At 38.0% G+C, this 57,671-nt stretch carries 48 protein-coding genes and 1 pseudogene (1 of these 49 running past the window's edge); 28 read left to right on the top strand and 21 right to left on the bottom strand.

All coding sequences use genetic code 11. The annotated features are described in order from the left end of the window. From DYI25_RS14460 to DYI25_RS14540, 17 genes and pseudogenes are all read left to right on the top strand, one after another. A protein-coding gene (locus tag DYI25_RS14460; RefSeq protein ID WP_213370101.1) for a hypothetical protein crosses the window boundary here: on the top strand, positions 1-140 show its 3' portion. Its footprint begins 19 nt before the window's first position; 140 of the gene's 159 nt are visible here — the last part of the coding sequence; the start codon falls outside the window, past its left edge; its stop codon occupies positions 138-140. 247 nt (positions 141-387) lie between these two features. Then, complete coding sequence (locus DYI25_RS14465; protein ID WP_213370103.1) at positions 388-1,131, top strand: YveK family protein; 744 nt, start codon at positions 388-390, stop codon at positions 1,129-1,131. Beyond that, positions 1,124-1,822: a CpsD/CapB family tyrosine-protein kinase gene (locus tag DYI25_RS14470; RefSeq protein ID WP_342032525.1), complete on the top strand. Its 699-nt coding sequence runs from the start codon at positions 1,124-1,126 to the stop codon at positions 1,820-1,822. The genes DYI25_RS14465 and DYI25_RS14470 overlap by 8 nt, the downstream gene beginning before the upstream one ends. A 112-nt stretch (positions 1,823-1,934) precedes the next feature. Then, on the top strand, positions 1,935-2,699 hold the full coding sequence (locus tag DYI25_RS14475; protein WP_213370107.1) for a tyrosine-protein phosphatase: 765 nt from the start codon (positions 1,935-1,937) through the stop codon (positions 2,697-2,699). 308 nt (positions 2,700-3,007) lie between these two features. Beyond that, positions 3,008-4,828 carry a nucleoside-diphosphate sugar epimerase/dehydratase gene (locus DYI25_RS14480; protein ID WP_213370109.1) on the top strand — a complete coding sequence of 607 codons (1,821 nt, stop codon included), beginning with the start codon at positions 3,008-3,010 and terminating at the stop codon, positions 4,826-4,828. A gap of 55 nt (positions 4,829-4,883) precedes the next feature. Next, positions 4,884-5,264 (top strand): annotated as a pseudogene (locus DYI25_RS14485) (sugar phosphate nucleotidyltransferase); the annotation flags it as partial. A 205-nt stretch (positions 5,265-5,469) separates the two neighbouring features. Beyond that, a complete protein-coding gene (locus DYI25_RS14490; RefSeq protein ID WP_213371216.1) occupies positions 5,470-6,585 on the top strand; it encodes a DegT/DnrJ/EryC1/StrS family aminotransferase in 1,116 nt (371 codons plus the stop codon). Further along, positions 6,585-7,229, top strand: coding sequence for a sugar transferase (locus DYI25_RS14495; protein WP_249745458.1), 645 nt, complete (start codon positions 6,585-6,587; stop codon positions 7,227-7,229). The genes DYI25_RS14490 and DYI25_RS14495 overlap by 1 nt, the downstream gene beginning before the upstream one ends. Then, complete coding sequence (locus DYI25_RS14500; RefSeq protein ID WP_213370111.1) at positions 7,226-7,846, top strand: acetyltransferase; 621 nt, start codon at positions 7,226-7,228, stop codon at positions 7,844-7,846. The genes DYI25_RS14495 and DYI25_RS14500 overlap by 4 nt, the downstream gene beginning before the upstream one ends. Next, a complete protein-coding gene (locus DYI25_RS14505; RefSeq protein ID WP_213370113.1) occupies positions 7,846-8,976 on the top strand; it encodes a glycosyltransferase family 4 protein in 1,131 nt (376 codons plus the stop codon). The genes DYI25_RS14500 and DYI25_RS14505 overlap by 1 nt, the downstream gene beginning before the upstream one ends. Further along, positions 8,951-10,333: a nucleotide sugar dehydrogenase gene (locus DYI25_RS14510; RefSeq protein WP_213370115.1), complete on the top strand. Its 1,383-nt coding sequence runs from the start codon at positions 8,951-8,953 to the stop codon at positions 10,331-10,333. Before DYI25_RS14505 ends, DYI25_RS14510 begins: the two co-directional genes overlap by 26 nt. A gap of 2 nt (positions 10,334-10,335) precedes the next feature. Further along, positions 10,336-11,310 carry an SDR family oxidoreductase gene (locus tag DYI25_RS14515; protein WP_213370118.1) on the top strand — a complete coding sequence of 325 codons (975 nt, stop codon included), beginning with the start codon at positions 10,336-10,338 and terminating at the stop codon, positions 11,308-11,310. After that, a complete protein-coding gene (locus DYI25_RS14520) occupies positions 11,310-12,677 on the top strand; it encodes a phenylacetate--CoA ligase family protein (RefSeq protein WP_213370120.1) in 1,368 nt (455 codons plus the stop codon). Before DYI25_RS14515 ends, DYI25_RS14520 begins: the two co-directional genes overlap by 1 nt. A gap of 89 nt (positions 12,678-12,766) precedes the next feature. Next, positions 12,767-13,993 carry a lipopolysaccharide biosynthesis protein gene (locus DYI25_RS14525; protein WP_213370122.1) on the top strand — a complete coding sequence of 409 codons (1,227 nt, stop codon included), beginning with the start codon at positions 12,767-12,769 and terminating at the stop codon, positions 13,991-13,993. A 119-nt stretch (positions 13,994-14,112) separates the two neighbouring features. After that, complete coding sequence (locus tag DYI25_RS14530) at positions 14,113-14,658, top strand: acyltransferase (RefSeq protein WP_213370124.1); 546 nt, start codon at positions 14,113-14,115, stop codon at positions 14,656-14,658. A 33-nt stretch (positions 14,659-14,691) separates the two neighbouring features. Beyond that, complete coding sequence (locus tag DYI25_RS14535; RefSeq protein WP_249745459.1) at positions 14,692-16,083, top strand: capsule biosynthesis protein CapI; 1,392 nt, start codon at positions 14,692-14,694, stop codon at positions 16,081-16,083. A 29-nt stretch (positions 16,084-16,112) separates the two neighbouring features. Next, positions 16,113-17,321, top strand: a complete 1,209-nt coding sequence (locus DYI25_RS14540) for a glycosyltransferase family 4 protein (RefSeq protein ID WP_213370126.1) — start codon at positions 16,113-16,115, stop codon at positions 17,319-17,321. Between the two features lie 1,061 nt (positions 17,322-18,382). Here DYI25_RS14540 and DYI25_RS14545 read toward each other — a convergent pair. From DYI25_RS14545 to DYI25_RS14565, 5 genes are all read right to left on the bottom strand, one after another. Then, positions 18,383-18,646, bottom strand: a complete 264-nt coding sequence (locus DYI25_RS14545) for a hypothetical protein (protein ID WP_213370128.1) — start codon at positions 18,644-18,646, stop codon at positions 18,383-18,385. Positions 18,647-20,209: 1,563 nt separating this feature from the next. Continuing rightward, positions 20,210-25,609, bottom strand: a complete 5,400-nt coding sequence (locus tag DYI25_RS14550) for an Ig-like domain-containing protein (RefSeq protein ID WP_213370130.1) — start codon at positions 25,607-25,609, stop codon at positions 20,210-20,212. A 485-nt stretch (positions 25,610-26,094) separates the two neighbouring features. Further along, positions 26,095-26,358, bottom strand: a complete 264-nt coding sequence (locus tag DYI25_RS14555; protein WP_213370132.1) for a hypothetical protein — start codon at positions 26,356-26,358, stop codon at positions 26,095-26,097. Between the two features lie 125 nt (positions 26,359-26,483). Continuing rightward, positions 26,484-26,714: a helix-turn-helix domain-containing protein gene (locus tag DYI25_RS14560; protein WP_213370134.1), complete on the bottom strand. Its 231-nt coding sequence runs from the start codon at positions 26,712-26,714 to the stop codon at positions 26,484-26,486. 298 nt (positions 26,715-27,012) lie between these two features. Next, positions 27,013-27,672: an acetyltransferase gene (locus DYI25_RS14565; RefSeq protein WP_213370136.1), complete on the bottom strand. Its 660-nt coding sequence runs from the start codon at positions 27,670-27,672 to the stop codon at positions 27,013-27,015. Between the two features lie 641 nt (positions 27,673-28,313). Between DYI25_RS14565 and DYI25_RS14575 the strand changes: the two genes are divergently transcribed. The 3 genes from DYI25_RS14575 to DYI25_RS14585 are packed head-to-tail and all read left to right on the top strand — an operon-like array spanning position 28,314 to position 29,513. Next, a complete protein-coding gene (locus tag DYI25_RS14575; protein ID WP_213370138.1) occupies positions 28,314-28,700 on the top strand; it encodes a hypothetical protein in 387 nt (128 codons plus the stop codon). 60 nt (positions 28,701-28,760) lie between these two features. Continuing rightward, positions 28,761-29,303: a hypothetical protein gene (locus DYI25_RS14580; protein WP_213370140.1), complete on the top strand. Its 543-nt coding sequence runs from the start codon at positions 28,761-28,763 to the stop codon at positions 29,301-29,303. Between the two features lie 15 nt (positions 29,304-29,318). Further along, a complete protein-coding gene (locus DYI25_RS14585) occupies positions 29,319-29,513 on the top strand; it encodes a hypothetical protein (protein WP_213370142.1) in 195 nt (64 codons plus the stop codon). A gap of 373 nt (positions 29,514-29,886) precedes the next feature. Here DYI25_RS14585 and DYI25_RS14590 read toward each other — a convergent pair whose 3' ends face one another. The 7 genes from DYI25_RS14590 to DYI25_RS14620 form a co-directional block, all read right to left on the bottom strand. Beyond that, the gene (locus DYI25_RS14590; protein WP_213370144.1) at positions 29,887-30,627 is read right to left on the bottom strand and encodes a creatininase family protein; all 741 of its coding nucleotides are present in this window, start codon (positions 30,625-30,627) and stop codon (positions 29,887-29,889) included. 4 nt (positions 30,628-30,631) lie between these two features. After that, positions 30,632-31,255 (bottom strand): bifunctional 4-hydroxy-2-oxoglutarate aldolase/2-dehydro-3-deoxy-phosphogluconate aldolase, encoded by a 624-nt coding sequence (locus tag DYI25_RS14595; RefSeq protein ID WP_213370147.1) that lies wholly within the window; start codon positions 31,253-31,255, stop codon positions 30,632-30,634. 10 nt (positions 31,256-31,265) lie between these two features. Continuing rightward, entirely contained in the window at positions 31,266-32,180 is a 915-nt protein-coding gene (locus DYI25_RS14600) for a phosphotriesterase family protein (protein WP_213370149.1), read from the bottom strand. Positions 32,181-32,252: 72 nt separating this feature from the next. After that, positions 32,253-33,521, bottom strand: coding sequence for a PTS ascorbate transporter subunit IIC (locus DYI25_RS14605; protein ID WP_213370151.1), 1,269 nt, complete (start codon positions 33,519-33,521; stop codon positions 32,253-32,255). Further along, a complete protein-coding gene (locus tag DYI25_RS14610) occupies positions 33,522-33,809 on the bottom strand; it encodes a PTS sugar transporter subunit IIB (RefSeq protein WP_213370154.1) in 288 nt (95 codons plus the stop codon). It lies immediately after the preceding gene. 14 nt (positions 33,810-33,823) lie between these two features. Beyond that, the gene (locus tag DYI25_RS14615) at positions 33,824-34,255 is read right to left on the bottom strand and encodes a PTS sugar transporter subunit IIA (protein ID WP_213370155.1); all 432 of its coding nucleotides are present in this window, start codon (positions 34,253-34,255) and stop codon (positions 33,824-33,826) included. 3 nt (positions 34,256-34,258) lie between these two features. Next, positions 34,259-35,020 carry a GntR family transcriptional regulator gene (locus DYI25_RS14620; protein ID WP_249745460.1) on the bottom strand — a complete coding sequence of 254 codons (762 nt, stop codon included), beginning with the start codon at positions 35,018-35,020 and terminating at the stop codon, positions 34,259-34,261. A 414-nt stretch (positions 35,021-35,434) separates the two neighbouring features. Here DYI25_RS14620 and DYI25_RS14625 point away from each other — a divergent pair, with 414 nt between their 5' ends. Next, positions 35,435-37,234 carry an NTP transferase domain-containing protein gene (locus DYI25_RS14625; protein WP_213370157.1) on the top strand — a complete coding sequence of 600 codons (1,800 nt, stop codon included), beginning with the start codon at positions 35,435-35,437 and terminating at the stop codon, positions 37,232-37,234. Continuing rightward, the gene (locus DYI25_RS14630) at positions 37,215-38,759 is read left to right on the top strand and encodes a BCCT family transporter (protein ID WP_213370159.1); all 1,545 of its coding nucleotides are present in this window, start codon (positions 37,215-37,217) and stop codon (positions 38,757-38,759) included. Before DYI25_RS14625 ends, DYI25_RS14630 begins: the two co-directional genes overlap by 20 nt. A gap of 311 nt (positions 38,760-39,070) precedes the next feature. Here DYI25_RS14630 and DYI25_RS14635 read toward each other — a convergent pair whose 3' ends face one another. After that, positions 39,071-39,475 (bottom strand): GtrA family protein, encoded by a 405-nt coding sequence (locus DYI25_RS14635; protein ID WP_213370162.1) that lies wholly within the window; start codon positions 39,473-39,475, stop codon positions 39,071-39,073. A gap of 16 nt (positions 39,476-39,491) precedes the next feature. Continuing rightward, complete coding sequence (locus DYI25_RS14640) at positions 39,492-40,475, bottom strand: glycosyltransferase family 2 protein (RefSeq protein WP_213370164.1); 984 nt, start codon at positions 40,473-40,475, stop codon at positions 39,492-39,494. A gap of 478 nt (positions 40,476-40,953) precedes the next feature. Between DYI25_RS14640 and DYI25_RS14645 the strand changes: the two genes are divergently transcribed. Both DYI25_RS14645 and DYI25_RS14650 read left to right on the top strand, forming a co-directional pair. After that, on the top strand, positions 40,954-42,312 hold the full coding sequence (locus DYI25_RS14645; protein WP_342032526.1) for a PQQ-binding-like beta-propeller repeat protein: 1,359 nt from the start codon (positions 40,954-40,956) through the stop codon (positions 42,310-42,312). 446 nt (positions 42,313-42,758) lie between these two features. Continuing rightward, a complete protein-coding gene (locus tag DYI25_RS14650) occupies positions 42,759-44,114 on the top strand; it encodes a DUF6056 family protein (RefSeq protein ID WP_213370166.1) in 1,356 nt (451 codons plus the stop codon). A gap of 312 nt (positions 44,115-44,426) precedes the next feature. Here the strand turns inward: DYI25_RS14650 and DYI25_RS14655 are convergent, their stop codons facing one another. After that, positions 44,427-45,518 carry a LysM peptidoglycan-binding domain-containing protein gene (locus DYI25_RS14655; RefSeq protein WP_213370168.1) on the bottom strand — a complete coding sequence of 364 codons (1,092 nt, stop codon included), beginning with the start codon at positions 45,516-45,518 and terminating at the stop codon, positions 44,427-44,429. A gap of 441 nt (positions 45,519-45,959) precedes the next feature. Here DYI25_RS14655 and DYI25_RS14660 point away from each other — a divergent pair, with 441 nt between their 5' ends. Both DYI25_RS14660 and DYI25_RS14665 read left to right on the top strand, forming a co-directional pair. After that, on the top strand, positions 45,960-47,069 hold the full coding sequence (locus tag DYI25_RS14660) for a M20 family metallopeptidase (RefSeq protein ID WP_342032527.1): 1,110 nt from the start codon (positions 45,960-45,962) through the stop codon (positions 47,067-47,069). A gap of 159 nt (positions 47,070-47,228) precedes the next feature. Continuing rightward, the gene (locus tag DYI25_RS14665) at positions 47,229-47,525 is read left to right on the top strand and encodes a hypothetical protein (RefSeq protein ID WP_213370172.1); all 297 of its coding nucleotides are present in this window, start codon (positions 47,229-47,231) and stop codon (positions 47,523-47,525) included. A gap of 145 nt (positions 47,526-47,670) precedes the next feature. On the opposite strand, the gene DYI25_RS14670 is transcribed toward DYI25_RS14665, so the two are convergent. The 3 genes from DYI25_RS14670 to DYI25_RS14680 all read right to left on the bottom strand — a co-directional run bounded on the left by DYI25_RS14670 (position 47,671) and on the right by DYI25_RS14680 (position 49,893). Continuing rightward, entirely contained in the window at positions 47,671-48,399 is a 729-nt protein-coding gene (locus DYI25_RS14670) for an amino acid ABC transporter ATP-binding protein (protein WP_249745461.1), read from the bottom strand. Further along, positions 48,396-49,040: an amino acid ABC transporter permease gene (locus tag DYI25_RS14675; RefSeq protein ID WP_213370174.1), complete on the bottom strand. Its 645-nt coding sequence runs from the start codon at positions 49,038-49,040 to the stop codon at positions 48,396-48,398. The genes DYI25_RS14670 and DYI25_RS14675 overlap by 4 nt, the downstream gene beginning before the upstream one ends. A gap of 61 nt (positions 49,041-49,101) precedes the next feature. After that, on the bottom strand, positions 49,102-49,893 hold the full coding sequence (locus DYI25_RS14680; protein ID WP_213370176.1) for a transporter substrate-binding domain-containing protein: 792 nt from the start codon (positions 49,891-49,893) through the stop codon (positions 49,102-49,104). A gap of 211 nt (positions 49,894-50,104) precedes the next feature. Here DYI25_RS14680 and DYI25_RS14685 point away from each other — a divergent pair, with 211 nt between their 5' ends. Together DYI25_RS14685 and DYI25_RS14690 are read left to right on the top strand one after the other, a co-directional pair. After that, positions 50,105-50,470, top strand: a complete 366-nt coding sequence (locus DYI25_RS14685) for a M20/M25/M40 family metallo-hydrolase (RefSeq protein ID WP_213370179.1) — start codon at positions 50,105-50,107, stop codon at positions 50,468-50,470. 333 nt (positions 50,471-50,803) lie between these two features. Further along, positions 50,804-53,431, top strand: coding sequence for a leucine-rich repeat domain-containing protein (locus DYI25_RS14690; RefSeq protein ID WP_213370181.1), 2,628 nt, complete (start codon positions 50,804-50,806; stop codon positions 53,429-53,431). 392 nt (positions 53,432-53,823) lie between these two features. Here the strand turns inward: DYI25_RS14690 and DYI25_RS14695 are convergent, their stop codons facing one another. From DYI25_RS14695 to DYI25_RS14705, 3 genes are all read right to left on the bottom strand, one after another. Beyond that, positions 53,824-54,696 (bottom strand): MBL fold metallo-hydrolase, encoded by an 873-nt coding sequence (locus DYI25_RS14695; protein ID WP_213370183.1) that lies wholly within the window; start codon positions 54,694-54,696, stop codon positions 53,824-53,826. 16 nt (positions 54,697-54,712) lie between these two features. After that, on the bottom strand, positions 54,713-56,140 hold the full coding sequence (gene nhaC, locus DYI25_RS14700; protein WP_213370185.1) for a Na+/H+ antiporter NhaC: 1,428 nt from the start codon (positions 56,138-56,140) through the stop codon (positions 54,713-54,715). Positions 56,141-56,376: 236 nt separating this feature from the next. Further along, positions 56,377-56,742, bottom strand: coding sequence for a DUF805 domain-containing protein (locus DYI25_RS14705; RefSeq protein WP_342032528.1), 366 nt, complete (start codon positions 56,740-56,742; stop codon positions 56,377-56,379). Between the last annotated feature and the right edge of the window lie 929 nt (positions 56,743-57,671).

The following is a 57,671-nucleotide window of genomic DNA, read 5'->3' on the forward strand; positions in this document are numbered from 1 at the left end:
CAGAGGATATGACATTTCACCAGGATCAAATCATCAGCTTGATCAAGAAAACGTATGAGCATGGAAATATGGAACAAATGACAATTAGCAAGCTGATGGAGCAGCTGAAGATAGATTTGCAGGGTGCGATAGCGAAATAGAAATGGCGGCGGAATACCGGGCCATTTTTATTTTGTTTATTTTTGTTTATGTAAGTCAATAAGAAACTAGTAATTTATGGTATATACAAAAAATGCCTACAAAATTACATAAATTAGGTTTAAATTATAAATTACAGGGAATCTTGTAAAGTTTGTAAAAAAAATGATATACTGGCGCCAAAAATCGCCAATTTCTGTGCTATAATACTTTTTGAATTTTATTTTGCGGATATCGGAGGATGTAACGTTGGAAGAAACAATTAGTTTGAAAGAACTGCTGGACACTTTGAAAAAACGCCTTTGGTTAATCCTTTCAATCACGTTTGTGGCGGTACTGGCCAGCGGGATTGTTAGCTACTTCTTTTTAACCCCGATCTATCAGGCTTCGACACAAATTCTCGTCAACCAAAAGCAGAGTGAACAGGCTGCCTATAACCCTAGTGTAGTACAGACAAATCTGCAGCTGATCAATACATATAATGGCATCATCAAGAGCAACCGGATCCTTGATATTGTGATTGAAGATATGGATTTGAACATGACAGCGGAGCAGCTGAAAGGCAGCATCAACGTCGGAAGTGAAACAAACTCACAGATTGTGAATATCTCAGTCCAAAATGCGGATAAGAAGCTGGCAGTCGATATTGCCAACAAGATAGCAAATGTTTTTAGTAAGGAAGTTGTTGTTATCTTTAGTGTGGACAATGTGAGCGTCCTGGCTGAAGCGACCGATGTCCAGACTCAGTCGCCAATCAAGCCGAAGCCTCCGCTTAACATTGCAATCGCGCTTGTAGTCGGATTGATGGCGGGTGTCGGACTGGCATTCCTCCTCGAGTATTTGGACAATACGGTAAAAAGCGCGCAGGATATTGAAAAGCAATTGGGAATGCCTGTTCTTGGCGTCATTTCTGTGATCGATGAAAAACAGATGGCAGCGAGAAAGCAAAAACGGGGACAAAGGCAAATGGAAAGAGGTGAGAGCGGTGTTTAAGAAAAAAGCCAAAGTACTGGGTAATTCACAGCGAAGCCTCGTCACATTGCATGACCCTAAATCACCGATTTCAGAGCAATACCGGACGATTCGGACGAATATCCAGTTCTCTTCTGTCGACAAAGAAATCAAGACACTGATGGTAACCTCTCCAGGACCTGCGGAAGGTAAGTCGACCACCGCAGCCAACATGGCTGTCGTGTTCGCACAGCAGGAAAAGAAGGTGCTGCTCGTCGATACAGACTTAAGAAAGCCGACGGTGCATTATACATTCAGCCTGAACAACACATACGGACTGACTTCGATTCTATCAAAGCAGCGGACACTGGCCGATGCTGTCCATAAAACGGACCAGCCTAATCTGTCCATCCTGACAAGCGGTCCGATCCCGCCCAATCCGGCTGAGTTATTGGGTTCACATGCGATGGCGCAATTCCTGGAGGATGCGAAAGGCGAATACGATGTCATCCTATTTGACACGCCGCCGGTGCTTGCGGTAACCGATGCACAGATCCTCGCCAACAAATGCGATGGCGTGTTGCTAGTCGTCTACAGCGGCAAGACAGAAATGGAAGAAGCAGCTAAGTCGAAAGAACTGCTGACAGCAGCAAAAGGCAAGCTTCTCGGAACGGTTCTCAACCATAAGAAGCTGCAAAGCTCAGACTACTATTACTATTATGGTAACAAATAACAGTCATTCGACAAAGATTCGACAAAATTCCCCCGTTTACCCATAAGGGGTATAATGGTAATATTAGAAAAGAACTATAAATGTGACGAAATTATGGAAATGAGTGGGCGGAATGATAGATTTACATTGTCATATACTAGCAGGAATAGACGATGGCGCACAAACGATGGCAGACAGCATCGAAATGGCGCGAGCTGCAGTTAATGAAGGAATCGACACAATCATTGCGACCCCTCACCACAAAAACGGCCGTTATGAAAATACGAAACAAGCAATCATTGAGAAGACAGCGGAGCTGAATGATGTACTGAAAGCAGAGAACATCCCGCTGACCATCCTTCCGGGCCAGGAACCGGCCATCCACGGGGAGCTGATGAAGGGAATAACGCTGGGGGAAGTAAGCACTCTGAATAACACACAATACATATTCATTGAATTGCCTTCGGGTCATGTGCCGCGATATACCGATAAGTTATTATATGATTTGCAGATGGAAGGGAAAATCCCGGTCATCGTCCATCCGGAACGGAACCAGGAAATCATCGAGCGTCCTGAAATCCTATATCAATTGATTAAGAACGGCGCACTATCGCAAGTAACTGCGTCAAGTATTTGCGGAATTTTCGGAAAAAAGATCAAGAACTTCTCAGAACAGCTGATTGAAGCAAACCTGACTCATTTTATCGCATCGGATGCACACAACACAAATAAACGCCGCTTTCATATGGCACGCGCTTATAATCATATTGAAACCCGTTATGGTGTGGATATGGTCTATTTCCTCAAAGAAAACGCCGAACTGCTTGTCCGGGATCATAATGTATACAAAGAAGTGCCACAGCGCGTCAAAAAGAAAAAATTCCTTGGACTATTTTAATCACAACAAGAAGCAATACATATTTGTCAGGAAGACCTGACCGGCGATGCCTCCTACCCGTTACCCATGGAGGCACTCGATCATGCTGTGGGATGCTGGGAAAGCAGTCCTTAGACACTTGAGTTGTCGATAGCATGGTGTGAGGGCGGGTTAGATGCCCATTAGTTTTTATCAATCAACCTTATATATATCTAATGAAAATTCATGTCAAGACACGTGTGTTTTCATTAGATATTTATTTTTGGCGCAAGAAATATTATTTAAAAATAGCATCTATCACTACGTATGAAAATAATAGGGGGATATGAATGAGTTACCACAAACGTCTGCTTTTGCTCGCCGGACTGGATTCTTTGATTGTATATGCGGCAGTTTACATTAGTTACATACCACTTCATCCATCAGTCCAAACCATAAAGTTTGAAAATATCTTTATCAGTGCACTCGTTCTCCTAATATGCCATCATTTATTTGCTTCGATGTTCATGCTTTACAACAAAGCGTGGGAATACGCAAGCGTCGGCGAGCTGATTGGGATCACCAAGTCGGTAACCCTCTCCGTCCTGATGGTGACTTTGTTTCAATACATCATGGACTTTAATGTATACGGACGAGTGCTATTCAGCACCTGGACATTGCTGATCCTGATGATCGGCGGCAGCCGCTTCTGGTGGCGAATTACCCGCGACCGTTTTATCAAGCCGGATAAGAATATGAAGCAAGTGTTGATTATCGGTGCCGGACAAGCAGGCACACTTGTCGCCCGTCAGCTAAAAAACAATCGTGAATTAGGCCTGATGCCAGCTGCGTTCATTGATGACGATCCAAACAAATATAAACTGCACATCCTTGGTATCCCGGTAGCAGGAAGAAGTAAAGATATCGCCAAGGCGGTTGAGAAATACAAGGTTGATAAAATTGTCATTGCAATTCCTTCATTGCAAAAAGAAGAGCTGACACGGATTTTTGAAGAATGCACAAAGACAAAAATAAAGCCTCAGATCATGCCGAAGATCGAAGACGTCATGATCGGCAAAGTAGCCGTCAACAGCTTCCGCGACGTAGAAGTCGAGGACCTGCTCGGACGTGAGCCAATAAAGCTGGATATTGAAGGCATATCAGAATATGTCACTGGTAAAACCGTTCTCGTTACAGGTGCCGGTGGCTCAATTGGGTCTGAAATCTGCCGCCAGATTTGCAATTTCGAACCGGGAAAACTGGTGCTCGTTGGGCATGGGGAAAACAGCATCTATACGATTGATATGGAGCTTCGCAATAAATACGGACAAGAGATTGAAATCATTCCGGTGATTGGTGATGTCCAGGACCGGGAGAGAATGTTTGAGGTAATGGAAGCACATACACCTAACGTTGTATACCATGCAGCAGCCCATAAGCATGTACCGTTGATGGAGTACAATCCGAGAGAAGCTGTTAAGAATAATGTGTTCGGGACGAAGAATGTCGCCGAAGCAGCTGACACATTTGGTGTTGGGACTTTTGTGCTTGTGTCTACGGACAAAGCAGTAAACCCTACGAATGTGATGGGGTCGACGAAGCGGATTGCTGAGATGATCATTCAGAAGCTTGATCAGGAAAGCCAGACTAAGTTTGTTGCTGTACGGTTTGGGAATGTGCTTGGAAGTCGGGGAAGTGTGATTCCGCTGTTCAAGAAGCAAATCCAGGCTGGCGGGCCGGTTACGGTTACACATCCGGATATGACTAGGTACTTTATGACGATTCCAGAGGCTTCTAGGTTGGTTATTCAGGCTGGGTCATTGGCACGTGGGGGAGAAATCTTCGTGCTGGATATGGGTGAGCCGGTTAAGATTGTGGATCTTGCGAAGAATCTTATCACTCTTTCTGGATACTCTACTAATGAGATTCCGATCCGTTTCTCGGGGCTGCGTCCTGGAGAGAAAATGTTCGAGGAGTTGCTGAATGAAAACGAAATCCATCCTGATCCGGTGTTTCCGAAGATTTTTATTGGGAAGGCTGTTCTGGAGCAGGAGGAAGAGGTTGAGTATCTTCTTCGGCAGTTTGAACACTTTAATGCCAACCAGCTTAAGGAGTATGTGATCAACCTGGCTAACAGGAAGAAGAACCGGGTGTTTTTGGTGGCGAAGTAAAGTTGACTTTATTGGTACTATATATAATAAAAGAAACTTGGTTTTGTTAAAATGGCGAAAGGGGATTGTTGAACCTTCGGTTCAGAGTGGAAGAAGGTATCAGGTTGAGAACTTCGTGGAGAAGCCTGCTCCTGGAACTGCGCCTTCTAATCTTGCGATTATGGGCAGATATATTCTTACTCCTGAGATTTTTATGTTCCTGGATCAGATGGAAACTGGTGCTGGTGGAGAGATTCAGTTGACCGATGCGATTCAGAAGTTGAATCAGATTCAGCGGGTATTTGCTTATGACTTTGAGGGTAAGCGGTATGATGTTGGGGAGAAGATTGGATTTGTCAAAACTACTGTGGAGTTTGCACTGCAGAATGACGAACTACGGTCAGACTTACTTGCTTATCTTAAAGAGGTAATGGCTAAGGAGAAAGTTAATAAATAATAACTTAACACCCGGGTTCATTGAGTTTGATATGGATCCGGGGTGTTTTTTTGAGTTAAGGTCTCGTTAAGTATCTGAAGTAGAAAACAATTTTAGTGGTTTAGAAGTTGGTTGGATCAATATTTAAAAGATTCCAATTAAGTCCTAATCTACTAAAGTATTAACCTAATAGAGGAAGGAAGACTTGAAGATGGAGACAACGAAAGTGAAAGAAAGAATATTTCTTTCATCACCTCATATGAGTGATGAAGGTTATGAAATGCAATATATAAAGCAAGCTTTTGATACAAACTGGATTGCTCCCCTTGGTGAAAACGTTGATGGGTTCGAAAGAGAACTAGCTGAAAAGGTTGGTTCGAAAGCTGCAGCAGCACTATCTTCAGGAACAGCTGCTATTCATTTAGCTCTTAAAGCAGCGGGAGTTGGAGAAGGGGATATTGTATTCTGTCCAACACTTACTTTCTCAGCAACAGCTAATCCAATCATCTATCAAAATGCCATTCCGGTTTTTATAGATAGCGATTATGAAACGTGGAACATGAGTCCGAAAGCTTTGGAAGAAGCATTTAAGAAGTACCCAGAAGTAAAGGCAGTCATTGTTGTTCATTTATATGGCTTATCTGCAGACATGGATAAAATCATGGATATCTGTAAGAAACATAATGTAGCGGTTATAGAAGATGCTGCTGAGTCTCTGGGTACTTACTATAAAGGTAAGCATACTGGAACTTTTGGTGACTATGGCATCTTCTCTTTTAATGGGAATAAGATTATTACAACTTCTGGTGGAGGGATGCTTGTTTCTAATAATGAAGAACGAATTGCAAAGGCTAGATTCTGGGCGACACAGTCAAGAGACCAAGTAAGGCATTACCAACATAGTGAATTAGGTTTCAATTATCGGATGAGTAATGTGGTTGCTGGTATAGGAAGAGGACAGCTTAAAGTGTTGGATCAGAGAGTTGCCAAAAAGAACTACATTTATGAATTTTATAAGAGAGAACTTAGTGAACTTGAGGGTGTTGAGTTCATGCCTAGTAATAAGTGGGATGAACCTAATTATTGGTTAAGCTCAATGGTTTTAACTGGAAAGGTTAGACCCATTGATGTAATGGAGGCTCTTGAAAAGGAGAATATCGAGTCAAGACCTGTTTGGAAACCAATGCATATGCAGCCGTACTTCGAGAAATATGATTATGTTGGAACTGATGTATCGGAGAAGTTGTTTGAGAATGGGGTTTGTTTGCCATCTGATACAAAGATGACGGATGAGGACTTAGAAAGAGTTGTGGAGACTATTAAAGGGTTGTGGTTTAAGTAATGAATAATTCCAAAGGTGGTATTTATAGGAGGTTCATAAAAAGACCGATGGATTTCATACTATCATTAATCGCCATTATTGTTCTTAGTCCGATATTTCTAGTAGTTGCAATTCTTGTAAGAACAAAATTAGGTAGCCCTATTCTTTTTAAGCAAAAGAGACCTGGCCTTAATGAAGAGATTTTCATGATGTATAAATTTAGGACTATGACTGATGAAAGAGATAATAAAGGGGAGTTACTACTTGATAGCGTTAGGTTGACGAAGTTTGGTAGGTTACTACGTTCTACATCTCTTGATGAACTACCGGAACTTTTTAATATTTTGAAGGGTGATATGTCTATTATCGGCCCAAGGCCATTATTGGTGCAATATTTACCGTTGTACAACAATCATCAAAAACGACGTCATGAAGTTAGACCAGGGCTATCTGGTTTGGCTCAGGTTAATGGTAGGAATGCTATTAGTTGGGAAGACAAATTTAATCTAGATGTGAAATATGTAGATAATGTAAGTTTCATTAAGGATTGGATGATAATTTTCTTAACCATAAAAAAGGTTTTCATCAGAGAGGGCATTAATTCAGAAACTGCTGCTACGATTGAGCCTTTTAAGGGAACCAAAAAGGAAAGAATAGAAATATGAAAAACAAACTTTTAATAATTGGTGCTAGCGGCCATGGAAAAGTTGTTGCGGACATTGCTTTGAAAATGAATAAATGGCAGAGCATTGCATTTTTAGATGACGACAAAAGCATCAAAATATCAATGGGTTTAGATGTCATTGGTACTTCAGATGATGTTTTTACACATATAGAAGAGTGCGAAATATTTGTTGGTATTGGTAACAATACTACGAGACAAAGGATTTATGAAAGGCTTGAAACACTTGGTGCTAGTATTCCGCTATTAATTCACCCAGATGCGGTGATAGGGTCGCATGTAGATATAGGAATTGGTACAGCTGTTATGGCGGGAGTAATTGTTAACTGTTGTACAAAAATTGGTAAAGGCTGCATTGTTAATACAGGTTCTACAATTGACCATGACAATGTTATTGGAGATTTGGTTCATATTTCACCAGGAGTTCATCTAGCAGGAACGGTTAAAGTTGGTCAGGGATCTTGGTTAGGGATTGGTAGTGTAGTTAGTAATAATATAAAAATCTCCAACGGTTGTAAAGTTGGTGCTGGTTCTGTTGTGGTTAAGGATATAACTGAACCAGGAGTTTATGTTGGTGTTCCAGTTAGGAGAGTTAAGTAATGAAAATACTTGTATTAGCAAACTTTGGTATGGGGTTATATAACTTTAGAAAAGAGTTGTTAGAGGAATTAATTAAGCAGAATAATGAAGTTTACATCTCTTTACCAAATGATGAATATATACCAAAGTTAAAAAAGTTAGGTTGTAAGTTCATAGATACCAACTTAGATAGAAGAGGGAAAAATCCACTTGCTGATTTTAAGTTGTTACTTAGCTACTTAAAAATATTAAAAGACACTAAACCAGATATCGTTTTAACATATACAATTAAGCCTAATGTATACGGTGGAATAGCGTGCTCAATAACCAAAACGCCATATATAACAAATATAACAGGATTGGGCACATCTATTGAAAATAAGGGTTTAATTCAGAAAATCACTTTGATGCTTTATAGGCTAGGATTAAAGAAAGCATCATGTGTTTTTTTTCAAAATAAAACTAATCGAATGTTTTTCAAAGACAATAGAATTGTTGAGAGTAAGACAAGGTTAATTCCGGGATCAGGTGTGAATTTACAACAGCATAGATTTGAAGAATATCCCCCAAGTGACGGTAAGATAAGGTTCCTTTTTATAGGTCGAATTATGAAAGCAAAGGGAATAGAGGAGTTATTAGAAGCAGCAAAATTGGTAAAAGAGAGTTATTCCAATGTACAATTTGATCTAATTGGTGGTACTGAAGAAGAAAACTACCAAGAAAAAATCGATAAGTTAGAAAGACTAGATATAATTAAATATCACGGGCAGCAGGACGAGGCGCATTCTTTTATTAGTAGTTCTCATGCTATAATACTCCCTTCTTATCATGAGGGCTTAGCTAATGTCCTTCTTGAATCTTCATCTTCAGGAAGGCCAGTATTGGCCTCAGAAGTGCCGGGGTGTGTAGAGACTTTTGACGACGGTTTAACGGGCTTTGGTTTTCAGGCCAAGAGTGTTGAAGGCCTAGTTGAAGCAATTATTAAGTTTATAAACTTACCTTATGATCAAAAAAGAGAAATGGGTATTGCTGGTCGAATAAAGATGAAAAATGAATTTGATAGAAATATTGTTATTAATGCTTACCTAGAAGAAATAAATAAGGTTATGGATAAGGAGAATAATAATGAATTTATACGAGAAGTTAGTTGATAAAGAAGAGAAGATATCACTAATAGGCCTAGGTTATGTTGGAATGCCAATAGCTGTTGCATTTGCAAAAAAAGTCAATGTAATTGGTTTCGATGTTAATAAGCCTAAAATTGATCTATATAAAAAAGGTATAGACCCTACAAAAGAAGTAGGAAATGAAGTAATCAAAAATACAACTGTTGAATTTACATCAGATGAATCAAGCCTTAGAGAAGCAAAGTTTCATATTGTAGCCGTACCAACGCCTGTAAAAGATGACCATACACCTGATTTAACGCCTGTAGAATCTGCGAGCCGCACGCTAGGTAGAAACTTAACAAAAGGTTCGATTGTTGTCTTTGAGTCTACTGTATATCCAGGTGTTACTGAAGATATTTGTGTTCCAATATTAGAAAAGGAATCAGGATTAAAATGTGGAGTAGATTTTAAAGTTGGTTATTCGCCAGAAAGAATTAATCCAGGTGATAAAGTTCATAGACTAGAGACCATAATAAAAGTTGTAGCTGGACAAGATGAGGAATCTTTGGATACTATCGCTAAGGTATATGAATTAGTTGTTGATGCTGGTGTCTATAAAGCTGCCAGTATTAAAGTGGCTGAGGCTGCAAAGGTAATAGAAAATTCACAGCGTGATATTAATATTGCTTTTATGAACGAATTATCAATCATATTCAATAAGATGGGGATTGATACAAAAGCGGTTCTTGAGGCAGCAGGGACCAAGTGGAACTTCCTAAATTTCTCTCCAGGGTTAGTTGGAGGTCACTGTATCGGAGTTGATCCATACTACCTAACTTATAAAGCGGAGCAAATGGGCTACCATTCCCAAATCATTCTTTCAGGAAGAAAAATAAATGATGACATGGGCAAATATGTTGCTGAAAGTACAGTTAAGAAAATGATAAAAGCCAATAAGCAAATAAGTGGTGCAAAAGTAGCTATATTTGGTGTTACGTTTAAAGAGAATTGCCCTGATGTCCGAAATACAAAAGTAGTGGATGTAATCAAAGAATTAGAAGAGTACGGAGTTGAAGTCAAAGTTGTAGATCCTCAAGCGGATAAGGATGATTTATGGCGCGAATATGGAATCAATCTTTGTGAATTTGAAGATATAAAAGAGATGGATGCAGTAATTTTCGCAGTTCCACATGATGAATTTAAAGCTATTCAATTGGAAGATGTAAAAATGATGTTTGGCACAAATGGATATGTGAATTCAGAAGTTATGAAGGAAGTAGCTGCAACATCAGAGTTTGATATAGATAATTATAGAAAAGATTGTGTACTGATGGATATCAAAGGAATGTTCAATAGAATAGAAGCAGAGAATGCTGGGTTTGTATATTGGAGGTTGTAACTATGGGATATGAAAATGTAAAGTTTCCAGAGGGCAGTAAATTCTTAGTTACTGGCTCAGCAGGCTTTATTGGTTCCAACCTAGTAGAAGCTATACTTAAATTGGGCTATAAAGTTAGAGGGCTTGATAATTTTTCAACTGGAAAAAAAGAAAATGTAGAAGAGTTTTTAGGCAATCCTAATTACGAATTTATCGAAGGAGATATTCGTGATCTCGACACATGTATAAATGCTTGTGAGGGAATTAATTATGTCTTAAATCAAGCTGCATGGGGGAGCGTTCCAAGAAGTATTGAAATGCCTTTGTTTTATGAAGAAGTAAATATAAAAGGTACTTTAAATATGATGGAAGCAGCAAGGCAACTAGGTGTAAAGAAATTTGTCTATGCTTCTAGTTCATCAGTGTATGGCGACGAGCCCCATCTTCCTAAAAAAGAGGGGAGAGAGGGCAATGTATTATCACCTTATGCACTTACCAAAAAGGTAAATGAAGAATATGGAAAACTCTATACAAAATTGTATGGCCTTGATACTTATGGAATGCGTTATTTTAATGTGTTTGGTAGAAGGCAAGATCCTAATGGAGCCTATGCAGCAGTTATTCCAAAATTTATTAAACAATTGCTTAATGAAGAACAACCAACAATAAATGGCGATGGAAAGCAGAGCCGGGACTTTACTTATATTGAAAATGTAATTGAAGCCAACTTGAAAGCTTGTAATGCGTCCCATGAAGCAGCAGGACAGTCTTATAATATTGCTTATGGTGGAAGAGAGTTTTTGATTGATATCTTTACCCATTTGTTGAATGCATTAGAAAAAGATATTCAACCAATTTTTGGACCAGACCGTAAAGGTGATATAAAACATAGTAATGCTGATATCAGTAGAGCAAAGGCAATGCTAGGGTATGAGCCTGAATGGGATTTTGAGCGGGGTATTGAGGCTGCTATAGAGTGGTATAAGGAGAATTTATAATGGGTTTACTTGAAAATTTATACGATAAATCACCAATATTTTTTCAAAACATAATGGTTACACTATCAGGATATCAGCGGAATAAGACCCGTTATGGAAAAGTGTATTATGACTACTTAGATTTCCTATCTGAATTTGATAAGTGGAGCTTAAAAGAAAAGTTAGATTTTCAACGTGAAGAATTAGTAAAATTTATCCAATATACTGTAAATAATAGTAAGTTTTATAGAAATTTATATAAGGATGTTGATATTGAGTCTATTCGAACAATAGATGATCTTAAGCAGCTACCAATTGTTGAGAAGGAAATGTTACGAGAAAATATTAATGATGTAATTACAATACCGTACAGAGGAGCAATAGAAGGACATACTGGAGGAACAACAGGAAAATCACTTGTAGTATTATTTACACCGGAAGATATGATGAAAAGAATGGCAATACTAGATCATTTTAAGGCTCGGGTAGGTTTTGTTCATCGAAAAATGAAGCGTGCGACTTTTAATGGTAAACATATTATCCCCCCAAATCAAAAGAAAGAGGTTTTTTGGAGATATAATGCATCTTGTAAACAAATGATTTATTCCTCGTTTCATTTAACTGAGAAGAATATGAAATATTATATTGAATCTTTAAATAAGTTTAAACCTCATGCGATAGATGGTTTTTTTATGTCAATGTGTGATATTGCAGGATATATTGAACGACACAACATCAAGTTAGAATTTACACCGGTTGCAATTTTCCCTACATCTGAGACATTAACAAAGTCAGGAAGAGAGTTATTAGAAAGAGTGTTTAATTGTAAGGTCTATGACCAGTATGCTTCAAGTGAAGGTGCACCATTTGTAACAGAGTGTAAAAATCAAGTGTTACACATGGAATTAGGTTCAGGTGTATTTGAGCATGTTAAAGCTGATAGCGATGAAATACTTGTTACGAGTTTTACTACACATGGAACTCCTTTAATACGATATCGTATTGGAGACTCGATGGTCTTTGGAACAGAGAATAGTTCATGTCATTGTGGAATTAATGCCCCAGTTATTAAGGAAATCCATGGAAGGAAACTCGATTTTTTATACACCAGCGATGGCGCCAAAATAAATGGTGGGAATATTGCGAATCTTTTTAAGAATATGCCAAATGCACTTATTAGGGCACAAACGATACAAGATAAAATGGGGGAAATTGTAATAAAACTTGAAGTAGATAAAAAATTATATAAGCCTGAATATGATAATTTATTAAAGGATGAATTTATACACAAGTTTGGTTTAAATACAAAAATTACTATCGAACATGTCCCTGAAATCCCGAGAGAGAAAAGTGGCAAGTTTAGAATGATTAAAAACAATGTAAGTTAGTGAACTACAACAGGGAAAAATAGCAATTTGTTTATTTTTTTGACTTGTTATATGCGTTCACTAATAATAAGAAGAGAGAAAGAATTTATATGAAAATTATAAGGAACTTATCTTGGATATTTATTGCAAATTTAGTAGTTTCTTTAACAAAGTGGTTAATAGTAGTTGTTATAGCCAGAGCTTTAACCCCTGAAGATGTCGGAGCATATTCATTAGCTTTTGCCATAAGTGCTCCTATTATACTTTTTGCCAACATGAAATTAAGGTCACTTTACATTACTGAAGATAAACTAGAATTCAATGATTATATAAGTGTAAGAAAAGTAATTAGTATTTTTTCAAGTATTATATTGGTTATAATAGCAACTTTTGTATATCAAGAGTACTTTTATGTGATTATATTAGTAAGTATTTCTAAAATTTATGATTTACAATCTGATATATATTATGCCGTTCCTCATAAAGAGGAGAATCTTAATTTAATTGGCAAGTTAATGATTATAAAACATTTAATTACATTAATAGTATTTATTCTTACAATGCTGTTTACCAAAGACCTTATTATTTCACTTTTTAGTCAACTAATGATTCAAGTATTATTTTTTTATTTTGTTGAGAAAAAAAATATTGGGCAAAAATATAATCTTGGCAGAAACAAGATTATAATTAAAAATCTTAAAAAAATTATTATATTGGGTGTACCTTTAGGGTTTGTGCAGATGATGGTTTCTTTTAACACTTTCTACCCAAGGTACTTACTTGAATTTTTTGAATCAACAAAAATACTAGGATACTATTCTGCTATTGCATATATATTGGTTTTGGGTAATTTGATCATGAATGCCGTGGCACAAACTTTTTTGCCCATGTTGTCTAGAAAATTTAAACAAAAACAATATTTGTCGTTCAGAAAAAATGTCTTTTTACATTTATCTGCATTTGCATTTGTTTCAGGGATCATTCTTATTGCATTATCCTTACTATTTGGTGAATCATTTTTAAGAGTTGTTTATGGTAGTGAATATATTGAATATATAGATATTTTGATTTTGATGGTTCTTGCACTACCTTTAAACTTTTTGAACTGGAATCTAGATATAGCACTACTAGCTATGAAATATATTAGTATTCAACCGAAAATTTCATTTTTTATGTTACTAGTTAACTTGATTGTGGGTTATTTTACGATAAATAATTACGGTATCTATGGTGCAGCATATACTATAATAATCACAAGTTTTATTCAATTACTGTTACGAGCTTATTTTGTTAATAAAAAAATAAATTATTCAATTAGACAGACATTTGAAAATTGAAGATCAACTGTTGCATAGCGATGTTTTAATTAAAGACGTTAATCATACCGTTTTCAAACTGTATTCTTGAATTGAATAAAATCTATGAATGTATTAATGAGTTAGAAGGGATAGTATTTATGAATTCATTCAGAAGAACCTTAAATTTTATTATTTATCATTTTCTTTTGCACCTTATATTACTAATTTCAGAAATTCTCCCTAATGTAAAACAAAGTAATAGAATAAGGGGGATTATGGTTAAGCCGTTTTTAAACAAATGTGGGAAGAACTTTCAGTTAGCAAAAGGGGTAACTATCAACATGATAAGAAATATTGAAATAGGAGACGATGTTTATATAGCACATAATACATGGATCAATGGGGCGGGTGGACTTAAAATTGAATCAGGTGTCATTATTTCACCTATGACTGTTATTACGACAACTAAGCATTCATATATCAATGGGAAAGTGAGTAATGTGGAGGCAGAACTTGACAGTGTTTTAATTTGTGAAGGATCTTGGATAGCAAGTAATAGCGTTATAACAAAGGGTGTTAGAATAGGAAAGGGTTGCATAATTGGAGCCTGTTCATCGGTAACAAGGGATATACCAGACTATACATTTGCAGGTGGGGTTCCTGCTAAACCAATAAAGACATTGTTAGAAAAATCAACTATTTAATTATGAAAAAAGCAGTTGTTTCGGGGGAGCATTATGATTATTACTAAAATAATAGATATGTCTGTAAGGATTTTAGTCTTAACAATAGGAATAGTATCTTCAATCTATATTGCATATAATGTGAATAAATCTGGATATGAGCTATTATTTATGCTTCCTTTAGTATATGGATGTGTATTTGTATTTTTTATTTCCCCAATCTTATTTAAAAAATTTAATATGTTTATAGCTGTTTTTTCCCTAGTTACATTTACTAGATATGTTATTTTACCGATATTAATTGTTTTTTCCGGGTGGTATGGAGGGAGGTCATCTGTACCACCGGCTGCTTCTTCATATGATTTAGCATTAAAATTGATGTCTTTTGAACTATTAGTAGTATCTATTGTTATTTATTTTCTATTTAAAAAATTGTCTAATAAAAATGAATTTAGTAAGACAATTGTAAAATTACCTAATAATAAGTTTGTATATTTGTTATTCATTTTTGTATCATTCCTCCTATTAGGATTAAGCCCTAATGCGCTAACTACTTTTTCATTTATCATCCCGTCCGAAAATATGATGGATCTTGGTGAGGGTTCATCCTTAGAAACGCTCACTACTTATTTTTTGATAACATCTAAATATATTATATTTCTTTTAATGATGTCATATTGCTATAAAAAATATGTTATTTCTAGTAAGAAAAAATATATATGGCTATCTTTTTTAATAGTTTTATTAAATATCTTAATTTTATTTGGGGATAATAGGTCAGACTTTATAATTACTGCAATTGTAAGTCTCTTTTTGCTTTACAAGTTATATCCTAAACAAAGTAAAATACCAATCATTATTGTAATAATTACGATTATAATTGTAACAGCGTTTATAACTTCCCATAGGAATACAGTTACTTATACAAGGGGAGATAATCCTATGGTCGATATAACTGATACTCTTCAAGTTTACTTAGGAGGTCCATATAACGTAGCAATTGCAATAGAGACCGCAAGATTATTCCCTGAATCTAGTACTCCAATTAACTTGGTCTATGATCTTTTAAGACCGGCAATGGGATTTAATCTTATATTAAAACATGTAGATGGATTTGAGTTTACCAATTATCTATTTAACTATAGACTATTTTTTTCCGATCATGTATCTCAAATTATGCCGATAATAGGACAAGGGTATTATTATTTTGGTTTTGTTTTTTCTCCATTACTTATAATAGGATTTATAATTTTAGTGTATTATCTTATTAAATCAATTCAAAGACAGAATAGGATTGAACTTATCTTTTTCTTATCAATTCCTATTACAAGATTAGGATTTGCTATGGGTCAAAATGCTGGGATTCTAATAAATGATACTACATTCTTTTTGTTTCTAAATCTATTGGTTTTTTACTTGAATGACAAAGTAGTGTTAAGGAAGTAATTTTTAGTACTATGTAAGGGGATGATTTAATGAAAGTATCTTTTTTTCACGATGCTAAACTAATAAAAGATAAGTCATCTAACTATTATTCAATAGGTTTCACCTACAATATATGGAAAAGGTACTTAAGTGTATTTGATGAATTAATGATTTCGACTAGAATATTTGCAGAACATCCTGGTAATGTAGAAGAAGAATATAAAGGTTATCAAATTTCTAGCGGGGAGAACGTATTTTTTTCGCCAATTAGTGAATATATAGGCATTAAAGATATCTTGACAAATTATTCAGCTATAAGAAAGCAAATTAGAAATTCATTAAAAAGTACAGATGGTGCAATAATTAGGTTGCCAAGTATAATTGGTATTCTTGCTTGTAGAGAAGCGAATAAATTAAATAAAACAATAGTTATTGAAACAGTTGGGTGTTCTTGGGATGCCTTTTGGAATTATGGGTCCTTAGTTTCGAAAGTAGTTGCTGGGCCGATGTTCTTGTTACAACGAAAATATACCAAAAGTGCTCCCTTTGTTATTTATATAACTAAAAAATTTCTACAAAATCGGTATCCATCGAAAGGAGTAAATGCTGAAGGGGTTTCTAATGTGATGGTTACCACGCCAAATTCAGATATTTTCAATATGAGAGAACAAAGAATATTAAATTTGAAAAGAGAAAATAAATTGAAAATTGGATTAATTGGTTCCTTAAATGTTAATTATAAAGGTCATGAAACAGCCATTAAAGCATTATCATATCTTAAAAATAAAGGTATTAAAGCTGAGCTATATTTTGTAGGTGGTGGAGACCCAGCGAGGTGGAAAAAAATCGCTGAACAATATAATGTCCTTAATAATATTAACTTTATAGGGGTAATTTCTTCAGGCGAGAAAGTAAACAATTGGTTAGATGAAATGGATATTTATATTCAACCTAGTAAGGCAGAAGGACAAGGGCGTGCATTAATAGAAGCAGTAAGTCGGGGGTGTATTTGTTTTGGTTCAAGTGTAGGTGGAATTACGGATACTTTAGATGAAGAATTCTTATTCCATCCTAAGAAATTTAAAAATCTAGCGAAATTAATAATAAGAGTTTTAGACGATCATGATTTTGCAATAAAAAATATTAAAAGGAACGTTAAAAATATTTCTGCTTTCAATAAAGAAATTATTGAAGAAAAAAGAAATTCTATCCTTAATGATTTTAGGAAAAGCATACTAATAGATAACAATAAGAAATAGCAGTTAATTACAGTAAAACCCACTGATTGCTTATTATGAATCAAGATTGGTGGGTTTTGTTGTTTTGATTTTACTACTGCCGAAATTTTCCTTAAATAATCCCCTGGATTAATCCTTCCTATATCGACACAATTTTCTTCTTCTAAAATTTCATCCCATTGTTGATGAGGGAAACAAGGACGGTTCTCATGTCTCTTCGGAAGTCAGCATAGTTTTCCATGGTAAGGTAATTATATATATACAGCTAATAACAATGTTCTTATTACATTGGTAAAAAGTTCACCACTAGAAGACTGCTAATTCACCACCCAATTATTTCTAGACTATTAGTGTGAAAAAATAAAAAGGATATAGCAGTAGGAAGCGACCAATGATAAAAATGGCCGTTTTCAACTGATATATCCTTTTCTAATAACTTTCTACCACTAGGTAAAATATTGAGATCCTTATCAGGAGTGAAAAATTTTAAAGGACAAACGAAAAGGTTTGCTCCCTTTCATTAGTTATAATTTGTATTTAGCCACTGTTGTGTAGGAGCTGTATATTTTCTTCCCATTCACAACTTTATATCCCCTGATTTTGTAATAGTAGGTTTTGTCTCTCGTGAGGAGCATGGGACGTACCCTTTGCTTCTTTCGTGTTTCGGAGATTTATGCTGCTTGACACAATTTACTTTTAAGAGGGTAAGTGGTATTTTTGCTGGCCGTAATCAGTTACCGTATAGTAAAGCTGTATAGCTTTTATGTATTTAAATATTCTTGAATCAATGCTTAAAAGGACCAGCAAATTATTTCATTCCTATGTAAGTGAATGATTTATCATCCGAAACCACTTTTAATTGATCCTTTCAACACAGTTCTTACGTCTTATTCGAAGAGACACAGGGACGGTTCTTGCGTCTCGTTGGAAGTCGAAATAGTTTTGCTGATGGTCAGGTTGTCCGGGAATAGATGGTTTAATTTTACCTGATAAGTGACAACAACATGGGTACTATTAAATGCATAATCTAAAACAAAATCGGAAAGGGTTCTGATCAGGTTTTTTGTTATGTAAGCTTAGTTCTATTCTAAATCTTTGGTGCTGTAACTTTTGTTTTTATTTATGGTGTCGAATTTAGTTTTATTTAAGCTGACATGGCTGGGATTGATTTCTCTTGCATAGATGGATATGACTTGGTTGGTATTGATGTTACCATGACTTGTTACAAGGCAGACTTTGGTATAGCGCCTGATGCGTTCAAGTAGGTGCTCCATGGACTTGCTTTTGAAATAAAGCTCCTTGGTGAATTCGGGAGAGTATAAGCTATATAAGATGAAGTACTTCATTTCGAAGCCTCCTTTGAAGATGGGCTTCTGTCTATTTAGTCTTGGTTCTGGCTATCTTTTTCGATTGCTTTAATGAATTCAGATGGAAGCATGCCGAGTGATTTTGTTAATCGTTCGATTGTCTTAGAGTAGGATCATATTTCTCTCGTTCGGATAAGTTGATGTACACCCCTGTTAAACCGCAGCGATATGCCAAGTCATCATGGTTCATTTTCTGTCTTTCTGCAGCCTTTGCAATGTCTTTTCTATGTAAATGTTTGCGGAGAGACACGGGGACGGTCCTCGCGTCTCATTTGGTAGTGGAAATGTTTGATTGACGTTTATTGATGTCAGGAGATTGATGGTGTTAATTGTCCGATTATATCGAGATAATATTTTGGTGCCACTTGTTATTTTTGGATTGTAACCAAGTTAAAAGGTGTCGATATGTTTCTTTATTTTTGTCAAAAATTTATTCTACATCCTTTCAATTCTTATTTAACTCTTCAATACTAAAACATTGAGTATTCCTTAGTGCCGCGATAATACGTATTGGGATGGCTCCAATCGAGCCTTCAACACATGCTTTATCCATGGAACTGCGAACCGCGCTGCTATAATAATCGTATCGTAACGGTTCCATTTCCTTATAGGTAGGATTTAAATACGAGCTACCTTCAAGTATGTTTCGTCACGCCTGTCTTCAGGTTATCTTAAACAACAATATGGGTGACGCCACCGAAATATTCATATGCATGGATGCGCGGATTATAAGCTTCATTGTTAGGAATGTTCCTCATATGATAGTTGGCTACACTGCCAGGTATCGACGAAAATATATGCTTTACACTTTTTCACTAGTATCCCTATTAATAATAAATGCCGTTGTACCCGCCCACTCTACCTCTATTATATCTCCTGGGTTTCTACGAATACGCAATGTTGCTCTATGTTTTTGGGTATATTCGCTATAGTGACGTATAAAAATCCGATACGTAAGGGTTTTATTGTTCGCTCGACTTTCTGGCTCGTATTCATGATGTAAAAGAGTAACGTTCGGTTCGGCTTGGCCAACTCCTTATAAATGAAATCAAAGTTTAGTGGCTGGCTCCCCAAGGCTTCTAATGATTTTTCAGGTAACAAAAAATCTTCAATCCATTTATCGTCCATTTCTTTATCTAATGGACACAACAATCCTTTCTTCACAGCCTTATCAATGACCTCTGTTCTTTTGACGAGAGTGTCCTTTGCGTGAAAGAAGTGCCCCTCAAGCTAATTCCCTCATTCTTCAATTCCAGTATCTTGATATAAGTGATAATAAAAAATACCTCTCGTGGTAGTGGGTGGTAAATAAGCAGTCTTTTAGTGGTAAAAGACTTGTTCATTCGTTGGTAAAAACATTGTCATTCATGGTACACATTTAATTAGCGTAATCAAAGGTCAATTTTTTGCATGGATTCTAAGATCACAAGAGCCCCGACCTGTTCTTCACATCTAATAATAAAAAAATAGTAGTGCTGACCAATGCCTTGGTCGCACTACTAATCTTAGTATGTTTTTGTCTATAAATTTATGATTGATTTCTTAAAAGACTTCAATAGCATCGAGATTAATGTTTATACCCTTTCCAAATGTATTTCCTATTGTACCTTTGTTCACCAGTTTTAAGGTATGAACACCCTGCGATAGAGCAAGATGTTCGAAGACTAATTGAGTATACTTCGTTTTTTCGGAATACATAGAAATCTGTTCAATAAACTGACCGTCAATATAAACATCCGCTAGTCCATACCAGACGCTAGTGAGGGAGTAAAGCCTAATTCCAACCCCAGAAAACACTAACTCAATAGAAGCATCCTTTTGCCCGTTTAAGAGCATGCTTCCTCCGGAGTAGGACGAACCTTCATAAGTTATCCATTTTCCTGTAGGGTAGAGAACTGGAGTCGACTCTTCTGTCCAGCCAGATGCAGGGAAGGGAACTGAAACTTCTTTAATCTCAGAGGGCAGGGACTCATTTCCGAACTGATCTATTGCCGTAACTCGATAGTGATAAGTTTTCCCATGTTCGATCTCTTCATCTTTAAATTCATTATTCGTCAGTAATATGGAATTGACTTTTAAAAAGGTTGTACTATCTGTTGAGCGATAAATATTATACCCTTTTACATCAGGTTCCAAGTTAGGATTCCAGGAAAGAAGGTTAGCATCTAAAAGGTTCTTTCCAACAATATTAATAGGGTTGCTTGGTGGAATGGTATCCTTTTCTTTAATAATATTAAAAGCATCAATATTAACATTTATCCCTTTTCCAAGTGTGTTTCCTGTTGTACCTTTGTTCACCAGTTTTAAGGTATGAACACCTTGCGGTAGATTAAAATGTTCAAAGACCAGTTGAGTATACTTCGTTTTTTCGGAATACATGGAAATCTGTTCAATAAACTGACCGTCAATATAAACATCCGCTAGTCCATACCAAGGGCTAGTAAGGGAGTAAAGCCTAATTCCAACCCCAGAAAACACTAACTCAATTGACGCATCTTTTTGTCCGTTCAAGAGCATGCTTCCTCCAGAGTAGGACGTACCTTCATAAGTTGTCCATTTTCCCGTAGGGTAAAGAACAGAAATGGATTCCTCTGTCCATCCAGATGCAGGGACGGGGACTGCAACTTTCTTTATCTCAGAAGGCAGGGACTCATTTCCGAACAGATCTATTGCCGTAACTCGATAGTGATAAGTTTTCCCATGTTCGATTTCTTCATCTTTAAACTCGTTATTCGTTAATAATAGGGAATTGACTTTTAAAAAGGTTGTACTATCTGTTGAACGATAAATATTATAGCCTTTGACATCAGATTCCAAGTTAGGACTCCAGGAAAGAAGGTTAGCATCTATTAGATTTTTTCCAACAATATTAATAGGAGAGCTTGGAGGTATGGTATCCTTTTCTTTGATAATATCAAAAGCATCAATATTAACATTTATCCCTTTTCCAAGTGTGTTTCCTATTGTACCTTTGTTCACCAGTTTTAAGGTATGAACACCCTCCGGTAGATTAAAATGTTCGAAGACCAGTTGAGTATACCTCGTTTTTTCGGAATACATGGAAATCTCTTCAATAAATTGACCATCAATATAGACATCCGCAAGTCCATACCAAGGGCTAGTGAGGGAGTAAAATCTAATTCCAACCCCAGAAAACATTAACTCAATTGACGCATCTTTTTGTCCGTTCAAGAGCATGCTTCCTCCAGAGTAGGACGTACCTTCATAAGTTGTCCATTTCCCCGTAGGGAAAAGAACAGGAGTTGATTCCTCTGTCCAGCCCATGGCGGGGTTTGGAGTTTTTACTTCTCTAACTCGTGAAGGTAAAGATTCATCTCCATTCTGGTATACTTCGGTCACTTGGTAATAGTAGGTTTGCCCAGTTCTAATATTCTCATCTGTAAAGGAATTATCATTAATTAATATATCGCTTAATTTAGCATAATTAAGACCATCCTCTGATTTATATAATTTATATCCAATAATATCGGTTGAACTTTTATTCCATGATAGATCAATTTTGACAGGACTAAAGGTTCCCACTAAACCAGTAGGTTGAGTACTTGTTTCAAAATTAAATGAATATTCATTATTAATTGCACCAGTTAAATCTTTAATAGAGCCTTTAGGTATTTGGACATATAACTTTTCATTAGGTTTTAGAGTATTAATAGGTAACAATGTTAAAATCGATCCACTTTTGCTCACTTCAATGGGAATATTATTGCCCATTCTGTCTTTAATGTTTATTTCACTATATTTCTCCGTGAACTCGAAGTCCTTTGAGAAATTTACTGTGATTTTTGATGTAAGACTAACATTCTTTTGAGCATTATTAGGAGTACTTTTTAATAAATATAGAACCTCGCTCATTAGAGGAGTATTGGTATTAGGTGCATGTAAAATAGATGTATAATCAATTATACTAGTTAATCCTGCATCATCATTCTTATCAAAAATCATGGATTCAATGGTAGATGGATCAGTAGTATTCCAGAAATTATTGGCAGCGGACGAGCTTTTACCAGAATCGTATTTTAACCTCAAGGCCACACGGTCCGTGCTAAGGAAACTGTTGTGCTCCACGATCGTTTCCGAAGTGCCGGAACTGTTCCAATTCTGTATGGCATAGAATTCACCATAGTGGTCTTTTTGGTTGTAGAAGACATTGTTTCTTATATAAACCTTTACATTATCGCTGGTACCAATACTTATCCCGCTCGTGTTCGAGAAGACGTTCCTTTCGATGAAGCTGTCACCGCTCGGGTACCATAGATAGATAGGACTATTCCCAGGTATGTTTTCCACTTTTGAGTCACGTAGAGAAAAGGTTCCATATTTACCGGATCCGGCTGGCAAAAGAGCCCCGCCATTAATATTGGCATGTCCGATGTTAATCGAATAAAACTCCGTGTAAGTTGCACCGCCAGGTTTAACCTGCAGGTTATTGAATTGGATTTTAGACGTCTCTGATCCAGATGCGTTAAGGGTCCCATGGATTATCAGGGAATAGCCGTCTCCTTGAACGACAACCCCAGGCTCAATGGTCAGAGTAGATCCATAAGCAAGTTGGGTATCTCCTGTAAAGACGTATGGTGATCCTGCAAGAGACCAGGTTGTATCACTCCCAATGATTCCGCTTACCTCGGTTTGGTCCTGAAGAGTTGTCAGAAACTTTAACGAATAGGAACTAAGTAATGGTTGATTATTAAGGTTTTGAATACCTCCAGCAGGGATGAAAACGGTATAGTTCGTATTCGGGCTAAGTTTAGTATTTGGAACAATTGAAAGTACTTTTCCATTAATGCTCATGGTACTTTGGACTAATACTCCCGATGAAGATTTAAGGGTGACGCTTCCAAAGCTTGACCCCTGTTTGATATCTTCACTAAAAGTAATGGCTATTTTTTGGTCTAACAAAATCTTTGACTGGCCATTGACCGGCTGGGTGGTACTTACCGTTGGGCCAACACTGAACACGGGTGTTTGTTCATGAGATTGGCTAAGATATGGCTCATAAGAAATAGTGTTAGTTAGATTCAGATCATCGTTTCTGTCATAAATCATAGAATCAATGGTAGCAGCATTTGTCGTGTTCCAAAAGTTATTGGCAGCAGACGAGATTTTACCAGAATCGTATTTTAACCTCAAGGCGACACGATCCGTGCTAAGGAAACTGTTGTGCTCCACAATCGTTTCCGAAGTGCCGGAACTGTTCCAATTCTGTATGGCATAGAATTCACCATAGTGGTCTTTTTGGTTGTAGAAGACATTGTTTCTTAGATAGACCTTTACATTATCGCTGGTACCAACACTGATCCCGCTTGTGTTGGAGAAGATATTCCGTTCGATGAAGCTGTCGCCGCTTGGATACCAAAGATAGATAGGATAATAGCCTGAAATATTCTCAACCTTTGAGTCACGAAGGGTGAAGGTGCCATGCTTACCGGAGCCAGATGGCAAAAGAGCTCCGCCATTGATATTGGCATGTCCGATGTTAATCGAATAAAACTCCGTGTAAGTTGCACCGCCAGGTTTAACCTGCAGGTTATTGAATTGGATCTTAGACGTCTCTGATCCAGATGCGTTAAGGGTCCCATGGATTATGAGGGAATAGCCGTTTCCTTGAACGACAACCCCAGGCTCAATGGTCAGAGTAGATCCATAAGCAAGTTGGGTATCTCCTGTAAAGACGTATGGTGATCCTGCAAGAGACCAGGTTGTATCACTCCCAATGATTCCGCTTACCTCGGTTTGGTCCTGAAGAGTTGTCAGAAACTTTAACGAATAGGAACTAAGTAATGGTTGATTATTAAGGTTTTGAATACCTCCAGCAGGGATGAAAACGGTATAGTTCGTATTCGGGCTAAGTTTAGTATTTGGAACAATTGAAAGTACTTTTCCATTAATGCTCATGGTACTTTGGACTAATACTCCCGATGAAGATTTAAGGGTGACGCTTCCAAAGCTTGACCCCTGTTTGATATCTTCACTAAAAGTAATGGCTATTTTTTGGTCTAACAAAATCTTTGACTGGCCATTGACCGGCTGGGTGGTACTTACCGTTGGGCCAACACTGAACACGGGTGTTTGTTCATGAGATTGGCTAAGATATGGCTCATAAGAAATAGTGTTAGTTAGGTTCAGATCATCGTTTCTGTCATAAATCATAGAATCAATGGTAGCAGCATTTGTCGTGTTCCAAAAGTTATTGGCAGCGGACGAGATTTTACCAGAATTGTATTTTAACCTCAAGGCCATACGGTCCGTGCTAAGGAAACTGTTGTTTTCCACGATAGTGGCCGAAGTATTGTAGCTGGCCCAGTTTTCCACCGCGTAATACTTACCTGAATTATCCTTTTGGTTATAAAATACATTATTCCGGATATAGACCTTTACATTTTCGTCGGTTCCCACACTAATCCCGCTTGTGTTAGAAAAGATATTTCGTTCAATAAAACTGTCCCCGCTTGGATACCAAAGATAGATGGGATAATAGCCTGAAATATTCTCAACCTTTGAGTCACGAAGGGTGAAGGTGCCATGCTTACCGGACCCAGCTGGCAAAAGAGCTCCGCCATTAATATTGGCATGTTCAATTTTAATGGAATAAAATTCAGTATAGGTGGCTCCCCCTTTTTTAATCTGAAGGTTATTGAATTGGATCTTGGACGCCTCTGACCCAGATGCGTTTAAGGTACCATGGACTGTAAGGGAATAGCCGTTTCCTTGTATCACAACCCCGGGCTCAATGGTTAAAGTTGCTCCGTATGCAACTTGGATGTCCCCTGCTAAATTATATGGTGATTCTGCAAGAGTCCAGGTGGCATCTTGGTTGATGATAGTAGAACTTAGCTGTGTTGTGGCCATAGTTAAAGAGGGCGAAAGAAATGTACTAGAAAGTAGGAATAAAATAATAAGAAAATAGAAACCCTTTTTCATTGATTGTAGTATCTCCTTTATATTTGCAAAATATATTTATATGGTTATATTATAATTAATATGTTACATATTTTGGGGTTTTTAGATAAAAAAGCACAAAATTTTACTGAGTTTAAAGTCCCTACATACGGTGGAGGTGCAGTGTTTTGTCAAATCAACTGTGATTCTTTTCTCCTTCCCATTATGAAAACTTAGTATTGATATTAAATATCGGAATAAATAATAATTTTTCTAGTTGGTAGTATTTGAAAAAATGAATTAGATAATTTAAATTGTGGAATAATGGAGGACTTTGGGACACAGGGACGGTTCTCGTGTCCCTTTGGAAGTCGGTATAGTTTGCTGATGGTCAGGTTATCAGAGATATGACTGTGTTATTTGTCCTGAACTTTGAACCAATAAGAGTCTTGTCAAATGCATAATCTAAAGCCAGGTCGGTATGGGTTCTGACCTGGCTTTTTGTTATTGGTTATGTGGATGGCACTCTATGCTAAATCCATTGCGTTGTAACTTTTGTTTTCGTTTATGGTGGCGAATTTAATTTTGTTTAAGCCTATTTGGCTGGGATTGATTTCTCTTGCATACATGGATAGTACTTGAGTTGTGTTGATGTTGCCTTGGCTTGTTGCGAGGCAGCCGTTGGAGTAGCATCCGATGAATTCAAGGAGGTGCTCCATGGACTTGCTTTTGATATAAAGTTCCTGGGTGAAGTCGGGGGAGTACGATATATATAAGATGAAGTACTTCATGTCCTTACCTCCTTGAAAATGGACTTCTTTCATGTCTTTCTTTTTCGGCTGCTTTGAGGAATTCGAAAGGAAGCGTGCCCAGTGGTTTTCTAATCGTTCTACTGTAAAAGTTATTGAAATATTGATCACAGGTCTTCTTCTATGCTTACTATGTCGATGATTTTGCGGATGTCTTTGATATCCAATGCCTCACTGATTCTTTTGATATGATCTAATTGGATTCTTTTTCTTTTATTGTTGGCTAATTCACTTAGGGTGGCGTGTCTAATATCTGCTAAGCGGGACAATTCTCTTAAAGAAATGCCGTGCTCTTTTAGAAGCTTGTGTATATTAATTTTAACCGTATTCTCTGCCATACCCTACACCCATTTCCATTGACTATAAGGCAAAACTATCATCTTTGGATGGATGAAGTGGTACCCATATGAGTACCACTTTACTGTTTTGGCGAGAATTTTTTTAGGTTGTGAGGGATAATCAGAATTTGTATTTCCAGATAGCTTGGTGGAATAGCGATATCTGTTTTGAAAAATAGCTGCTCTTGTTACCTTCTGCTTTTTTTAAACGCAAAAGAGACGACTTATGACAAGTCATCTTTTTTTAAAATGTGCTATCCGTAAAAGTATGTATTGATATACATCTTGATTCTTAACCTTATTTAAAGAATTTATCCCCAAGTACTCTTTTTCTAATTTCCTTTGCTGGTGAACCATATGCCACAGTGTACGCATCTATATTCTTAAGAACCGTATATCCAGCGCCTATTACACTATGTTCACCAATGGAAAGGTTATGAATGACATTTGCACCTAAAGAAATAACGGAGTGGTCTCCAATTTTTACTGTGCCTGCTAATGTAGCCCCAGGAGCAACTGTTACAAAGTTACCGATCCGGCAATCATGATCAACTGAAGATTTGGTATTTATGATGCAGTGACTGCCAACTGTAGTGTCAGGATTAATTACGGCATTTGCCATTACTACGGTACCTTCGGCTATAGTTATATTTTTACCAATAACAGCTGAGGGATGGATTGCACTAATGAAATTAAAACTTTCTCTTACGTTCTTGATACTTTGAACAGTTTGGTATCTCCTCCAATTGTCCCCTACGGCCACTATTCCTCCATGAATGTCTTCATCCATCTCTTTTAAAACATTTAAGCCACCTAAAACTTTATAGCCTAAGACCTCTGTACCCGCCTCTTTAGAACCATCAATTAATCCGGTAATGTTGTAAATACCCATCTTTTCGACTATATCTATGATGACTTTACTATGGCCACCCGAACCGAAAATTACAATATTATTCAATTTTGCCCTCCTTTTTACATAAATCTATTAACTTTAATTTACCAGAGTTATACAATAGAAATAACTATTTTTTTATGAGGTGAAGCATGAGAAAGAGGACCATAAGTGTTAATGACGTTCTACAATGTCCAGAACTTGACGGTGCTAATTGTCCTAAAACTGACGGAATCACTGTCCAAATGAAGGGGAAGCAGCTCCGTTGCTTCCCCAAAAATTTTACAAGTCAACTTGTTACGTCTCATTTTTCTTGAGGTAGAACCTAACACCATTTCGAATCGTAAGGATGTTGTAGACGTCAAGTCGAATTTTACACTTTATGCTCGTTTTCTTTTTACACTTCTGCTGAAAAAATGCTTTTTCGGTTTTTAATCCGATGACTTTCCTCGTCCTCTCCAACATGTACGACTTCCACACTATGAAGTATTTATCAAGGTTTCTTTCGATAAATCATATTGGAATTTTATGATAGTTTGCTATAAGTACGTGTTCTAAAATTGTAAAGTATTTAAATGTGTGTTGATGCACAAATTAATAGTAAATCAGGACGAAAATTGGATATTTATGTTAAGATTAATGTTAGAATTTGTAGATGATAGATTATTCTTATTAGTAATAAGAATTGTATAAAGGAGAAATGAAGCATGTTAAGTTATAGGTTTAGGAAAGAGTACTACTATTGTTCTTCATGCGATGAACAATTTACCACTGACGAATTGGATGGTAGCGTTGAGCCGGAATGGTATTGTCCTAAGTGCAAAGAGAATCTAGATATTTTTGCACTTGATAAGGACGAGAAACTTGTTGTCCAACGAAAGTATCCAGAGGATTTAGTTGTAGGTGACCGTATTTACGTTGTTGGTTATGGGTATCATGGGATACATAAATTAATGAATAAAAATAAAATTAAAAAGGGCTATGCGTTGTCATTACTAGAACATGGTAGATTAGAAGTAGCAAAAGATCAGTGGCTCAACATACACGAAGGTACATGGAATCCTAGTAATACCAGTATTGATTTAAACATTTAATCTAATGAACTAAGATTAAGGTGAATGTTGTCACTTGCCGGTAAAAGGGGGACGTAAAAATTGGAGGAAAATAACAATGGTTTAGATAGTCCTGAAATAGAATATCCTTCTGCTGAGTTAATGCTATCTGTTATACAAAAAGAGTATGAATACGAGGCAGAGAGGGTAAGAAGTTTGGAAGCACGGACAGGAATATTTCTAGCTTTTGCTGGTGCACTATTAGTCTTCCTATCTAGTAGTTTGAAGTTGCCTGATTTGAAAAAAACTGAGGTTGATTCTATCGTTCAGGCATTTCCAATCGTTTTAGTAATTATCCTTACTTTTTTAACATTGGCCGTTCTGATATTGGCAGTTATTTATTTTGTGAGAGTAATTTCAATACAAACATATAAACGATTAGCTATTAAAGGATTCGTTGAAAAAAATACACAAGATAAAGTTGATACAATTGCCAAGGAACTTATGATTGATTATCAAAAAGTAGTTAAGCACAATAACGAAGTAAATAATAAAAAAGTAGAAATTTATAAGAAAGGTCTATATGCAATAATGGCTGCAATTATAATGACAGCAATTGTTTATAGTATAAATATATTTATTTAGGAAGGAGGAAGCGTTATGCCGAAGGATGATGAAAGAAGTTGGGATGATAGACTAGATGGTGGATCAAATAACACAGATAATACTTCTAGGTTTGGTACCCAAAATATAGATGAAGGTACCAGGTTTGGTACAGAAGATATTTCTAAAGGATTTGGCACTAAGCCTGAATTCTTTACAAGGAATACCGATAAGAAACCAAATGGCAACTAGATGTATTTACGCACCATGATTAATCTATAGTATTATGGTTAGAGAAGTAATTTATAGAAGAAAAACGACCAATCAGGCTCATCTCCAATCTAGGAGGTGAGCCATTTTTTTGTTTTAAAGGGGAGTCATTTAACCCAAAGCAGAATTAGAGATGAAAAGGGAGAGGGAAAGAATAACCGGCCTATATTATTAGTAGAAACTCGAATTTATTAATCTATATTTTGCGTATTTTTATCTGGAGACACAGGGACGGTTCTGGCGTCTCTTTTGGTAGTTGATATAGTTTGGTTGGGAGGTACCCTTTGATTCTGTTTGCGATCTGAGATTGGGAATCAATTAAGGGCGGAAGTAATGCACTCCGCCCTACAATTTGTTATTCTTTTATTTCCTCATATGCTTCTAACAATATCTGTTCCATTTCGTTAACAAAATAGTTGAGCATCTTTTCGCCTTTTTCTTTGGTTGCTTTTGTTGCATCCCCATATACTCCGCTTTTACTTAAGTCTCCTAATGAAATGGAGGATCTTCCGTAGAGTCTTGGCTTTTCAGGGTATTCTCTTACAGCCTTGGACATGTCAACTAGTTCAGGTTTTAGCGCAAGCATGAGTGAAGTTTCAAACTCGCATGCATGCACCATGCCGTGCCAGGTTGGGGAATCACAAATCTCTTCGATCGTTTTGTTCAGGTTAGGATAGAACAGATAAATGACTGGAATATCGAGTTCATCGGCTAGTTCCCGGGTGGCATATTTCATGCTGGCGTTATTGGCATCGTGCCCATTTACTAGAACCAGCATCTTGATTCCATAACGTGCAACGCTATGAGCGACATCCTTAATTACCGCTTCAACATGATGCTGCTGAAGGGAAACCGTGCCGGGGATGTCTCTCCATACCCAGGAGTAACCGAAGGGCTGAGTTGGCAGCAGCAAGGCACCGGTTTTTTCTGAGAGTTTCCTGGATACTCCTTCTGCAAGGTAGATGTCAACTCCAAGAGGGAGGTGGTGGCCATGCTGTTCAGTTGCTCCCATCGGTAAAATAGCTACAGGGAATTCATTAATGGCTGCCTCGACTTCATCCCTTGTCATATTGATCAGTTCTCTTGCGTTTCCCATGGTGTCACCCCTCACTGCTTAAAATATCTGCGTATTTCTGAGCATTCCTTTTGATGTTTTCTCTATCATTTTTCGTCGCACCTCGAGGCACAAGGTCACTGCCAATCCCAAATGATGTACAGCCTGCTTTGTAATAATCCCGGATATTTTCTAGTGAGACTCCACCAACAGCCATAATGTTAATGTTAGGGAATGGTCCTTTTAGATTTTTAATGTAGTCTGTTCCAAGATTGCTGGCTGGGAAAAGTTTTACAACATTAATGCCAAGGTTCAGAGCCTGCATAATCTCGCCAGGTGTGAAAACACCCGGAAGAATTTCGACATTTAATTCTTTGACTTCTTTAGCAAGTTCTTTATCCCATCCAGGTGTAATGATGTAACGTGCACCAGCATCTATTGCCTTTTTGGCCTGTGTAATGGAGGTGACAGTCCCAACTCCAAGATGAATCCGATCGCCAAACGTTTCATTTAGGATTCTAATGCATTCCAGTCCTTTTTCTTCTTCGCTTAAGGATACCTCGACCCAGTTGATGCCTCCCTCAAGCAATGCCTCCTGGATATCGATTACCTCAGTGGGGTCTACTCCACGAATGATTGCTACTATTGTTCCTTTTTCTAAGTTCATCATATTCACCATCTTAAAACTGGCCAAGCCAGCGAGCTGGGTTTTTGATGAAAATTGTATCGATATCTTCCTGGCTGATACCCTCATTCAATAGGCGAGAAATGAACTTTTTGAGGATGTATTCAAAGCCTGGACCTCCGCCATAGGCATGAAGATAACTCTTTCGACCCATGTCTGCTGAGACTAATAGTTGCTCAACATATCCGTTTTCAATCATATTCTTAATCAGTTGCACTCGAACACTGTCTGGATAATACTTGATTTTACTAACTCCATCGAACTGCACATAAGCTCCTCGTTTAGCTAGCTCAAGATGATAGTAAGGATCAGCGTTTCGGTCACTGTGTCCCACTGCCACTTTTGTAAGATCTACACCCTCTTCTTCAAGAATATCCAATAATTCTTCACCCATTGTTCCTGCTTCTGTATGAAGCCAAACTGGTGCACCAGTTTCAAGCTGTGCTCTTGCCATTGCTCGAGTCACTTTTTCTTCTTGGGAGTGAATGAGCTGATCCCATGAACCGGCTTTTAAGAAACCTGCTTTAGCAGATGTTCCGTCCATCCCAATGGTAACGTCCCTAACCAATTTTTGTGTAATTTCTTCTACCTTTAATGCTTGTACCCATTGTGGGAAATAAATATGTTTATTGAAGCCAGTTGTCATGACTAAGTTCACGCCAGTTTCCTTGGCCATTCTGATCAAGTGTTTTGCATCGCGTCCGTAATCAATTGTTGTGGCATCAACAAGTGCATTACCTCCTGCACGTTTGAATCTCCAAAGTTCACTTACGCTCGCTTCATAATCTGTTAATTCTAAATCACGATCTTTTTGGCTGGACGGCGGGTTTGCCCATAAGTGTTCATGGCTGTATGTGAATCCTAAATCTTTTGCGTCAATATCTCCTAAAACAGTACGAACTTTACCCATTTTTATCACTCCTGATCTTATTATTGAAATAGTGAGAGGAAAGAATTTTTACTCTTTCCTCTCATAGGTAAATTAAATTTGAATACCGAACAACATGCCTACCAGGCGAATAAGAATCACCACGATGATTGCGTCTGGAGAAGCGAACCACAGTCCTTCGATTCCATATTGTGTAACATCGACAAGTGGGTATGCAAGAGCCACGAGCAATGTCCAGCTAAAGCCTAGGAAAAATCCACTTATAATTGCTCCGCGTCTTCCGCCGGTTGCGTTTCCGAATACTCCAGCTGCTCCACCCATGAAGAATAAGCCAATTACAGATGGTAAAACGACAACTGGGAGGATACTAGAAATGGCAGTTACCAGTAATCCGCCAACCAAAGCTGCTAAGAAACCTAGTGTTACAGCGATTGGTGCGAATGAATAGAAAATCGGAACGTCCAGGGCAGGCTTTGCACCGGGAACGATTTTTTCGCCAACCCCTTTAAAGGCTGGAACAATTTCACCAAGGAACATTCGAACGCCTTGAAGAAGAACAAGAATACCAACAACAAATGTCAGTGCAGACATGATGGAAAACTGAATTGTATTTTGTCCGCCGGCTATTTCAGCCATTTTAGTCGGGTCAACAAATAGGGAAGTAACAACGTAAATGATGATCATGACGATACCCATCAGGACACTCATGTCTTTTAAGAAGTCAAGTGACTTAGGTACTTTCACATCTTCGGATGACTTTTCCTTGTTCCCTAATTTTCCGCCAATCCATCCTGACAAGCTGATCCAGGAGCTGCCCCAGAAACCAAAAGCAATATTGTCATTGCCGGTGATTTTACGGACAAATGGCTGGGAAATAGCCGGGAATAATACCATTGAAACACCTTGAATAATTGAACCAAGGACAACCGTCATTGTTGAGGATAACCCCATTTGATGGAAGACGATTGCCATTGTGCCAGCGAATGAAAACATCATATGGCCGGTTAGGAAGATGTACTTCCATTTTGTGAATCTTGCAATCACGAGATTAATTAAGAAAGAGAATACTAGAATAAAAGCAGTTTCTTTACCTAATACATTTTGTACGGCCGCAACAAGAGCGTTATCTTCCGCAACAATGCCTTTTAGTCCAAATGCTTCAGTAAACATGGTACTGAAGGGGATTAAAGCGGTTACAATAATGTTCGCACCTTGCTGAAGAATCAAGAAACCAAAGATTGTTTTTAAAGTCCCCTTGATTACATCCGAGGTGGACTTTCTCAAAGCAATCAAGCCTAAGGCTGCGATAAGTGCCAGTATAATTGCGGGATTACTTAAAATAGATACGATAAAGTCCAGCATCTATTTCACCCCTTTAGCAATTTTCTCAATGACTGGCATTACTTTTTGCTCTATCTCTTCCTTATCTAAAAGATTGTTGATTGATACTACTTCAACTGATTCGTCGCTCAACTCTGAAGCTATTTCACTTGATGCAACCATGAAATCACAAGCTTTTCCTTTTGCAGAACCTAAATCCACCGCCTCGCCGTCAACCTCATATCCATGTTTCTTAGCGATTGCCTGAACGTCCATCAAAAGCATTAGTGATGTTCCAAAACCCATTCCACAAACAGTAACAATTCTCATTTTCCCCAGCTCCTTTAGTTTAAAATTGAAAGAATTTCTTCTTCTGAATCTGAATTCAGGATAATCTCCAGCTTTGTCTTGTCTCCTAACACTGCTGCAATTGATTGTAGCATTCCAATATGGCTAGTGCTGTCAGTGCCGCAAATCGCACAAACTAATTGAACAGGGTCATTTGTCGGATGACCGAATACCACTGGATTCTTGAGACGGATCAGGGAAAAGCCCTGCTCAAGAACACCATGTTCAGGTCTTGCATGAGGGATGGCAATGGAAGGGGACAAAACGATATAAGGGCCAACATCTTCAAAGCCTTTCACCATTGCATCAATATATCGATCCTCTACTTTGTTTTCGGCGGCCAAAAGGGCTCCTGCTGCACGAATGGCTTCTTCCGCAGTTTCTGCTTCAACATCCAATTGGATGAGGTTTTTATTAATGGTTAGCATTTTTTACTCTCCTTCCGCAGTGAATGTTTTTAATTTATTTCGTCCAACCAGGTCAATATCATATTCATATCGATCAGACCTGTTAGCCATTTCAACCATCTCAAATGGAGTTCCATCAGGAAGGTAGGATACCCTGGTAATATGAAGAATGGCTGAATCAGGAGAAATTCCTAATTCCAATGCCTCAAGGTCAGTAGCTAATCTGGCCTTGACCCTTTCATGGGCTCTTTCAAGCTGGATTCCATAATCCTCCTCGAGAATTTCGTACAGGGATTCTTTCGTTAGGCCCTTTTCCAGAAAACCTGGAGTGAATTTAGAGCGGAAGTAATTAATAAGGATTGAAATAGGTTCCCCGTCCGCGCATCGCAAACGCTTCAAACAGATAACTTTCTCGCCTTTGGATAATTGAAGCTCTTTTGCAATTTTTTTCGATGGTTCGATTTCATTGACCATCAAATTTTTAGTCTCTGTTTGTTTTCCTTTTAATCGCATCTCCTCTGTCCAGCTAGTGATGTTACCTGCCTTTTGGACAATATTCTTAGTCTGAACAAAGGTACCTCTACCTTGAGTCTTTGTCACAATGCCCTCGCTAGCCAGTTCTTCTATTGTTTTTCTGACTGTAATACGGCTGACCCCAAACAATTTTTCAATTTCGGACTCAATCGGAAGGGCATCGCCTTCCTTTAAATTTTTCTCAATGTACTCCAGAAGTGCTTCTTTTAATTGCTTATAAAGAGGAACCTTTGAATGTTTATCCAGCTGCAAAATTTATCACCTTCTCTTTAAAGGTTATGATGAATTACTTTGTAATCGCTTAATTAAATAATAACATTATAATGAATAGTGTCAAACTATTTTTAAAATTTAGAAAGGTTATGATGTTTTTGAGGGAGGAGGGTTTCTTATTTGGGAGTGGAAGTAAAAGAATATATGGGAAAAATGGGGTGCGACATAAGCAGGGTTCGAGACGACTGAAAGTGAAGTGCACCCCTTAAAATGGTTTCCAAACACCTCTACTTTAAGGGGTGCACCTCACCGTCCCTATGTCCCACAAGACGCCAAAAGTCGTCACGGCATGTCATTATCTACGGTCTGTTTGTTCATTTTTATGAAAAAAATGTAGAAAATGAACATAATAAAATGTAAAATAATAGATGTTGGATAGGAGATGGTACAAAAATGAACAAAGATGCCTTGAAAATAATACGAGAATATAAAAAAAATAATAGATTGACACAAAGGGACATTTCGGAAATCTGTGATTTTTCTTTAGGGAAAACAAATAAATTATTTAACGAATTGATCAAGGATGGTCTATTACTCAAATCGCCTAGTGGTTATTCACTGACAGAACAAGCAGATCAGGTAATGGAGCTGTATCGAGTGGATAATGCGATTATTCTTGCTGCTGGATTTGGTTCGCGTTTTGTCCCTCTTACTTATGAAACGCCTAAAGGTTTGTTGGAAGTACGCGGCGAGAGGATGATCGAGCGTCAGATTGAACAGTTGATTGATATGTCCATTACTGATATCACGATTGTCGTTGGTTATCTAAAAGAAAAATTTGAATATCTCATTGATAAGTATGGTGTTAAGCTGATTTATAACCCGGAATATGACACTAAAAATAATCTATCTACTCTTTATCATGTATGTTACCTACTGAGGAACACCTACATTTTGTCTAGTGATAATTATATGACTAAAAATTTGTTCAATACGTATGAGTTTGAAAGCTGGTACAGTGCCGTAAAGGCAGAAGGTGAAACAGCCGAGTGGTGTTTGACAGTTGATCGTAAAGACCGAATAAAGCGGGTGGAGGTTGGAGGAGTAAACTCGTGGCATATGTACGGTCCGGTATTTTTCTCGAAAGAGTTCTCTGATCAAATAGTTCCTTTGTTGGAAAAGACATATAAGCAGCCAGGAACAGAGGATTTTTATTGGGAAGATGTTTTGAAACAGAATCTTAATGTATTAGAAATGTATATAAATCGACAGCCCGAAAACACTGTTTATGAGTTTGAAAGTTTTGAGGAATTAAGGGTTTTTGATTCGACATACAGAGAACAGTCCAATAATAAAGTGCTGTCATTAATAAGTTCAATCTTTAAAGTTAGCGAAGATGAAATTAAAGATATTCAACCATTGAAACTGGGCATGACGAATAAGTCATTCTTATTCACGATTAATGAAAAAAAATATATTTGCCGAATTCCAGGAGAAGGTACAGAGCAGCTGATTAATAGAGATGAAGAATATTGGAGTATTAAAGCCGTTATACCTTTAAAGATCACTGAAAACATTGTCTATATCGATTCAAAGAGCGGCATTAAAATATCAGAATTCGAAGTAGGGGCCAGAAGCTTAAACATAAATAGTGATATTGAGCTATTCGAAAGCATGAAGACTCTTAATAGGCTTCACAATAGTAATGTCACCGTGCCTCATCATTTTAATATAGAGGAAAATATATTAACTTATGAAGAGTTATGCAATAAAAGCGGAGCTATTCTATTTGAGGATTATTCATCAGTAAGAACAAAGATGAGTGAGCTTCTCTCAATCCTAAAGAAAATGGACCTTCCGTCAGTATTTTGTCATATTGACGCTCACTTTGATAATTTTTTAGTATTGCCGAATGGAGATCTGAAATTGATTGATTGGGAATATGCAGGTATGTGTGACCCTGTAATCGATCTTTCCATGTTTGCGCTATATGGTAATTTGAATCATGATCAAATTGAAAAGCTGATGGACTATTATTTCGATAGAAGTCCAACTCAGGAAGAACGCCTTAGAGTCTATATTTATATTGCGCTTGGCGGGTTTTTATGGGCAATGTGGGCACAATATAAGCAAGCACTGGGAGTGAAATTTGGAGATTATACTCTTATTATGTACCGTTATGCAAAAGATTATTATAAAAAAAGTATGGGGATTTTAATGGGGGAAACAGAATATGAACATGCAAAAAAGTAAAACTAAACAGGAAATAGATTGGACTTTAACTCTCGCGCCACTCATTCTAATAATATTCATGTCGGTAATTCTATTGGCTTATCCAGATGCTAGCAGTAATGCTATAGAATTCTTGAGAAGTATTTTTGTCGGTGACTTCGGTTCGTTCTACATTGTATTTGGCCTTGGCGTATTTTTAGTATCGATTTGGTTGGCTTTCTCCCGTTTCGGTCAAGTGAAACTAGGTGATTTGGAAAAACCAAGATTTAATACATTCGCATGGGGTGCAATGATTTTCACCTCTACTATGGCTGCGGATATCCTATATTGGTCGCTGATTGAATGGGCTTATTATTTTGGTGCAACTCCTTTTGGTATGGAAAATCTAAGCCTGGCACAGAGACAGGATTTTGCTTCAACTTATCCATTATTCCACTGGGGACCTATTCCATGGAGTTTTTATATTCTGCCTGCGGTTGCATACGGATATATGATGTATGTGAAGAAACGCAAAAGACAAACTCTATCAGAAGCGTGCCGTTCAACAATCGGACATCATGCTGATGGAGCGTTAGGTAAATTCATTGATATCTTCTCGATTGTTGGATTGCTTGCAGGGACAGCTACTACATTCTCTCTTGCAACACCATTATTATCATTGGTCGTGTCGACAATTTTTGGGATCCCTCAAAGTACAGCGTTGACTATCATCATCTTAGGGGTCATCGCATTGGTTTATACAATCGCTGTTACGTTAGGGTTAAAAGGAATTTCAAAGCTCGCGAATCTCTGCGTGATAATCTTTTTGGCACTCATTGCAATCTTTTTATTTTTTGGACCTACGAGGTTTATGATAGAAAGTGGAATTACAGGAATTGGGAAACTAGCAAATGATTTCTTTAGTATGGCAACATGGATGGATCCACTTCGAGTATCTGGCGAAGGTGGTTCTGGATTCCCGCAAGACTGGACTGTTTTCTATTGGGCTTATTGGATTGCGTGGTTTGTTGCAACACCGTTCTTCATTGGTAAAATCTCTGAAGGAAGAACAATCAAACAAACCATTTTAGGCGGGTTTACATGCGGGTTATTAGGAACATTTACTTCCTTTATTGTGTTTGGTAACTTTGGACTTTTCCACCAAACACAAGGTAACGTAGATGCAGCAGGAATGCTCGCAGATGGAGCTAGTCCATCTGAAGTAATCCTTCAGATTTTCCAGCAGCTTCCTATAAGTGGTGTCGCACTTGTATTATTAGCAGTAGCGATGATCGCCTTTTACGCAAGTACATTCGATGCCATAACACTTGTTGTAGCAGAATACTCATTGAAAAAATTAGAGCCCGGACAGGAGCCACCTAAATCTATCAGAGTATTTTGGGCATTAATCTTTATCATTTTACCTATCGCACTGATCTTTAATGAGACTACCCTAACCATGCTTCAAACGATATCAATCGTTGCAGCATTCCCATTAGCAATCATAATGGGTATCATTATATTTAGCTTTATAAAAGATTTAATTAACGATAGCAAAACAGTATAGGGGGACGGTTCTCGTATCCCTTTGGAAGCCGAAGTATTTTGAGGAGTACGACACAGAAATAGTTCGTAACCATTAAAAAGTATCTTTATTCAAAAAGAAATCTCCATTCCTAGGCTGCTTTTAGGTAATGGAGATTTCTTTTTGGCATCTTGAAATGATGAAAAGAAATACCGTGGAAACAGAGTTGTTAGAGGGTAGAATTTTCGCTATCCTCTTTGAGACACAGGGACGGTTTTGTGTCTTGTTGGAGAGTTGAAATAGTTTCGTTGACTTTATTGATGGAAGGAGCATGGGGTACGTCCCCATGCTTCTCATCTTTGTTTATTTGAAGGCTTAAAAATAACAAATTTACTTGCAAAATAATTAAAGATCACTACAAAAACATTCGCAATAATTTTGGCTATCAAACTATCTGCTTTAATGAATTCAATGAGAATAATCATTAATGACAAGTCCAGGAAATAGGAAAGTAAGCGGAAAAATAAAAAAGAAATTAGTTCTTTGAACAAGGAGTATATGCCAGTAGTTTTGCTATTAAAGACATATAGTTTATTTGTGATGAAGGCAAAGATCACGGATATAATCCAGGCAATGGTAGTAGCAACTCGGTAATCCATGCCAAATATATGATTAATCAACCAAAACGAAGCAATATTAACTACAGTAGTGAGTATGCCAAATATTAGATAGTTTACAACTTCAATTTTATTTTTCATTTTGAATTTTCCTTGTTCATTGGTGATCTTGATTCACTTTGTTCATTGAAGCAGAACTTTGATTAGATTCTTTTTCATTGTTATATTCGTCTATAAAATAAAGAGGCCGGTTTTTCGTTTCGTTAAAAATTCTCCCCAAATACTCTCCTATAATCCCTAGCGATATTAACTGGATGCCTCCTAAAAATAATATGACCGTCATTAAAGAAGGGTAACCTGGCACAGGTTCTCCTGATACCAATGTTTTTACGATAATCCAGATCATGTAGATAAAGGCAAAAAAGGAGATAACAACACCAGATAAAGCAGATAATCTTAAAGGTGTTGTTGTGAACGAGGTGATTCCTTCAATGGCCAGATCAGTCAATTTAAGATAATTCCATTTTGTCTCACCAGCAGCTCTGGGATCACGGTCGAATAAGATTTCTTTTTTGTTATAACCAATCCAGCTGAACATTCCTTTTGTATATCTCTGAGTTTCCCTCAGTTGTTTAAGTGCTTCTACGCAGCGTCTGTCAAGAAGACGGAAGTCACCGGTATTTTTCTGGATAGGAATCCTGGTCATTTTTTGAAGAAGCCGGTAGAAGGCTGATGAAGACCATTTCTTGAACCACGTCTCTCCACTTCTGGACTTTCTCTTTGCATAGATATCATCATATCCCATTTCCCAATAACGGATCATTTCAGGAATTAACTCAGGAGGGTCCTGTAAATCAGCGTCGAGAATGATTACTGCATCACCTTTAGCGTAGTCTAAACCAGCAATCATCGCAGTTTCCTTGCCAAAATTACGTGATAGATTAATGTAAGATATCCTATTGTCATTTTCTCTCATTTTTTTAATTATGGATAAAGTATTATCTTTACTTCCATCATTAACAAATAATATTTCAAACTTATAAAATGGAATATTTTCAATCACATTAGTTAGCCTATCATATAATTGTTGCAATACAGCTTCCTCATTATAGGCGGGTACTAGAATCGTTAAATTATTCATTGCTATATACTCCTTAGTAAATAATGATTAGGCATGGTCATCACGATTCGTCATTAATCAACAACTAAGTATACTACATTGGTTCATATAAATTAAGAAGCAAGCTCAAAACCTATTTTTTTCCCAAGGGTGGGACATAAGGATTTTAGTGTCCCATTTGGCGGTCGAAAAAAGAGGCCGGAAGATTCGATATATGCTCTTTAAAACAAAGATTAAGACACGACGAGCACCAGGAATTGCTTGTCGTGTCTTTTGTGCGTGGTCCCTCCTAGGAATGCTCTCTCCAACCTCTAGGTAATAGGACTGGATTTTAAAATATCAAGTTTTGATGTATACTTTTCCGGGTATCGTCCTCAGTGATCAGCTGATACTGGAAAGGCAAAATATCGGATTTTTTGAATTCAATACATATTTGTGATTCAAAATCTTGAAAATAAGTAGTAATGGCCAAAATTCGCGCACATCTTGGGAGGCAAATGTGAGGAAGATAATCCTGTTTTTTATTGTTAGCTTATTTGTAGTGAGTAATTCAGTAATGGCTGATACGGAATCTTTTGGGCCGGATGAATGGACTCAGTATAGAATGAATCAGGAAAATAACCCTGTGTTCAATGGAAATATAGAGGGGGAAATCAACGAGGTTATAAAAACTGGTAATGAGGTTCGTTCAACCCCCGTCATTGTTGGGGATCATATTTATATTGGGAATCATAAATCGGGTGGTATTTATTCGTACAATTTAAAAACAAAGAAATTAAATTGGAAGGCGGAAGCTCCGAATTGGATCCATTCGGAAATTATTTATGCTAATAATCAACTTTTCGTCGGTTATGGCAATCGCTTTTACCAGGAGGATGGCACAAGGGGAACTGAGGAAAGCGGTGTGCTTAGCCTGGACCCAGAAAGTGGGGAGACTTTATGGGATTTCAAGACAAAAGGTGAGGTAATGCCAACTCCTGCTTTTTATGAAGGCACTTTATATATAACAACTGGTGATAGGCATCTTTATGCAATTGATCCAGCCAAAGGTGAGGAGAAATGGCGTCTTGAATTAGGACATACCATCAGTATGTCTTCTCCGAATGTAAAAGATGGCATCTTGTATGTCGGCGGAGGGCGCCCCCTTCCATATACTTTTTTTGCAGTTGACCTAAACAATAGAAAAGTTCTATGGGAAACGAGCTTTGAAGATGTATATCTTGGCATGGACGATGTTCCGCCAGCTATTTATAAGGATCAATATGTTATTACTACAGGCCTGGCAGAAACTAAAGATCCTTCAATGCCTAACCATATGATTTATGCAATGGATTTAAAGACAGGGGAAGTTAAATGGAAAGATAGTTTGGGGACTGGGAAAGATGTTGAAAACAATAGATCTGGTGCACCTATGGTTTACGGTGACCAGGTATTTGTCGGAAGCCCAATCACTAAAACATTCTATAGCTATGATGCAAAAACAGGAAAGCAGTTATGGAATTACCCTAGTAATGTCAATAAAGCGCCTCCGGCTGCAGACAATGATATTGTCTACTTCACAGATACAAAAGGCTTTGTCTATGCTTTTGACACCGAAACAGGAGATTTGGTAGGTAAAGAAGAATTAGGCGGCAAACTAGCACCCTCAGGCCCTGTTTTAATGAATGACCATTTAATTGTCGGCAGCCAGGATAAAAATGTTTACATCCTGCCAATTGAAAAAATCTTAAACGTGAAAGACAGTAACCTGTCAGAAGCAAAAGCGTCCAAATCAGAACTCACTTATATTTGGCCAGCATTGGCTCTATTAGTTGTAGTATTAGGGATATGGTTTTTCTTAAAATCTAAACGGACATAGGGACCGGGAAGCATGGGGACGTACCCTGTATCTTCTTGTTGATTTTCCAGCTCGTGTTAGTGTCACGTTCTTTTCAAAATATGCATTCGACGAATAATTACTTATAATAGAACAGGAGAGCAGAGAAGGTAATTTTCCCCTATCTGCTCTCCTGTTTTTTTAAAACACCATATTATTCATTTCATTTACATAAGCCGGCGTGGGTGGATATATCGACTGCGGCCGAATTGGTCGGTAATGTCTGTTTCCTCAGCAATCATCAGATTGATTTTTATGAGAATGGCGAGATAGCTCTCATAGACAAAAGCTTACTGCAAATGAGTGCGTTCTTCCATGACAAGGATGTCATCGACATGTTTTCAGAATTGACGAACTCACCTTTATTATTTTCATCTTTTGTTATAAAATTTGGTAGGAATTCAATTACCAATGAAAGTAGGTTAGAAATGTTTCACAAGATTAAAGCGTATTATCCTATTTTGATTTTATTTACATTATTATACTCGTTTCATTTTCTTGTTGGCATGTATCCAGGTGATGATATTAAATTTTCAAAAGCCTCTGAAATGTATTCTCTTGCAGAATGGCTGAAGCTGCGCTATTTAACATGGTCAGGACGATTAATGCCCGATGCAGCAGTTTATGTCTTTTTAGATGATCTCATTTGGTTATGGAGAATACTGAATCCATTGATGATTATTCTCCTTGGTTACAGCTTGGTTAGAATTCTGAAAAAAGAGGTCTCGCAGTGGGAAGTAATCTTTGCTGTTCTTCTATTGGGATATTTTGCAGACAATATACTAAGTTCAGGTATCTTTTGGATTACAGGGTCAATGAATTACCTTTGGCCGATAGCATTGGCTATGACAAGCATGATTCCCTTTGCAGATAGGGTGTTCCGTAAATTGAGTATGAAAAAAGGACATGGCTTCATCTACGGAATTGCAGGGTTTTTGGCCGCGATAGGGAATGAACAGGCGGCTCTCTGCATTTCAAGTTTTGCAGTCCTTTCTCTGATTACCATATATCTGAAAGAGAAAAAAGTGGAGATCCAATTACTTTTATTGACTGGTTTATACATCACAGGGACCTGTATCCTGCTTTTTGCTCCAGGCAATGAAATCAGGTGGGTAAAAGAAGCTGCATACTGGTATCCACGCTTTCCAAGCCTCAGTTTTAAAGATCATTTATATATTGGAACGATTTGGGCATTTGAACAGCTGTTCAGGGATATGCGATTTTTATTATTATTGCTGTCCGGGATTACAATTGCTTATTCCTACAAGAACTCCAAATTAAGGGAAAGCATTGCGCTAAAGTTATTCATACTTCTTTTCGGAATTGTCCTTTCATTCCATGTCATGGGTCGTGGACTTGAAGTAATTTATAATTTTTCAGCAATAAAGAATTTTAGGGTTACTGAAAGCATGTTATCCTTTTGGGAAATTAATTCCTCTGTAGCTTTTGCATTCCTCCCTTATTTGTTTTGGACGACTTATTTATTGTTACTTTCATACTTACTGATACGGGAAAGCAAAAATCCAATCTTTTTGCTCTTTTGCCTTTTGGCTATAGGCGGAACTCTTTTCGTAATATTCTTTTCTCCAACCATATATGGATCTGGGAATCGAGTCCTTACAGTCGCTTCGGTCCTTTTCACACTTATTTCTATCTATAAAATAGACTCACTTGGACTTTTGCGGAGCAAAAAGCTTATTATGCTCCTTGCCATTTTCCCATTTGTAAATCTATCATTAATTTTTTTCAGATGGTTTACTTCCGGTTTCCATCCTTTTCTATAAAAAAAGAGGGCATCCAAAAGCATAGCTTTAAGATGCCCTCTTTTTTTGTTCTGCCAAGGAAGCATGGGGACGTACCCTTTGCTTCTTTCTACATTTCATAACTGGAGACAGTTCTCGTGTCCCGCTCGGGAGTCGAAATAAAGGATGTGAAGTGTGGAGGTAGTGCTTTGCGCTTCTTTTTTGGGTGTTACTAGCGGTTTTAAATCGTGAATCTGATAGCGGGATCGCTCTGATTTTAAATATTGGGACATGAGAACCCTCCTCATATCCCAATATTAAACAGTGATAAAAAAAGAAAGTTAGTCGAGCTTTCTAGTAAAATCTCTTAAATCCTTCAAAGTGTTTCGCATAATAGGGTTCACTTAAGTTAGAGATCATAACACCGCCGGAAGTGCTGGCATGGATAAATTCATTGTTTCCGAGATAGATTCCCATATGGGATATGCCTTTTTTATATGTATTTTCAAAGAATACAAGATCTCCGGGCACTGGGTTGTTAACATAGAATGAACGGTTATAATAGCCTTCTGATGAGAAGCGTCCCATTTTCTTGCCTGTTTTATTGAAGGCGTAGTAGATGAAACCGCTGCAATCAAAGCCATCTGGCGTGCTTCCGGCCCAAACGTATGGAACGCCCATCATTTCTTTTGCGTAGGAGATGACTTGAGCTTCCGGGCTATCTGCTGTCTGGGTTACTGGAGATTTAATGGTGGCAGCAGCTTCAATTGGCTTGGCAACAAACAATTTCTGTCCGACAAAGATCAGGTCAGAGGTGAGTTTGTTAAGTTCTTTAAGCTGCTGGACAGTCATGCCGAACTGCATGCCGATTTTGCCGAGCGTATCCCCCGATTGCACAATATATTCATTCTGGGCCGCAGAGGTCTGAGCTGATTGAACAGGTAATGCAGGATTCTGTGCCGGAGTGTCAGGTGTCGTTTCCTTTTTAGCTGGCGTGCTCGTCCCATTTGAAACCTTCAGCACTTGTCCTGGATATATTAAATGGTTCTTCAGACCGTTCCATTCCATCAGGTCATTAAGCTTGATTTTATGAATAGAGGCGATTTTGCCAAGCGTGTCCCCGCTTTTTACGACATATGTTAGTGCCGGATTCACCTGAGCTGTTGTTTTTAGAGAAGCAGCGGGCGTTGCAGCAGTCTTCGTCGTACCAGGTGATGCAATGAACTCGCTGGTCTTTGAAGGAACAGTCAATTGCTGGTTGATATAAATTAAATCAGAGGATAATTTATTCACTTTTTTTAGTTCTGGAACACTCGTTTTGTATGAAATAGCGATTTGCGATAATGTATCCCCTCTTTTTACGGTATATGTATCGGCAGAGGCAATTCCGGCGAAAGCAGTAGACAGAAGGGCGGCGGTCATAAATGAAGCAGCTTGTTTCTTCATTTTTAGTCAACACTCCAAACGGGTTATTTTTTCTATGGATTATGAATCATACAAGAAATAGGAAGTAGTACTAGAAGCACGGCAGAATATAGTCCTATATATTTTATATCGGACATATTCACCATGAATTGAAGAGCGAATTTTAATTGATTGGAAGCGCGGGGACGTACCCCATGCTTCCTTCGTAATTTTAACTGTCAGTAGAGTTTCCATATCTAAATGGTTTAGGTTCGTCTGTGCATGGTTGTTGAGTTGGAGAGCCATGGGTGCGATTACATTTGGAATCACTATAATGGCAAGCTACAACTCATAATGTGAATGTTATAATAATAAAATGGTTATATTCTGGGGCTGCATAGATCCTATGCAGTCTTTATCAAATAAATATAAGAAAGCAGCGTGATACTAATGGATTCCATAAGGCAGTTTATGGAGGACCATTTGCAAGAGATATTAGATGATATCAAGTTTCTGGTCGAATGTGATTCTCCATCATTAAACAAAAAACTGGTAGACCGGTGTGGAGAGAGGATTCAGGAGCTTTTATTTCGCTACTTTGGTAAACGGGCAGAAGTGATTGAAGAAGAGAAATACGGAAATCATCTGAAATTTGAATTCGGGGAAGGAGACGAAACCATCTTAATCCTTTCCCATTTTGATACAGTATGGGAGCCTGGAGATTTAGAGTTTAAAATCGAAGGCGATCGTGCATACGGTCCTGGCATCCTGGATATGAAGGGCGGTCTTGTACAAGCGATTTGGGCAATAAAAGCCATTAAGGAATTGAAGATTCCATTCACAAAGAAAATTGTGTACCTTTTTACTAGTGATGAAGAGGTGAGCAGTCCGACTTCACGCTATGTTATTGAGGAGGTAGCGAAGGATTGCGATTATGCATTAGTTACGGAACCACCCGTTGTTCGGACGGGTGCCTTAAAAACGGCAAGAAAGGGATCAGCGCGTTATTATATTGATATTACAGGCAAGGCTGCCCACGCTGGCAACAACCATCATGAAGGAGCTAGTGCTATTCAAGAGGCTGCCAAGACCATCGATTTTTTAGAGTCCTTAACAGATTACGAGGTTGGAACCACCGTCAATGTTGGATTTGTTAATGGTGGAGGCAAGCTAAATGTCGTGGCTGATCATGCAGAGATTGGCATTGATGTCCGCGCGGGGACAAGTGAAGAACAGGAAAGAATAGATGAAATAATTCATGGGCTGACACCTTTCACCGAGGGGACAAGTATCGATGTGAGAGGAGGCGTTTCTCGCCCTCCAATGGAACGAAATGAAGATACGCAAATTCTATTCCAGACTGCTAAAGAAGCAGCAAAAGAAGAAGGCTTCAAGTTAAAAGAAGCTTCGGTTGGAGGAGGAAGTGACGGAAACCTTACAGCGAACATGGGAGTCCCGACCTTAGATGGTCTCGGTACCATTGGAGACGGAATCCATGCAAGAAACGAACACATCATCATCAGCCCAATCCCTGAACGGGCAGCATTTTTCACTAACCTGCTGATTAGTATTGGGACCAAAGAGGGGACATAGGGACGGTGGTCTTACCCCGTTCTACATTTTTAATAGATTGCGGATCCTAAATGCCCGTGGCCTCAGTAACAGAGCACAAACAACTATGATTTGCCTTGCTTGGACATTCGCCGATCTGAAAGGTTACAAGCATATATCGGACAAAAGCTTGGAGGACCGATGAAGCTTAGGGTGGAGTTAAAGAATGAATCACTTATTGAAACGGGGAGATGTAGAAGCATGGGGTACGTCCCTATGCTTCTCCAACAAAAGAGAAAGACCAGAGTAGAAATAATTTTGAAGAACAGCGAAGTTTTAACCGGTTATGTTGACGTACCAAAGGGTACACCAGATAACGCATATTCTATTGATGAAATCTCAGGAAAATTGATTTCTGCATTGAATTTTAAAGGGAAAAAGGCAATAGTCCGGGAATTATTACATCATATCGAGCAGTTAGAAAAAAACGAGATATAAAATTACTAATGAATTTAATTAAACTATAAAGATAACGAAACATGGGGGGTGTTCTAGGAGCGGTAAGAATAGAAGGAGGCAGGAGGAAGCATGGGGACGCAACCGGTACGTCGCTATGCTCCTTTTATGCTCCTTAATCGTCCACCTATAACACTTTCCCAAGAAATGCCTTCGTGCGTTCATGCTTAGGATTACCAAATAATTCACTAGGTACACCCTCTTCAACGATATATCCGCCGTCCATGAAGATGACGCGATCGCCGACTTCACGGGCGAATCCCATTTCATGTGTCACGACGACCATCGTCATGCCTTCCCGAGCAAGGTCTTTCATAACCTCGAGGACTTCTCCAATCATCTCAGGGTCGAGGGCAGAAGTAGGTTCATCGAACAGCATGACTTTTGGTTCCATGGCAAGTGCCCTGGCAATGGCGACACGCTGCTTTTGTCCACCGGATAGTTCTCCGGGATAGCTGTCTGCTTTTTCTTCGAGACCTACTTTTCTGAGCAGTTCGAGGGCTTTCTTTTTCACAGCATCTTTGTCGACACCCTTGGCTTTTATCGGTGCCAGTGTAATATTTTGCAGCACTGTTTTATGAGGAAAGAGATTGAAGTGCTGGAATACCATTCCTGCTTCCTGGCGAATTTTATTGATGTTGATTTTAGGGTCGGTGATATCATGTCCATTCACGATGACTTGGCCATCTGTGATCTCCTCGAGTCTATTCAGGCATCGCAGGAAGGTGCTTTTTCCAGAGCCGGAAGGCCCTACGACGCAGACCACTTCCTGCTCTTTCACCTCTGTACTGATATCTTTTAATACTTCGAGTTCTCCAAAAGATTTTTTAAGGTTATTGACCTGGATCACACTCATCGCAGTTCATACCTCCTCTCTATAAAGTCGCCGAGTTTGGTCAGCAAGTAAATCAGGATGAAGTACATAAGAGCTACCATTCCCCATATTTTAAAAGGTTCATAGGTTGCCGAAACGACGACTTGCCCTCTTTGTGTCAGTTCAGCGATGCCGATGACGGACAGGAGTGAGGTGTCCTTCAGGCTGATGATCGCCTGGTTCACAAATGTCGGCAGCATCCTTCTTAACGCCTGCGGCAGTATGATATAACGCATCGTCTGTGCACTGGTCAGTCCTAGTGTCCGCGCAGCTTCTGTCTGTCCTTTATCGATGGACTGGATACCGGCCCGGACAATTTCCGCTATATATGCACCCGCATTGATGGCAATCCCAACGACGCCAGCTGTTACAGGTTGAAGCGAAATGAAGGGTAGTGAATTCAATCCGAAGTATATAAAGAATAATTGAACGAGGAAAGGTGTTCCGCGTACAAAGTTAATGAACCAAATCGCGATCCACCTTAAAGGCGGAATCGGGGAAAGTCGGAAAAGTGCTGTAATTAAACCGATGATGAACCCAAACAGCAATCCGAGAAGAGTTATATATGCTGTCAGTTTTAACCCGGCCCATAAGACGGGAAGGGCTTCCTGAAAAATTTCCATAGTCTAGCTCCTTTCTTTAGACAAAGACAGCGCGCTTACTGGGAGCGCGCTGAGAGAATTCTTACTCTTCAAGATAACGGTTCAAGATTTCGTCGTACTTGCCGTTGTCCTTGATTTTTTGAAGGCCGCTGTTTATTTTTTCAAGCAGTTCCTGGTTCTCGCCTTTTTTTACAGCGATGCCGTACTGGTCGCCATTCAGGCGGTCCCCGACGGTCTTCAGGTCAAGGTTGCTTGTTTTAATCGCATATGCGATAACCGGGTAGTCTTCAATCAATACATCTGCGTTCCCATTTGCAACTTCCTGGAACATGGACGGACTGTCATTGAATTGGCGTACTTCTTTAATGCCAGCTTCCTCTTTCATTTTCTCGGCATAATCAGCCCCTGTTGTACCATTCTTAACGGCGACAACTTTACCTTCTAAATCATCCACACTGGTAATGTCGTTGTTATCTTCTGAAACAACAAGTGTTAATCCGGCATCAAAGTATGGGTCTGAAAAATCGACTTTTTCTTTGCGGTCATCCGTGATACTCATGCCGGCAATTGCTACGTCTAGCTGGTCGGCAAGGATCGCCGGGATGATGCCGCCGAAGTCCATCGGCTTCAATTCAATCTTAAAACCTTCTTCCTCTGCAATGGCATTGATGATATCGATATCGATTCCTTTATACTTGCCGCCTTCTTCAAATTCGAACGGAGGATAAGTCGTATCCGTACCAACAGTGTATGTAGTGCCCCCGTCTTCACCAGAGCCTTCATCGCCACCACTGTTTGCTGCATCGTCTGATCCGCATGCAGCCAAGGCCAGCATCATTGCCATTAAAAAGCTCAATATCTTTATTTTTTTCATCCAATCCCTCCAAATATTGATTGATAATTCAGTATATACGTCATGGTAACAAAGGTTTTCTGTCCAATGCAAAGGAAAAGGCTTCTGGGACTTTCGTCAGCGAGAGGGGGAGGATGGTTTCGGCAGCTAAAAATCACATGTTCCATACATTGTGATGAAGTCCCAATGATTATTCACCAGTCCGATCGTCTGGCCATTAGTATCGAAAGTGATGGAAGAAGAGAAATACGGAAATCATTTGAAATTTGAATTCGGCGAAGGAGACGAAACAATCTTAATCCTTTCCCATTTTGATACAGTATGGGAGCCTGGAGATTTAGAGTTTAAAATCGAAGGCGATCGTGCATACGGACCTGGCATCCTGGATATGAAGGGCGGTCTTGTACAAGCGATTTGGGCAATAAAAGCCATTAAGGAATTGAACATCCCGTTCTCAAAGAATATTGTGTACCTTTTTACCAGTGAAGAAGAGATTAGCAGTCCGACATCACGCTATGTGATTGAAGAAATAGCGGAGGATTGCGATTATGCATTAGTTACGGAACCACCCGTTGTTCGGACAATCGCTGAAAGTTGATAAACATATATGGGATTAAACCTTGGAGAAAGGTATGAAGCTAAGGGTAAAGCTAAATATTTAACTTAATGTTAATTATGAATAATATTGTAAATAAAAATAACCAGGTTATTTCTTCCTTTATTATCATATTGTGCATATTTACTTATATTTTTCTAAAAATATGGTTCTTTCTACTTATTATATTGGTATAATGGTTTTTGTGTGTTTTTTAGCTCTTTTCAAAGAAATGTTGATTTTGAATAGATTATATTACGATTGTGTCAAGCAATCGTCCCCTATCAAATCACAACAGAGAAAAGGCATTTTTTATGACAATCAGGAGGGGTTAACATGCATAAAGTAAAATGGCTTACTATGACATTAGTAATTATGCTGCTAATGACATCCCTAAGTCCGTTGACTGCTATAAAAGCAGATTACTATGATTTAAGTTTTATTAGTATGGAACTGGCAGAGGATCATCAAATTGTTCTTTCATGGGAAGGCTACATAGAAAACGGGACGGATATCGACCGTTTTGAAATAAAACGTAATGATGAAATTATTGAGATCGAAAACCTTGAACCAGTTTATTCCGAAGAAATGGGTGACGGTCTCTTAAAACTAGTTGAGTATCAGTATATTGATCAGTTAACGGCTGAAGAAATTCAATCACCTTATGAGGAAATCACTTATCAAGTGACAGGCTGGATTGGCGAGAAGACACTTTTGTCTGGACAACAGATATTGATTGTTGATCATTCATCAGGGGGAAATGATACGACTGGAACCGAAGAGGGAATTTATTTCGATTTGGGAATGGCGAATGATGAAACTCTTGCTCTTCAATTTTATTACTACGGACCAGATGAATACGATGGAGCTATTTCATATCGGATTTTTTTGGATGGAGTGGAGTATGACCAAGTAGAAGGAGCACAAGATAATTACCAAATTGGAAACCTTGCACCAGCTACAGACTATGAAATCAAAGTAGTGGCGTTAAATGAAGCAGGAAATGAATTGTTGGAAGAAACAAGAATCTTTACTACTTTGGAAGGTCCGACTGGTGAGGTTGTAGTCTTTCCTGACGCAAACTTGGAGCAGGCTATTAAAAATCAATTAAACCTAGAAAGAGATCTGTATCAAAGTGACTTGGAAGATGTTACTTACCTGGATGCAGCTGGACTAGGCATTTCTGACTTAACAGGAATCAATCAGCTTGAAAATGTAACGATGCTCATGTTGGACGAAAATGAAATCACGGATGTTTCGATGCTTGCTTCTCTGCAAAACCTTGGGCATTTGGGATTAAGCGATAATCCAATTACGGATGGTACTTCGCTTGGCAACATCACTTCCTTGACATTCATTGGTTTGGGAAACGTGAAGATCACTGACTTTTCCTTTATGGAACAATTATCAAATTTGGATTCAGTAAGGCTTGACGGTAATCAGATAATGAGTATCGACTTCTTGGCAGGAAAAGAAAAATTGAGCTGGATCCAGCTTTCTGACAACCAAATCACTGATTTGTCACCAATTTACAGCTTCAAGGACTTGAGAGTTTTAGAGGTGAAAAATAACCCGATTTCGAGTCTTGCCGGGATTGAAGGTTTGGCGAATTTAAGGATTCTTGATTTAAGCCTAACAGACCTGACGGAATTATCTGCCTTAGAAGCGATGGACACTCTAGGGTACTTGGGGCTTTTAGATATGCCCGTGATGGATCTTACGGAAAATTCACCTTCACGAGCGACCATTGAAAAGTGGGAGGATAAGGGTGTATATGTTGACTTCTTTAATCCTGCGAATGAATTAGAAGGCGTATTACAGGTGGAGGAAGTATCAACGAATTCGATTCGTATTTCATGGGAGAACGGCAATGACTATGAAATCGATACAATCCGACTAAATGGTGATACTCATTCTCCTGAAGAAGGGACGACTTATACCTTTACTAACTTAAGCTCAGGTCAAAAATATATCGTCACTATCCAAGCTTTTGATACAACGAGCAGTGCTGTAATGTATGAGACGGTTGTTCTTCATACATTAGCTGCACCTAAGGATGATGAACCTGTAAATCCAGAAGAGCCTAACAAAGGGGAAAGCGAGCCAAAAACGGTTGTAGCTGTCCCTGCTGTAACAAACGGGAAAGCTTCTGTGTCAAATGAGGAAGTAGCAAAAGTCGAAGCTGGCGGAACATTCGAAGTGAGCTTAGTAACTGAAGAAAACCAGCAAGAAATCGACATTGTATTAACAAAAGAACAGCTCAAAGAGTTAAAGGATAAAGGTGCATCTCTTTCAGTTAAAGACCAGGAAGTGACCTTAGGGTTCCCATTGAGCATTTTCGCTGAGGAAGACACGAATCTGCAACTGAAAAAACTCCCTGCCGTGAACGATGCACGTAGTGCTGTCTATGATTTTACCATCACTCAAGGTGATACGATTGTAAGTCAATTTTCAGAACCTGTAACCTTGACCTTCAATGTCAATTTAGATGGTTTAGAAGACCCATCAAATCTAAAAGTGTTTTATTTTAATGAAGAAACAAAGGAATGGGAATTGATTGGTGGAACCTATGAAAATGGTGAAGTTACCGCTCAAACCAACCATTTTAGTATCTACACAGTTTTTGAGGTTACATCTTCAGGAGATGTGCCAAGTAATCAAAACCCGGCCAATGCTGAATCTGACGAAGAGGCAGGTATTACTCCAGAAGAAAATGATTCTGATCAAACCACTGTTGAAAGCAGCCAACCTGGCACAAATCAACAAACAGAAAACACAGTAGAAAACAAAGATGCTGTTCAATCAGAAGATATTCAAAATAATGAATCTGATCAAACAACAGAGACACAAAAAAATGAATTACCAGACACGGCCACAAATACATTCAATGTAATCGCCGCAGGACTGGCCCTTATCGTATTTGCCACGCTGTTCTTACTCTCAACAAAAAGAAGAGAAGTATAAGTGGCGGCACCTTGCACCTTCAGAATTTTTCGCATCAAGAAAAGAGCGACCATGCAGAACTGGTCGCTCTTTTTTGTGTGGAATCAGGAGTTTGCAGAGATGGTAAAACAGAAAACACAGGGACGATTCTGGCGTCTAATTCGGGATTGGGTATAGTTTGCTAATAGGGTCATTGTCCGGATGTTGATGGTGATTTATGTCCTTATAGTGATGATTGAACTTGGGGATTTAAGCTCTTTACCATCCTTTATGGCGCTTTTTGAGAAGAGGTGTATTCCAATGCTTATATGGAAGTCTCCCCGCATTTGTCGTAATCAACTTATGTATAGGCTTATAAAAATTCTTATGTATAAAAAAGTCAGCCCTCCAATAAGGCTGACTTTCTATGTACTTTATAAATGAAACTCCATTCCTTCTTCTGCAATTTTAAAACCTCTATTTTTCAGTGCCGTTCGCTCTGCGCTTCCTGAATTTAATATTGGATTTGTATGATTAAAGTGAAGGAAGTAGACTTCGCATTTGTTCCTATCCACAACTTTCTGTAACAAATCCATTGAATCTGTTATATACGGGTGGGGAATATCTTTGAAATTTCGCCCTAATTGCTTTAACTCTTCCTCTGAGTAAAAAGTGGCATCTATGAAGCAATAATCTACTTTGGATGCGATATCTACAAGATTACAATCCCATTCTTCCCATTTATCTATATCGGGTATATATAGGATTTTTTTATTAAGCCCACTAATCACAAAGCCAAATGTTTCTGAGTACTCATTTCTATGAGGCACTTCTAATGGTGTAATTGTTAAATTACTTTCCAGTTTTATAGGGTGGTCTGCAATTAAATCCTTAATGTTTATATTATTCAAATCAACTAATTGCTTCCATGGAAAGTGTTTTGTCAGCATGTTTTTCATTTTGTTGCCAGCGAATATATCCAATTCATTAGTTGCCATTGCTTCCTTGCCCAGGAACATTAAGCCAGTGTAGTGTCCGATGTGAGCATGGGAAAGTATGATACCATCGAGTTTGAATGCTTGATGGTCTTTATTTATCAAAAGCAATTGGTCTTTAAAGTCAGGCGTGGCGTCAAGCATATACCATTTTTTCAAATCAGGCAAAAGGATCCCAAGAGAGGAAGCGAACCTTTTTTTTGAAGGATTGTTAATTGCCTCTGTACAATTATTACAAAAACAATTAGCCTGTGGAATTCCACCATCTTGGGCGGTACCCAGGATTTTTACTGTAATAATGCTTTTGTCCAATTTATTCACTTCCCATTTAAACCGATTGCTCTATTGGTTTAACATTTGGTTCCGCTGTAACCGAACTTAGGTCATAGTTCTTTTTAGAGATGGAGATACCTGTATAACCATAGATGATGTTAATAATAATTACTAAGTATGCAAAGAAAACAAATGGGATAAAAGCAGCAGGACTAACTCCTAAAATATTTCCGGCAAAGACAGCTGGAACACTCCATGGAACCAGGTTTATCCCCACTGTCCCTGCAGCTTCTACAGATCTCGATAAGTTTTTAGTATCAAGTCCACGTTCTTTATATACATTTGTAAATGCACGGGCAGGAAGAATGATTGCAAGGAATTGTGCGCCGCTTGCAAAGCCAACTACCAAGGTAGAAAGAATAGTTGAGAGTATTAGAGATCCAGTACTGCGGGTCTTGGTTAACATCGATTTTATAATCCTTTTAAAAATCCCAGTTTCCTCTAAAATTCCCCCTAAAGCAGTTGCGGCTATCACAAGTCCAATAGTACTTAGCATTGAGGTAATGCCGCCTCTCGTTAGTAAAGAGTCTATTGCCTGTATCCCGGTGGCAGATTTGTAGCCGCTAGTCATAGCATTAATCATTTCAGAAATTGAGTTTCCCTGCACAACTACTGCAATTAAACCGCCTAACAGACTAACAATAACAAGTGAAGGGATAGCAGGGTACCTTTTAATCATTAAAAATATCGTAAAGATAGGAATCAATAATAATAGAGGGTGAATAGTGAATGCATTTTGCAATCCTGCCATGATGTTTTGAATTTCCTCTGAAGCGGCTGCACCTGTAGCAGCTCTGAATCCCAAAAAGAAGAAGAGCAATATAGTTAAAATAAAGGCCGGTATCGTGTCCCAAAGCATATGACGGATATGAGCGAATAAATTTGTATCTACCATTGCTGGAGCGACATTTGTGGTGTCAGACAGGGGAGAGAGTTTATCGCCAAAATATGCTCCTGAGATGATTGCTCCAGCTATAATAGCAGGGGAAAAATCCATACCTTGACCAACTGCCATGAAAGCTAGCCCAATCGTTGCAATCGCAGTAAATGAACTTCCTAATGTTATTGCGATTATTCCAGTAGTAAGGACAACAGTCGGCAAAAAGAGTTTCGGATTAATGATTAGTAAACCGTAATGAATGAGTGTAGGAATGACTCCGCTTAAAATCCAAGTTCCAACAATGGTTCCTATAATAAAAAGAATAAATACCGCAGGTAAAGCCTTTGATACACCATTTACCAGTGAACCCTGTAACTCTTCCCATTTAAAGCCAATAACAAGGCCCACAATCGCAGTTGCGAGAATTCCTGTAATTAAAGGAATAAACATTCCCGCTTTCCAGAAGAATAGAGTTGCTGCAGCTGCAGACACCAATGCTAATAACGGGAAAATTGATAACAAAATACCAGGTTCTTTTTTCAAATTATATATCCCCCTTTGAATATGAATACGTTTACAAAATTTCCAAATTATATATAATTATTTAAAAATTAACATAATTCAAAATTTTATTCAAGACATATTCTAGGGATAAGGTGAAGAAGCATGGGGACGTACCCTATGCTTCTTTTACATGGAGAAAATACTGTTAATAACTAAACATCCAATTGTCTCGCATAAAAAAATGACTATCCAAAAAGATAGTCATTTAAATAGATTTAATGAACGAGAACTTTAGGGTTCGGGCCATACTTGTTGTCGTTTGCTTGACTATCTAAACATGTGAAGATAAATAAGATAGTGCCGCCAATGAGAGGAATTAAATTAATCAAAACAAACCAGCCGCTGTATCCGATATCGTGTAATCTACGAACTGTGACAGAAAGGGATGGAATGAACATAAAGAAATAATAGATAAGTATGATTACAAACAAAAAAACTGATTCCATAGCAGATCCTACAAGGTAGAGTATACCCAAAATAAGAAGGTTAAAAAAATTAAACAACCAGTATTCTTTACGCCTTGCTCTACCTTGAAAATTGACGTAATTCTTTATTGCCTCTAAATACCACCGCATGTGCATGACCTCTCTTTGAAATAATATTATTTTTTTGGAAGCATGGGGACGTACCCTGTGCTTCTTTTTATGTTCGGAATAAAGGGAGACAGGTACCCATCTCCATGTCCTCTTTGTAATTCAAAAATGGTTTCTGAGCGTTTTATTTTCCAAACTACTCTGAACTTATTATCGGTAGGTTCATTCTTCTTTTTAAGACCTAACAAGACTGGAAAAGTCAGTATTTTTGTTTATCTTCAAAAATCCAAAGACCACCAACCTCAAAGTAACAGATCTCATATGATTTCATCGCTCGATGGCAATGTTGATATTAGCTTTATTAAAAACGAAGCAAGCAATGCATAAATAAATTCAATATATTCCCATCCTCAACTGATGCTCATCCACATCCTATCCTTTACGGTCGTATGTCCCTGTACTATTTGGCACAGGAGGCCTGTCAACAGGTCGGTTTGCAAACATGGAACAATGATAAAGGATCACGACCAGCATCGCCAATACCTTTATCCAATCCAAATCGAATGCCTATTTAAATGACTATTATTTTCCATAAATTCCTCCCTTTGGTTTAAATATACATCTTCTTCAGATTAATTCCACTATTTTTTTATAAGTCAGGTTTGTAAAAAATAATGATGAAATCATGTTCAAACTGAAAACGTTTTTTGATCTCACATTGTGGAAGTCATAGAGATGGTTTGAGCATACAAAATTCAACTGATGGCAAGAGAACTGTCCCCTCAATATTGTTTAATTTTAGTGTCAATAAGGAAACGTTTTTTATGTAGAGAATACTCTATAGTGGATGTGCCAGGAATATGAAAATTGACGAATTAATGAACTGCATTGTAGGAATTCTGGCCATCAGGTAGTATTAAGTTGTTATTTTTACTTCGAATTTAGAAAGGTGGGCCGTGAAGATTTGTGTAAGTGAA

This window comes from Mesobacillus boroniphilus (genome assembly GCF_018424685.1).
Taxonomy (GTDB): Bacteria; Bacillota; Bacilli; order Bacillales; family Cytobacillaceae; genus Mesobacillus; species Mesobacillus boroniphilus_A.

Excerpts from the sequence above, each read along its gene's own strand:
- DYI25_RS14705 (WP_342032528.1), bottom strand. The coding sequence starts at position 56,742 with ATGCACATGCGGTGGTATTTAGAGGCAATAAAGAATTACGTCAATTTT.
- DYI25_RS14510 (WP_213370115.1), top strand. The coding sequence starts at position 8,951 with ATGAATTTATACGAGAAGTTAGTTGATAAAGAAGAGAAGATATCACTA.
- DYI25_RS14495 (WP_249745458.1), top strand. The coding sequence starts at position 6,585 with ATGAATAATTCCAAAGGTGGTATTTATAGGAGGTTCATAAAAAGACCG.
- DYI25_RS14675 (WP_213370174.1), bottom strand. The coding sequence starts at position 49,040 with ATGGAAATTTTTCAGGAAGCCCTTCCCGTCTTATGGGCCGGGTTAAAA.
- DYI25_RS14480 (WP_213370109.1), top strand. The coding sequence starts at position 3,008 with ATGAGTTACCACAAACGTCTGCTTTTGCTCGCCGGACTGGATTCTTTG.
- DYI25_RS14685 (WP_213370179.1), top strand. The coding sequence starts at position 50,105 with ATGGAAGAAGAGAAATACGGAAATCATTTGAAATTTGAATTCGGCGAA.
- DYI25_RS14635 (WP_213370162.1), bottom strand. The coding sequence starts at position 39,475 with ATGAAAAATAAAATTGAAGTTGTAAACTATCTAATATTTGGCATACTC.
- DYI25_RS14655 (WP_213370168.1), bottom strand. The coding sequence starts at position 45,518 with ATGAAGAAACAAGCTGCTTCATTTATGACCGCCGCCCTTCTGTCTACT.
- DYI25_RS14520 (WP_213370120.1), top strand. The coding sequence starts at position 11,310 with ATGGGTTTACTTGAAAATTTATACGATAAATCACCAATATTTTTTCAA.
- DYI25_RS14475 (WP_213370107.1), top strand. The coding sequence starts at position 1,935 with ATGATAGATTTACATTGTCATATACTAGCAGGAATAGACGATGGCGCA.
- DYI25_RS14610 (WP_213370154.1), bottom strand. The coding sequence starts at position 33,809 with ATGAGAATTGTTACTGTTTGTGGAATGGGTTTTGGAACATCACTAATG.
- DYI25_RS14605 (WP_213370151.1), bottom strand. The coding sequence starts at position 33,521 with ATGCTGGACTTTATCGTATCTATTTTAAGTAATCCCGCAATTATACTG.
- DYI25_RS14600 (WP_213370149.1), bottom strand. The coding sequence starts at position 32,180 with ATGGGTAAAGTTCGTACTGTTTTAGGAGATATTGACGCAAAAGATTTA.
- DYI25_RS14515 (WP_213370118.1), top strand. The coding sequence starts at position 10,336 with ATGGGATATGAAAATGTAAAGTTTCCAGAGGGCAGTAAATTCTTAGTT.
- DYI25_RS14670 (WP_249745461.1), bottom strand. The coding sequence starts at position 48,399 with ATGAGTGTGATCCAGGTCAATAACCTTAAAAAATCTTTTGGAGAACTC.
- DYI25_RS14530 (WP_213370124.1), top strand. The coding sequence starts at position 14,113 with ATGAATTCATTCAGAAGAACCTTAAATTTTATTATTTATCATTTTCTT.
- DYI25_RS14640 (WP_213370164.1), bottom strand. The coding sequence starts at position 40,475 with ATGAATAATTTAACGATTCTAGTACCCGCCTATAATGAGGAAGCTGTA.
- DYI25_RS14555 (WP_213370132.1), bottom strand. The coding sequence starts at position 26,358 with ATGAAGTACTTCATCTTATATATATCGTACTCCCCCGACTTCACCCAG.
- DYI25_RS14505 (WP_213370113.1), top strand. The coding sequence starts at position 7,846 with ATGAAAATACTTGTATTAGCAAACTTTGGTATGGGGTTATATAACTTT.
- DYI25_RS14665 (WP_213370172.1), top strand. The coding sequence starts at position 47,229 with ATGAAGCTTAGGGTGGAGTTAAAGAATGAATCACTTATTGAAACGGGG.
- DYI25_RS14585 (WP_213370142.1), top strand. The coding sequence starts at position 29,319 with ATGCCGAAGGATGATGAAAGAAGTTGGGATGATAGACTAGATGGTGGA.
- DYI25_RS14590 (WP_213370144.1), bottom strand. The coding sequence starts at position 30,627 with ATGGGAAACGCAAGAGAACTGATCAATATGACAAGGGATGAAGTCGAG.
- DYI25_RS14625 (WP_213370157.1), top strand. The coding sequence starts at position 35,435 with ATGAACAAAGATGCCTTGAAAATAATACGAGAATATAAAAAAAATAAT.
- DYI25_RS14650 (WP_213370166.1), top strand. The coding sequence starts at position 42,759 with ATGTTTCACAAGATTAAAGCGTATTATCCTATTTTGATTTTATTTACA.
- DYI25_RS14500 (WP_213370111.1), top strand. The coding sequence starts at position 7,226 with ATGAAAAACAAACTTTTAATAATTGGTGCTAGCGGCCATGGAAAAGTT.
- DYI25_RS14690 (WP_213370181.1), top strand. The coding sequence starts at position 50,804 with ATGCATAAAGTAAAATGGCTTACTATGACATTAGTAATTATGCTGCTA.
- DYI25_RS14535 (WP_249745459.1), top strand. The coding sequence starts at position 14,692 with ATGATTATTACTAAAATAATAGATATGTCTGTAAGGATTTTAGTCTTA.
- DYI25_RS14525 (WP_213370122.1), top strand. The coding sequence starts at position 12,767 with ATGAAAATTATAAGGAACTTATCTTGGATATTTATTGCAAATTTAGTA.
- DYI25_RS14680 (WP_213370176.1), bottom strand. The coding sequence starts at position 49,893 with ATGAAAAAAATAAAGATATTGAGCTTTTTAATGGCAATGATGCTGGCC.
- DYI25_RS14575 (WP_213370138.1), top strand. The coding sequence starts at position 28,314 with ATGTTAAGTTATAGGTTTAGGAAAGAGTACTACTATTGTTCTTCATGC.
- DYI25_RS14550 (WP_213370130.1), bottom strand. The coding sequence starts at position 25,609 with ATGAAAAAGGGTTTCTATTTTCTTATTATTTTATTCCTACTTTCTAGT.
- DYI25_RS14595 (WP_213370147.1), bottom strand. The coding sequence starts at position 31,255 with ATGATGAACTTAGAAAAAGGAACAATAGTAGCAATCATTCGTGGAGTA.
- DYI25_RS14545 (WP_213370128.1), bottom strand. The coding sequence starts at position 18,646 with ATGAAGTACTTCATCTTATATAGCTTATACTCTCCCGAATTCACCAAG.
- DYI25_RS14540 (WP_213370126.1), top strand. The coding sequence starts at position 16,113 with ATGAAAGTATCTTTTTTTCACGATGCTAAACTAATAAAAGATAAGTCA.
- DYI25_RS14560 (WP_213370134.1), bottom strand. The coding sequence starts at position 26,714 with ATGGCAGAGAATACGGTTAAAATTAATATACACAAGCTTCTAAAAGAG.
- DYI25_RS14615 (WP_213370155.1), bottom strand. The coding sequence starts at position 34,255 with ATGCTAACCATTAATAAAAACCTCATCCAATTGGATGTTGAAGCAGAA.
- DYI25_RS14630 (WP_213370159.1), top strand. The coding sequence starts at position 37,215 with ATGAACATGCAAAAAAGTAAAACTAAACAGGAAATAGATTGGACTTTA.